At 68.1% G+C, this 56,650-nt stretch carries 57 protein-coding genes, 1 tRNA gene and 1 pseudogene (1 of these 59 only partly in view); 47 read left to right on the forward strand and 12 right to left on the reverse strand.

The window, feature by feature from the left end; translation table 11 throughout:
• On the reverse strand, positions 1–860 hold an 860-nt coding region (locus tag AC07C1_RS25465; protein ID WP_478942708.1), incomplete at its 3' end, for an MFS transporter.
• A 185-nt stretch (positions 861–1,045) separates the two neighbouring features.
• Between AC07C1_RS25465 and AC07C1_RS25470 the strand changes: the two genes are divergently transcribed.
• The 4 genes from AC07C1_RS25470 (at position 1,046) to AC07C1_RS25485 (ending at position 5,501) form a co-directional block, all read left to right on the forward strand.
• Positions 1,046–1,441: an ArsR/SmtB family transcription factor gene (locus AC07C1_RS25470; protein ID WP_478942529.1), complete on the forward strand. Its 396-nt coding sequence runs from the start codon at positions 1,046–1,048 to the stop codon at positions 1,439–1,441.
• A 154-nt stretch (positions 1,442–1,595) separates the two neighbouring features.
• Positions 1,596–3,734 carry a TerD family protein gene (locus AC07C1_RS25475; RefSeq protein WP_478942531.1) on the forward strand — a complete coding sequence of 713 codons (2,139 nt, stop codon included), beginning with the start codon at positions 1,596–1,598 and terminating at the stop codon, positions 3,732–3,734.
• 334 nt (positions 3,735–4,068) lie between these two features.
• Positions 4,069–4,407, forward strand: coding sequence for a hypothetical protein (locus tag AC07C1_RS25480; protein WP_478942533.1), 339 nt, complete (start codon positions 4,069–4,071; stop codon positions 4,405–4,407).
• Between the two features lie 785 nt (positions 4,408–5,192).
• On the forward strand, positions 5,193–5,501 hold the full coding sequence (locus AC07C1_RS25485) for a hypothetical protein (protein WP_478942535.1): 309 nt from the start codon (positions 5,193–5,195) through the stop codon (positions 5,499–5,501).
• Positions 5,502–6,221: 720 nt separating this feature from the next.
• Here the strand turns inward: AC07C1_RS25485 and AC07C1_RS25490 are convergent.
• A complete protein-coding gene (locus tag AC07C1_RS25490; protein WP_478942536.1) occupies positions 6,222–6,989 on the reverse strand; it encodes a transposase in 768 nt (255 codons plus the stop codon).
• A gap of 89 nt (positions 6,990–7,078) precedes the next feature.
• Here AC07C1_RS25490 and AC07C1_RS25495 point away from each other — a divergent pair, with 89 nt between their 5' ends.
• The 5 genes from AC07C1_RS25495 to AC07C1_RS25515 all read left to right on the forward strand — a co-directional run bounded on the left by AC07C1_RS25495 (position 7,079) and on the right by AC07C1_RS25515 (position 11,590).
• Entirely contained in the window at positions 7,079–7,279 is a 201-nt protein-coding gene (locus AC07C1_RS25495) for a hypothetical protein (RefSeq protein ID WP_478942537.1), read from the forward strand.
• A gap of 564 nt (positions 7,280–7,843) precedes the next feature.
• Positions 7,844–9,838 (forward strand): hypothetical protein, encoded by a 1,995-nt coding sequence (locus AC07C1_RS25500; RefSeq protein WP_478942538.1) that lies wholly within the window; start codon positions 7,844–7,846, stop codon positions 9,836–9,838.
• The gene (locus tag AC07C1_RS25505; protein ID WP_478942539.1) at positions 9,838–10,083 is read left to right on the forward strand and encodes a ScoMcrA-related endonuclease; all 246 of its coding nucleotides are present in this window, start codon (positions 9,838–9,840) and stop codon (positions 10,081–10,083) included. Before AC07C1_RS25500 ends, AC07C1_RS25505 begins: the two co-directional genes overlap by 1 nt.
• A gap of 99 nt (positions 10,084–10,182) precedes the next feature.
• Positions 10,183–10,836 carry an HNH endonuclease gene (locus tag AC07C1_RS25510; RefSeq protein ID WP_478942541.1) on the forward strand — a complete coding sequence of 218 codons (654 nt, stop codon included), beginning with the start codon at positions 10,183–10,185 and terminating at the stop codon, positions 10,834–10,836.
• A 562-nt stretch (positions 10,837–11,398) separates the two neighbouring features.
• Positions 11,399–11,590 (forward strand): hypothetical protein, encoded by a 192-nt coding sequence (locus tag AC07C1_RS25515; protein WP_478942543.1) that lies wholly within the window; start codon positions 11,399–11,401, stop codon positions 11,588–11,590.
• On the opposite strand, the gene AC07C1_RS25520 is transcribed toward AC07C1_RS25515, so the two are convergent.
• Positions 11,565–12,029, reverse strand: coding sequence for a very short patch repair endonuclease (locus AC07C1_RS25520; RefSeq protein WP_478942544.1), 465 nt, complete (start codon positions 12,027–12,029; stop codon positions 11,565–11,567). The two genes, AC07C1_RS25515 and AC07C1_RS25520, sit on opposite strands and share 26 nt — an antisense overlap.
• 89 nt (positions 12,030–12,118) lie before the next feature.
• On the opposite strand from AC07C1_RS25520, the gene AC07C1_RS25525 reads away from it, so the two are divergent.
• A complete protein-coding gene (locus AC07C1_RS25525) occupies positions 12,119–13,378 on the forward strand; it encodes a DNA cytosine methyltransferase (RefSeq protein WP_478942546.1) in 1,260 nt (419 codons plus the stop codon).
• On the opposite strand, the gene AC07C1_RS25530 is transcribed toward AC07C1_RS25525, so the two are convergent.
• Complete coding sequence (locus tag AC07C1_RS25530) at positions 13,371–14,171, reverse strand: HNH endonuclease (RefSeq protein WP_478942548.1); 801 nt, start codon at positions 14,169–14,171, stop codon at positions 13,371–13,373. The genes AC07C1_RS25525 and AC07C1_RS25530 overlap by 8 nt on opposite strands.
• 369 nt (positions 14,172–14,540) lie before the next feature.
• Here AC07C1_RS25530 and AC07C1_RS25535 point away from each other — a divergent pair, with 369 nt between their 5' ends.
• Together AC07C1_RS25535 and AC07C1_RS25540 are read left to right on the forward strand one after the other, a co-directional pair.
• On the forward strand, positions 14,541–15,749 hold the full coding sequence (locus tag AC07C1_RS25535) for a GmrSD restriction endonuclease domain-containing protein (RefSeq protein WP_478942550.1): 1,209 nt from the start codon (positions 14,541–14,543) through the stop codon (positions 15,747–15,749).
• A gap of 22 nt (positions 15,750–15,771) precedes the next feature.
• On the forward strand, positions 15,772–16,221 hold the full coding sequence (locus AC07C1_RS25540; RefSeq protein WP_478942552.1) for a HEPN domain-containing protein: 450 nt from the start codon (positions 15,772–15,774) through the stop codon (positions 16,219–16,221).
• A gap of 353 nt (positions 16,222–16,574) precedes the next feature.
• Here the strand turns inward: AC07C1_RS25540 and AC07C1_RS25545 are convergent, their stop codons facing one another.
• From AC07C1_RS25545 to AC07C1_RS25555, 3 genes are read right to left on the reverse strand one after another with little or no spacing between them, the layout of a single operon-like run.
• A complete protein-coding gene (locus tag AC07C1_RS25545; RefSeq protein WP_478942554.1) occupies positions 16,575–16,952 on the reverse strand; it encodes a hypothetical protein in 378 nt (125 codons plus the stop codon).
• Complete coding sequence (locus AC07C1_RS25550; RefSeq protein ID WP_478942556.1) at positions 16,952–17,380, reverse strand: ATP-binding protein; 429 nt, start codon at positions 17,378–17,380, stop codon at positions 16,952–16,954. Before AC07C1_RS25550 ends, AC07C1_RS25545 begins: the two co-directional genes overlap by 1 nt.
• Before the next feature lie 46 nt (positions 17,381–17,426).
• Positions 17,427–17,834, reverse strand: a complete 408-nt coding sequence (locus tag AC07C1_RS25555; protein ID WP_478942710.1) for an NUDIX hydrolase — start codon at positions 17,832–17,834, stop codon at positions 17,427–17,429.
• Between the two features lie 107 nt (positions 17,835–17,941).
• Here AC07C1_RS25555 and AC07C1_RS25560 point away from each other — a divergent pair, with 107 nt between their 5' ends.
• The 10 genes and pseudogenes from AC07C1_RS25560 (at position 17,942) to AC07C1_RS25605 (ending at position 25,049) form a co-directional block, all read left to right on the forward strand.
• A complete protein-coding gene (locus AC07C1_RS25560) occupies positions 17,942–18,727 on the forward strand; it encodes a GntR family transcriptional regulator (protein ID WP_319147132.1) in 786 nt (261 codons plus the stop codon).
• A 155-nt stretch (positions 18,728–18,882) separates the two neighbouring features.
• On the forward strand, positions 18,883–19,239 hold the full coding sequence (locus AC07C1_RS25565; RefSeq protein ID WP_478942558.1) for an SCO3933 family regulatory protein: 357 nt from the start codon (positions 18,883–18,885) through the stop codon (positions 19,237–19,239).
• The gene (locus AC07C1_RS25570) at positions 19,239–20,615 is read left to right on the forward strand and encodes an FtsK/SpoIIIE domain-containing protein (RefSeq protein ID WP_478942560.1); all 1,377 of its coding nucleotides are present in this window, start codon (positions 19,239–19,241) and stop codon (positions 20,613–20,615) included. Before AC07C1_RS25565 ends, AC07C1_RS25570 begins: the two co-directional genes overlap by 1 nt.
• Before the next feature lie 90 nt (positions 20,616–20,705).
• On the forward strand, positions 20,706–21,353 hold the full coding sequence (locus AC07C1_RS25575; protein ID WP_478942562.1) for a DUF2637 domain-containing protein: 648 nt from the start codon (positions 20,706–20,708) through the stop codon (positions 21,351–21,353).
• 12 nt (positions 21,354–21,365) lie between these two features.
• Positions 21,366–21,554: pseudogene (locus AC07C1_RS25580) on the forward strand (mobile element transfer protein); the annotation flags it as partial.
• A gap of 18 nt (positions 21,555–21,572) precedes the next feature.
• Positions 21,573–21,767: a hypothetical protein gene (locus AC07C1_RS25585; RefSeq protein WP_478942712.1), complete on the forward strand. Its 195-nt coding sequence runs from the start codon at positions 21,573–21,575 to the stop codon at positions 21,765–21,767.
• Between the two features lie 25 nt (positions 21,768–21,792).
• On the forward strand, positions 21,793–22,038 hold the full coding sequence (locus AC07C1_RS25590) for a SpdD protein (RefSeq protein WP_478942564.1): 246 nt from the start codon (positions 21,793–21,795) through the stop codon (positions 22,036–22,038).
• 157 nt (positions 22,039–22,195) lie between these two features.
• Complete coding sequence (locus AC07C1_RS25595; protein WP_478942565.1) at positions 22,196–23,509, forward strand: replication initiator; 1,314 nt, start codon at positions 22,196–22,198, stop codon at positions 23,507–23,509.
• Positions 23,509–23,679: a helix-turn-helix transcriptional regulator gene (locus AC07C1_RS25600; RefSeq protein ID WP_181925608.1), complete on the forward strand. Its 171-nt coding sequence runs from the start codon at positions 23,509–23,511 to the stop codon at positions 23,677–23,679. Before AC07C1_RS25595 ends, AC07C1_RS25600 begins: the two co-directional genes overlap by 1 nt.
• Entirely contained in the window at positions 23,676–25,049 is a 1,374-nt protein-coding gene (locus AC07C1_RS25605; protein ID WP_478942567.1) for a tyrosine-type recombinase/integrase, read from the forward strand. The genes AC07C1_RS25600 and AC07C1_RS25605 overlap by 4 nt, the downstream gene beginning before the upstream one ends.
• A gap of 65 nt (positions 25,050–25,114) precedes the next feature.
• Here AC07C1_RS25605 and AC07C1_RS25610 read toward each other — a convergent pair whose 3' ends face one another.
• Both AC07C1_RS25610 and AC07C1_RS25615 read right to left on the reverse strand, forming a co-directional pair.
• Complete coding sequence (locus tag AC07C1_RS25610; RefSeq protein ID WP_478942569.1) at positions 25,115–25,759, reverse strand: hypothetical protein; 645 nt, start codon at positions 25,757–25,759, stop codon at positions 25,115–25,117.
• 298 nt (positions 25,760–26,057) lie between these two features.
• Positions 26,058–26,129: transfer RNA gene (locus tag AC07C1_RS25615), tRNA-Arg, on the reverse strand.
• Positions 26,130–26,362: 233 nt separating this feature from the next.
• Here AC07C1_RS25615 and AC07C1_RS25620 point away from each other — a divergent pair.
• The 25 genes from AC07C1_RS25620 to AC07C1_RS25740 all read left to right on the forward strand — a co-directional run bounded on the left by AC07C1_RS25620 (position 26,363) and on the right by AC07C1_RS25740 (position 53,080).
• Positions 26,363–26,935, forward strand: a complete 573-nt coding sequence (locus AC07C1_RS25620) for a response regulator (RefSeq protein ID WP_478942570.1) — start codon at positions 26,363–26,365, stop codon at positions 26,933–26,935.
• Between the two features lie 221 nt (positions 26,936–27,156).
• Entirely contained in the window at positions 27,157–28,494 is a 1,338-nt protein-coding gene (gene nrtL, locus AC07C1_RS25625) for an ArgS-related anticodon-binding protein NrtL (protein WP_478942572.1), read from the forward strand.
• Positions 28,495–28,548: 54 nt separating this feature from the next.
• Complete coding sequence (gene lysA, locus AC07C1_RS25630; protein ID WP_478942573.1) at positions 28,549–29,940, forward strand: diaminopimelate decarboxylase; 1,392 nt, start codon at positions 28,549–28,551, stop codon at positions 29,938–29,940.
• A gap of 172 nt (positions 29,941–30,112) precedes the next feature.
• Positions 30,113–31,405, forward strand: coding sequence for a homoserine dehydrogenase (locus AC07C1_RS25635; RefSeq protein ID WP_478942575.1), 1,293 nt, complete (start codon positions 30,113–30,115; stop codon positions 31,403–31,405).
• A 6-nt stretch (positions 31,406–31,411) separates the two neighbouring features.
• Complete coding sequence (thrC, locus tag AC07C1_RS25640) at positions 31,412–32,470, forward strand: threonine synthase (protein ID WP_478942577.1); 1,059 nt, start codon at positions 31,412–31,414, stop codon at positions 32,468–32,470.
• 482 nt (positions 32,471–32,952) lie between these two features.
• Positions 32,953–33,870, forward strand: a complete 918-nt coding sequence (gene thrB, locus AC07C1_RS25645; protein WP_478942714.1) for a homoserine kinase — start codon at positions 32,953–32,955, stop codon at positions 33,868–33,870.
• Between the two features lie 405 nt (positions 33,871–34,275).
• Positions 34,276–36,303 carry a transcription termination factor Rho gene (rho, locus tag AC07C1_RS25650; RefSeq protein ID WP_478942579.1) on the forward strand — a complete coding sequence of 676 codons (2,028 nt, stop codon included), beginning with the start codon at positions 34,276–34,278 and terminating at the stop codon, positions 36,301–36,303.
• Positions 36,304–36,573: 270 nt separating this feature from the next.
• Entirely contained in the window at positions 36,574–37,707 is a 1,134-nt protein-coding gene (locus AC07C1_RS25655) for an LCP family protein (protein WP_478942581.1), read from the forward strand.
• A gap of 226 nt (positions 37,708–37,933) precedes the next feature.
• Positions 37,934–38,155: a 50S ribosomal protein L31 gene (gene rpmE, locus AC07C1_RS25660; RefSeq protein ID WP_015657814.1), complete on the forward strand. Its 222-nt coding sequence runs from the start codon at positions 37,934–37,936 to the stop codon at positions 38,153–38,155.
• Between the two features lie 106 nt (positions 38,156–38,261).
• The gene (prfA, locus tag AC07C1_RS25665) at positions 38,262–39,329 is read left to right on the forward strand and encodes a peptide chain release factor 1 (RefSeq protein WP_478942716.1); all 1,068 of its coding nucleotides are present in this window, start codon (positions 38,262–38,264) and stop codon (positions 39,327–39,329) included.
• 39 nt (positions 39,330–39,368) lie between these two features.
• A complete protein-coding gene (gene prmC, locus AC07C1_RS25670) occupies positions 39,369–40,214 on the forward strand; it encodes a peptide chain release factor N(5)-glutamine methyltransferase (protein ID WP_478942582.1) in 846 nt (281 codons plus the stop codon).
• A gap of 52 nt (positions 40,215–40,266) precedes the next feature.
• Complete coding sequence (locus tag AC07C1_RS25675) at positions 40,267–40,914, forward strand: L-threonylcarbamoyladenylate synthase (protein WP_478942584.1); 648 nt, start codon at positions 40,267–40,269, stop codon at positions 40,912–40,914.
• Positions 40,911–41,588 (forward strand): arsenate reductase/protein-tyrosine-phosphatase family protein, encoded by a 678-nt coding sequence (locus tag AC07C1_RS25680; protein WP_478942585.1) that lies wholly within the window; start codon positions 40,911–40,913, stop codon positions 41,586–41,588. Before AC07C1_RS25675 ends, AC07C1_RS25680 begins: the two co-directional genes overlap by 4 nt.
• Positions 41,589–41,666: 78 nt before the next feature.
• Positions 41,667–42,905, forward strand: coding sequence for a serine hydroxymethyltransferase (locus AC07C1_RS25685; protein ID WP_478942586.1), 1,239 nt, complete (start codon positions 41,667–41,669; stop codon positions 42,903–42,905).
• A gap of 150 nt (positions 42,906–43,055) precedes the next feature.
• A complete protein-coding gene (locus tag AC07C1_RS25690; RefSeq protein ID WP_478942588.1) occupies positions 43,056–44,375 on the forward strand; it encodes an MraY family glycosyltransferase in 1,320 nt (439 codons plus the stop codon).
• A gap of 305 nt (positions 44,376–44,680) precedes the next feature.
• Complete coding sequence (locus tag AC07C1_RS25695) at positions 44,681–45,127, forward strand: hypothetical protein (RefSeq protein ID WP_478942590.1); 447 nt, start codon at positions 44,681–44,683, stop codon at positions 45,125–45,127.
• Positions 45,128–45,352: 225 nt separating this feature from the next.
• Positions 45,353–46,174, forward strand: a complete 822-nt coding sequence (gene atpB / locus AC07C1_RS25700; protein WP_478942591.1) for a F0F1 ATP synthase subunit A — start codon at positions 45,353–45,355, stop codon at positions 46,172–46,174.
• A 74-nt stretch (positions 46,175–46,248) separates the two neighbouring features.
• Positions 46,249–46,491 carry an ATP synthase subunit c family protein gene (locus AC07C1_RS25705; protein ID WP_388850538.1) on the forward strand — a complete coding sequence of 81 codons (243 nt, stop codon included), beginning with the start codon at positions 46,249–46,251 and terminating at the stop codon, positions 46,489–46,491.
• A gap of 41 nt (positions 46,492–46,532) precedes the next feature.
• Positions 46,533–47,078, forward strand: coding sequence for a F0F1 ATP synthase subunit B (locus AC07C1_RS25710; protein ID WP_478942593.1), 546 nt, complete (start codon positions 46,533–46,535; stop codon positions 47,076–47,078).
• Positions 47,075–47,890: a F0F1 ATP synthase subunit delta gene (locus AC07C1_RS25715; protein ID WP_478942595.1), complete on the forward strand. Its 816-nt coding sequence runs from the start codon at positions 47,075–47,077 to the stop codon at positions 47,888–47,890. Before AC07C1_RS25710 ends, AC07C1_RS25715 begins: the two co-directional genes overlap by 4 nt.
• Before the next feature lie 136 nt (positions 47,891–48,026).
• Positions 48,027–49,619, forward strand: a complete 1,593-nt coding sequence (gene atpA, locus AC07C1_RS25720; RefSeq protein WP_478942596.1) for a F0F1 ATP synthase subunit alpha — start codon at positions 48,027–48,029, stop codon at positions 49,617–49,619.
• Positions 49,620–49,640: 21 nt separating this feature from the next.
• A complete protein-coding gene (locus AC07C1_RS25725) occupies positions 49,641–50,558 on the forward strand; it encodes a F0F1 ATP synthase subunit gamma (RefSeq protein ID WP_478942598.1) in 918 nt (305 codons plus the stop codon).
• Positions 50,558–51,994, forward strand: a complete 1,437-nt coding sequence (gene atpD / locus AC07C1_RS25730) for a F0F1 ATP synthase subunit beta (protein WP_478942599.1) — start codon at positions 50,558–50,560, stop codon at positions 51,992–51,994. Before AC07C1_RS25725 ends, atpD begins: the two co-directional genes overlap by 1 nt.
• A gap of 111 nt (positions 51,995–52,105) precedes the next feature.
• Positions 52,106–52,480 (forward strand): F0F1 ATP synthase subunit epsilon, encoded by a 375-nt coding sequence (locus AC07C1_RS25735; RefSeq protein ID WP_189957088.1) that lies wholly within the window; start codon positions 52,106–52,108, stop codon positions 52,478–52,480.
• 153 nt (positions 52,481–52,633) lie between these two features.
• Entirely contained in the window at positions 52,634–53,080 is a 447-nt protein-coding gene (locus tag AC07C1_RS25740; RefSeq protein ID WP_478942601.1) for a DUF2550 domain-containing protein, read from the forward strand.
• 32 nt (positions 53,081–53,112) lie between these two features.
• Here AC07C1_RS25740 and AC07C1_RS25745 read toward each other — a convergent pair whose 3' ends face one another.
• The 3 genes from AC07C1_RS25745 to AC07C1_RS25755 form a co-directional block, all read right to left on the reverse strand.
• Complete coding sequence (locus AC07C1_RS25745) at positions 53,113–54,933, reverse strand: glycosyl hydrolase family 18 protein (protein ID WP_478942603.1); 1,821 nt, start codon at positions 54,931–54,933, stop codon at positions 53,113–53,115.
• 125 nt (positions 54,934–55,058) lie between these two features.
• Positions 55,059–55,700, reverse strand: coding sequence for a response regulator (locus AC07C1_RS25750; protein ID WP_478942605.1), 642 nt, complete (start codon positions 55,698–55,700; stop codon positions 55,059–55,061).
• Positions 55,697–56,650 carry the 3' portion of a sensor histidine kinase gene (locus tag AC07C1_RS25755; RefSeq protein WP_478942606.1) on the reverse strand. Its footprint extends 219 nt past the window's final position, so 954 of the gene's 1,173 nt are visible here — the last part of the coding sequence; its start codon lies off the right edge, out of view — the gene reads right to left on this strand; its stop codon occupies positions 55,697–55,699. The genes AC07C1_RS25750 and AC07C1_RS25755 overlap by 4 nt, the downstream gene beginning before the upstream one ends.

Below are 56,650 nucleotides of genomic sequence, written 5' to 3' on the forward strand. Positions count from 1 at the left end.
CGTCGTACGGGGTCCTCGTCTCCGGGCGGGGCGGATCGTCGTACGGGGTCCTCGTCTCCGGGCGGGGCGGATCGTCGTACGGGGTCCTCGTCTCCGGGCGGGGCGGATCGTCGTACGGGGTCCTCGTCTCCGGTCGGGGCGGATCGTCGTACGGGGTCCTCGTCTCCGGTCGGGGCGGATCGTCGTACGGGGTCCTCGTCTCCGGGCGGGGTGGGCCGTCGTACGGGGTCCTCGTCTCCGGGCGGGGTGGGCCGTCGTACGGGATCCTCGTCTCCGGGCGGGGTGGGCCGTCGTACGGGATCCTCGTCCCCGGTGGCGGCGGGCCGTCGTACCGGCATGCGCAGCACCACCGCGACCGCCGAGGCCAGCAGCCCCGCCTCCACCACGAACACGGTGACCGTGGGCGCGGGCAGCGTCTCGGACAGCACCCCGGCGAGCAGCGGCCCCAGCCCCGCGCCGAACACCATCGCGCAGGAGGCGAGCAGCGCCGCGAGACGGCGGCGCCCGGGCCCGGCCACGTCCGTCACCGCGGCCATGCCCGCCGAGACCACGGCCCCGACCGCTGTCCCGGTGCACAGTCGGGCCACGATCAGCGCGGCCACGCCTCCCGCGGTCGCGAAGACGAAACAGGCCACGAGCGCGAGCCCCAGCGCGGGCAGCAGGACGGGCTTGCGGCCGAGCCGGTCGGAGACGACGCCGCACACCAGCAGGGAGCCCAGCAGCCCGGCGATGTAGCAGGCGAAAACGACGGTCAGGGTGCCTTTGGTGAAGCCCATCTCGCGCTGCCACAGCACATAGAGCGGGGTCGCCGCGTTGGACAGCACGAACACGGCGGTCACGGGCCAGGCGGCGAGCCACACCCAGCGGACCGGCGCGTCACCGCTCCACCGGCCCTGCCCTGTTCCGGCGACAGGTACGTCGGTTTCCGTCACGGCGGTCCTCCCCGAATGGCGGTACGAGTCGAGTCGTACTTGTACGTGTGGAGTCGAACTTAACACGTAGTACGATCAGACTCGTACAAGAAGCCCATGGGAGGGAGCCGCAGTTGACGACGAACCGGTCCGCCGGAGCGGACGCGAGACCGGAAATCACGCAGTTGCCGGAACCCGCCGGCCTGCCCGATCCGCTGCCCGAGCCGGCCGTCGAGGATCTGCGCCTGGAGGCGGTGCTGGGCGCGCTCAGTGACCCGCTGCGGCTGCGGATCGTGCGCAAACTGCTCCTGGACTCGGAGGAGTTCGACCACACCTGCGGCTGGTTCGGCCTGGACCGCCCCAAGTCCTCGCTGACCCACCACTTCAGGGCGCTGCGGGAGGCGGGGATCACCCGGCAGCGCCAGTACGGACTGGAGCGCCGCAGTCAGGTCCGGATCGCCGACCTGAACGCCCGGTTCCCCGGCCTGCTGGACCTGGTGGCCGCGTGGAGCCCGGCGGACGGGGACTGAACCGGCGCGCGCCCGTCCCACTCCGGGTACGGCCAGCTCCGTGGGCATTACAGTTACCTGTGTGCGGCGCGTCACACCGCGTCGCGTGTCAGGCGGCTGGGACAGGGATGCCACTGTGCCCGGCCTGCGTCAGTTGGGGGGCATTGTGCGTGAAATGATCAAGGGCTCGAATGTGGCTCTGCCGGCCCTGAGCGAGAACGTCGGCTCGGTCATCGTCAGTTTGGGCTGGGGGAGCCCCACCGGCGAAGGCGACGCGGACGTCTCCGTTCTCTTGCTGGACGCGACCGGAAAGGTTCGCGACGACACCGACTTCTACTTCTACAACAACCCGGTCGCAGCCGACGGAAGCGTGCAGGTACTGGGCAAGACACCGACGGCGGACGGAAACGAGGACCGGATCAGCTTCGACCTGACCGCGGTCCCGGCGGACGTCGACCGGATAGTCGTGGCTGCGAGCCGGTACGACGCAGCGCGCTTCGGTGAACTCGAGGACGTACGGCTGTCGTTGGCCGACGGAGCCGGTGAACCACTGCTCCGCTTCACCATCGACGACGTCGACTCGGTGAGCGCGATCATCTTCGGTGAGCTGTACCGGCGGCAGGAGGAGTGGAAGTTCCGCGCCGTCGGCCAGGGCTACGACACCGGACTCGCCGGTCTGGCAGCGGACTTCGGCGTCGACATCGAGGACGACGCGGCGGCTGAGACACAGGAGAACGCGGCGGCGCAGGAGAACGCGGCGGCGCAGGAGAGCGCGGCGGCGCAGGAGAAAGCGGCGGTCGGCGATCAGCCGAACCTGACGGTCCCGGCCCCGGTCCCGGCCAAGGCCCCCGTCCTCGCCCCGGTCCCGGTGCTGGGCCGGGACTCGGCCGACGAGCCGAGACCGCGAGGAACGCTGGGGGCCGTCCCGTCGCCCCGTCAGCCCGACGAGGGCGGCGCGCCGCGCAGGCCGGTCGCTCGACCTCGCACCGCGAAGAAGAAGGTCACCCTGCCCAAGGCGGGCAAGAAGTCCCTGGCGGAGAACGAGTCCTGGAGGGAAGCCCGGCTCTTTCCGGCGCCGGCGCTCAAGAACGACAGGGAACGTGAGACGCGGGCCACCTCGGTGCTGCTGTCAGTGATGGCGCAGGTGCCGGAGTTCGGCAGGAGGCTCACCGCGGCGTTCGGCGCGCCGGCAGGTCACATGGAGACATACACCGAGGTCACCCTGCCGCACGGCGACACACCGCGACGCCCTGACGGGGTGATCCGTGTCGAGCGGGCCGGCAAGCTGTGGACGGCACTGGTCGAGACGAAGACCAACGGCAACGCCCTCAAGGCCGACCAGGTACAGGCGTACATGGACATCGCCGCGCGCCGTGGCTACGAGGCCGTGATCACGCTGTCGAACGACGTCGCGTTGGAGGGCAGCCCGCTCGTCGACGTGAAGATCGACGGACGGCGCAAACACAAGGTCGCCCTCCGGCACCTCTCCTGGGCGGAAGTCGCTTACCAGGCACAGATGCTGATCCGGCATGAGGGTGTCGGCAACCTCGCACATGCCTGGCTCCTCCAGGAACTGCTGCACTACCTGCAGCACGAGAACTCCGGCTGCCACGGCTTCCAGAACATGGGCCCGGCCTGGGTACCCGTACGCAACGGCATCGACGACGAAACCCTGTGCCAGGGAGATCCCCGCGCCCTGGAGGTCGTCGAGAGCTGGGAACGGCTGATCCGCCAGGTGTGTCTCGGGCTGGGCGGCGAACTGGGGCAGAAGGTACTGCCCGTCCAGCGCGCCAAGCGGGGAACGGATCCGGGAGCACGCCGGAGCCGTCTCGCCGATCAGCTCTGCCTCGACGGAAGACTGCAGGCGGAGGTGCGCATCGAGGGAACGCTCGGCGTCCTGGCCATCAGCGCGGATCTCCGTACCGGCAGACTGCGCACCTCCATCGAGATCCCGGCACCCGGGCAGGGCTACCCCTTGTCCTGGGCGAAACGGCTCGTCCGGTGCTTGGCCGAGGCGCCGGCGGACCTCCACATCGAGACTCTCGTCGAGGGGGAGACCGGTGGCCCCCGGGGCACGCTGGAACGGCTCCGTCCCGAGCCGGCCGACATGCTGCCCAAGGACAGCGGCACCCGCATCACCGGCTTCCGCCTGTCCTTGCTCAAGGGCATGGGAAGCAGCCGCGGCAACGCCGAGTCAGGCTTCATCCGCAGCGTCGACGACGCGGTGCACCGCTTCTACACCGCCGTGGTGATCCACCTGGACCGCGCGACACCCCGCCGAGCCCTGCCCAAGGAAGAAACGGCAATGGCCTGAGCCGCAACCCCGTTGCCCCACACCCCACCCGGCCGACCCCGCGGTCCCAGGCCCCTGGACTTCCCCAGGGGCCTGTCCGCGTCCCTAAGGCTGCATCTGAAGCTGCTCTGTTCGCGAGATGCTATGCGGCAAACGGGACGATACGATCGTAAAGGCATCAAACCTCACGACCTGCCCCGGCAGATGAACGGGACGCAGTGTTCACGTGCGGATGGTGACACACGCACGGCGTGACGGAGCGAGGCTTGCCCCTTCGGAGTCCGGTGCCACCGCTGCCGCGGCTGACGGAGCCGTCACGCCCCACTGGCATCCGTAGCGCCCAAAGGCAGGTTGAATGATGAACCGAACTCATCGTCTCGCAGCACTCACATTCCTGGTCGCCCCCGCGCTCGCGGTGGGCCCCACGGTTGCCGCTCACGCCTCGACAGCCACCGCGCCCGACGCCGGCTCCCGCGCGGCATGCCATGTCGAAACAGAGTCGAACGGCAACTATCACCTGTGGGGTGCGGGTTTCCATGGCCACACGAAGGTGACCTACTCGGGGTCCACGTCCGGCACCGTCTCAACGGACAAGTCGGGAAGGTTCGACATCGGCGGTCTCAGCGGAAGCAAGTTCGTCGTGAAGACGGCCGACGGGAAGACCAAGCTCACCTGCACCATGGTCCACCACTGAGGGTCCCGCGTAGGTCGGAGCTGCTGAACTCCACGAAGGCAGCCACTGGTACGACGCGGCGAACTATGGCGCCGCCGGGCTCCTCGACGCTGCGTCCCTACGCCCTCTGGCACATGGCGCTGCCGACCAGGCTCAACTCCGCCGCGCGGGCAGCAGTGTCGATGTAAGAGCGCGCTGCCTGTACTGCGGCGCGTCGGCCCTCCCACGAGGTCAGCCCGGAGTGCCTTCACCTCCGAAACCATCAGCTCAGGAAGCTGAGGCATTGGGGCGCTTCGGGGTGCTGACCTATGCGCGAGCGGCTGGGTTGTTGTGCGGGACGAGATTCCCACGAGCCGCTGAAGGCCATGGAGGTCGAGCGCGCTCCCAGTGCCCATGGCTACGGTCAGTGGCGCGGTCGGCTTCCGAGGCGTCCAGCTCCAATCGTAGCTTTGAGCAGCCGCATGTCTGCGCTCGGTAGCTATCCTCGCAGCTAACACTGAGACCGGAGAGGCAAGTTGGCAGACGACTCGACGGGCGACGCGGGTAACCCGCCAGCCTCGCTCATTGCCCGCCTCACGGCTGCGGTGAGGCGCTTCTTCGCCTCACCCGCACGACGAGATGCGACGGCACTAGCCACCGGATTGGTCTCGGGAGGTGTGGGGGCCATCGTTGGGGCCGCAGAACTCCCCCTTTGGGTGATGGTCGTCCTCACCATGCTGGTGGCTGCACTCTTCCTCGTAATCGAGAGAGCCGCGACGGCTGACACAGCTGACGGGAGGGTGCGATGGCTGTGGGGAGCCCTCGGCGTGGCTCTCGTACTGCCGACCGGAGCGTGGGCCTATCACGGTCTCTTTGACTCCGACCACCGCTCGACCTTTCCGTTCTATCTAGGAGGCGATCCGGCGCAGGTCCTTGCGTCATCGGGGATGCCTGGCGGGCCGCCCACAGTCAGCGGGCGTTTCCTGCCGGCTGGCGAGAGCTACGACTTTGAGTGCAAGGCAAAGGTCGGTGAGGGCCACCTCTGGCTCAAGTCCGTGGATGGCAACTACTGGTTCGAGGCAAGCCGTTTCACACCCGTAGGCGACTTTATGACGTCCGACATGCCCACCTGCTAGTGCGCTGCGCCTCTGGCCTCTATCGCAGGTCTATCGCAACGGGTGCGTACCAATGACAAAGAGCGGGACTCAGTGAGACTGGGTCCCGCTCTTCACGTCAGGCATCTACGCTGGTCAACCGCATGATCGTGCTGGTTGAGGCGAAGTGCCCCCGGCAGGATTCGAACCTGCGACGGCTCCGGAGGTCATGTGAGACCTGGACAACGCAGCAGGTCACGCGCTGACTCTGGCAGATCAGGCCTGGATGAGTCCACGGACAGTCCACAGTTTGCTGCCCACCGTTTCAACGAGTTCGATGCGCTGTATGAGCTGCATCCTGGAAGACGCCTCGTAGCGCGCCTGTGGCCAGGGCCACCATTGTGTGCGCCCGTCCAGAGGCGTGACCGCAATCGCCGCAAGGGAGAAGACGGCGACTGAACCAAGCTCGGCACGCGTAGGCCATAGGGGCGCCCCACGATGTGGGACGCCCCTATGTGCTGCCCGCTCACCACGAGAGGCCCGGGACGTTTGGCTCTACTGCAAGACCGCATGCTTCCGAACGCGATCAGCAGCCTGACTGGCCTTCCCGATGGCTCCGCTGGCCCGCAAGTTGACCCAGGCCAGCGTCCGCAGAGGTTCAGGACTGTCGCCAGTCGTTCACGGCGTTTGGCCCCTAAGGGCTGTCCCGTAATGATCTCTGAGTGGCCTTGGGTATAGCGGGCTGCTGTACAGCCGGGTGGTCTATCCGGCGAGGGCGAGGTTGTGCATCCGTGCGATACCAAGCATGGCGTGGTGGACGCCGTCGCCTTTGAGACGGCAGTCGCGGAGGATCTTCCAGGTCTTCATTCGGGCGAAGACGTGCTCGACGCGGGCGCGGACCTGCTTATGGGACTTGTTGTGGGCCTGCTTCCACTCAGGCAGCTCCTCGCCCTTGCGGCGCCGGTGGGGCATCACGAGCCCGGTGCCCGGATAGCCACCGTCGGCGATCGTCATGGTCGTGCCGACAGTAGCCTTCACACCGGACTCCTCCCATGCCTTGCAGTCGTTTCTATTGCCGGGCAGGGGTCGGCCGACGACGACGACAAGGCGGGTGTCGGCGTCGATGACGACCTGGTGGTTGGTGGAGTACCGGTAGTTCTTCGACTGCTCGGCGACAGCGTGATCGCGGGTGGGCACCAGGGTGCCGTCCACGATCAGCACGGTGTCCCTCGCGAACCGCTTGCGGGGCTGGATGGCGAGCATCGGCCCGAGGCCATCGATGATCCGGTCCGCCGCCGACTTTGAAACCCCGAACAGTGGCGCTAGTTGGCGCATGGTCAGGTTCGTGCGCCAGTAGGCCGCGACCAGCAGTGCCCGGTCCTCCAGCGGCAGGCTCCACGGCCGGCCTCTGCGGACCACATCCGCACCCTCGCGCCGCAGAACCGTCACCAGCTTCCCGAACTGCCGCGGGCTCAGCCCGGCGAACGGGGCTATCCAGGACGGCTCCGAAGCCGTGATCACACCAGCCACAACAAGATCATCCCACTGTGGCCAGTCTGCTCAGGCGCCTCAGAGTCCTTCGCTGATCCATCTCGCGATCAAGCCGTACCATCCCCGCCATGACAATCGATGTCCTCGCCGAGGACCTCAAGCCCGGCCACCTCCTGGAGCTCTCGACCGAGTTGGGCACCCAAATTCTCCGGTTGACTCATGTGGAGCGGCGTACCCAAGGCATCAAGTTCATGGGTCGCAATGACCAAGGGGTCCTCTACTCCAGCGGCATGAAGTACGGCGAGCTGGCACGGTGCGTCCGGCCGTAGACCGTCGCGCGGACTGGCAATGGCAGTTACGGGACAGCCCTTAGGTCCGAGGTTCATGCAGACAACACGGTCACCAGGTCGTCTGATGTCCGGCCCACTAGGCTCCCTGGCATGGGCTACTTCTCGCCGCCGGAAAGCTCTCGTTTGAGGAGACTTGTCGGCGGCGGGTTGATGCCTGGGGCCGTGACTGCACTTGGTGCCGAGCGCCCCTCTACTGAGTTACCTGTTAGTACGTCAATTTCCTTGCCTGTTAGGCCATTTGGCTTGCGTGCTCCTGCGGTGGCCGTTGACACTCCTTTGCAGTGACGCGAGGCGCGCATGACTGCGCCCTTCCTGGAAGCACCGACTTCTCGGGAAGGACAGCGAGGCCCACCCCCATCGCCATCTTCTTAGCGCGAGGCCGGACTAGCGCAGTACTGGATGTGTTCTCGCCGCTCCCACTGACGCGGGCCGGATCTGCCGATAGTGGGTGCGAGGGCTGGTTCGGTGTGTCTGGCTCCCGCGAGTGGTACTCCGCGGAGGAGTGACTTCCGCGGTTATGGGAGCCTTGAAGGAGGCCCTCCCGTGGCACCTAGCACTCTGAGTAACGGTGAGCCGTTTGTTAACGGCGAGCGGACTGAGCTGTCTAAGCCTCTCCGACGCGTTCCTCCCATTCCGGATCCTGCGCTGCATAAGGATCTCCGTGCTGCACTGAAGAAGCGGGGTATTGCCGACCGAGTGGCCGGCGCTATCTCGACCATCTGGACTGATCCGGCAGCTGTGTTGCCGCAGGTGACCAACCCCCAGCGGCGGCGCATCCCTGGTGCGTACCTGCTCGTGATCTCGGGATCCGTGTACACGTCGCGCCTTGTGCCCGACCCGCTCAACCCGCGGAACGCCGACCACGTGCAGTTTGCGTTGGCCCAGGCCGTTGGCGCTCCGCCTGCCACCTTGGTACCTGCCGTGCAGGAAGGGGAGGGAGAGCTGGCAATCCATGTCGAGAGCCGCGACGCGCTCGTTGAGCAAGTCGATTGGGCGGTCGAGACGACCCGCAACCGGAACAGCCCGCAGCCGGATATTGCTGAGCAGGGCATCATGGACCCGCCGATCGGCGTCGCCACCACCGTCTTCTACGACGGCACGGACGAGAGCCCGAGCACGCACATCTTCGTCCGTGAAGGATCCAGCCGGACGAGTCACGGCTTGTACAACGTGGGTGCAACAGCGGAGGAGGTCCTCTTCTCCCTCCCTCGTAACGCCAGCTCGATGCAGGCCCACATCGACAAGATCAACAGCTATGTCAGCCAGCCTGTTGAGGACATCTCGGCCACTGAGAAGGGTGCGATCCGCTGCGCAGTCACTGACTTCGAACTCATCATCGGCGTAGTGCCGGATGTCGCAGGGGCCGTTGACCTGTCGCAGGCCATTAAGGCCCGTGTGGCCCAGGACCACCTGAACACCAAGGAGCCCTGGACTGACGCGGCAAAGCACACCGCGCTCGCAGAAGAGTGTCTTCTCTCTGCCCGTTCTGCGGGAGTCATTGCCAGCGACGCTGAGGCTGACTGGCTGGCCGGCCGTCTCACGCCTAAGGAGGCTGAGGCGCGCAAGATTGTGGCCTTCGGCGATGACCGTGCCGCTCGTTCAGTTCACCTATTCACTACGAACGAGACGCTGATCCACAACGCGGTGCGTCAGCCGATTGCCTTGGTTCTCACCAACGAGCCGACGGGGCGCAAGCGAACTCGTGTCACCACGAAGACCAAGCTGCCCTTGGCCGTTGAACTGATCGTCAGAGAGAAGCGCGGCGCTTGGTCCGACGGCGAATTGGCCCGTTTCCGGAAGGTACTTATCGAGACCCTTCCCGGCGACCTGCAGAAGACGACGTGGCACCCGACCAAGCGCTCTCCTGAGCAGCTCTACCAGGCCGCTCTCAAGGAGATTGAGAACGTAGCGGACGAGCGGCCTGCCGGCATCGAACTGCGGGTGCGGGCTGCCTACGTCCTCGCCAAGCGCAACGCCATCAGCGGGCCGCGTCACGACGTGGGCCCTGGCGGCGACCGGCGCAGTGCTGGCACTGTCATGGAAGCCCTCGCCGAGACTGAACACGGACTCCGCCACCTGCGCCAGGTGATTGAAGATGACAGGGCGGACCTACCGCCGCGACAGGTCGACGACCAGGGCCAGCCGCGCAAAGACGGTGCAGGAAACGACCTGCCCATCGACAACGACTTCCTGCGCACCAAGCTCGCGCCTAAGGGCGGTCTGACACCACCGCCCCTCAGCGCCGAGAAGGCCGTGCACGAGCACTACAAGCGCGGCGTGCTCGCCACCAAGGACGCCCTCCGCAGCCTTGAGGCGGAGATGCGCAACCTTGCGGGCCTTGTTGACGACGACGGTGTGCCGTTGATTGAGAGGGAGGGAAAATCTCATGCGCGCCAGCTGATGGAGAAGCTGCAGAACCTTGCCGCCGACGCACAGGACTGGTGGGAGAAGGCCGTGGAGGCCCAGAGTGTCTCCGCAGCGTCCTCCGCCGCCGAAGACGAGCAGGATGGGGCAGACGACGAGGCTGAGGCCGCCTAGTGGAAAAGGGAGCGATCACCCGGCGAGCAGTCCTCAAGGCACTGGACGAGTGCGACCGGCTGGGCCGACCGGTCTTCCTTGAGGCATACGGCTTCAAGGGCGCCCAGTCCTACGTCCTGCTCCACGAAGGACGCGAATACGATTCCAAGGCAATTGCCGGAGTGGCCCACCGGTACACCGAAGGTCGGCCGCTCAGAGCGGATGAGTTCAGCGGTGGCCGTGCGCACGCCGTGGCCTGGCTCTAGCGTGAGGGATTTCAGGTAAGGCTCATCCGTAATCCTGACTGGTCCCGCGACGAGGTGATTCTCGCCTGCGACCTGGTCATGAGCAACGGGTGGAAGGGAATGGACGCCAGCGACCCACGGGTGCAGGACCTGTCCCGACTGCTGCAGATGCTCCCTGATCACCAAAACGCCCCGCGCAGCGAGACCTTCCGCAACCCTAACGGGGTCGGCCGAAAAACCTTCGACATAGCCACCCAGCACCCCGAGTACCCAGGCAAGCCGACGAACGGCGGTGCCATGGACAAAGCCGTTCTGGCCGAATTCCTAGCCCGCCCACAGCAAATGTCCGCAGCTGCACGACGTATCCGGGAAGCACTCGAAACAGGATCATTCCAGAGAATTCTGCCCACCGACGAAAGTGATCTCGACGACTACAGCGCCCCGGAGGGTCGCCTGCTATTGCGCAGGCATGTCGCCCGCGAGCGCGATAGGAAGCTGCGACAGAAGAAGATCGACTCGGTCCTAGGCCGCGGTCTTGCACTGTCGTGCGAGGTCTGCGAGTTCGACTTCGAGGCGGTGTACGGGGACCGAGGGGCCGGCTACATAGAGTGTCACCATGTGATCCCTTTGCACGTTGCCGGCGTGGGAACCACGAAGCTCTCGGACCTGGCCCTCATCTGCTCGAACTGTCACCGCATGATCCACCGCAAGGCACCTTGGCCGACCCCGCATGACCTACGTCGCCAGCTGAAGAGTGGGTCGCCAGAGAGCTAGTCTGAGGAAGGTCAGCCCAACTGTCTCGTCTGTGAGGCCTCCGGAGAGGATTTCCTCCGGAGGCCTCACAGCGTGGTCCGACAAGAGGATGGTCAGGGCGCTGCCTTCGCGGAGGTAGACACGACCTTCTCGGCGACGGCCCGCTGGTGGAGCGGCAGGTCCCCGTCCACGCCGCCGAGCGGCGCGCTGAAGCCTTTGATTCGTCGCATGATCTCCAGAACCTTCACGCTCGGCATCCTAGGTAGACCTGTGGGCGGCTGGGCTCGAAACAGGTGGCATGGCTCGAATCAGTACGCGCACTCTTTCCAGGTGCGCTCGTGGCCCGCGGAAGGCCGTACGCAGCCGTTCACCTGCGTCTATGCCGGCCCATCGCCGTGCGGATCGCCCAGCAACGGTACTCATGCGGACGGTGCGGTACGCCGGGGGATGAGACCAGAGCTGAGACCAGGGATGCAACCAGCTTTGCTCGGCCGCGGGAGATCGAACGCGCTCCACCTAGTGTGCTGAACTGCGGCGCCTCCGTTGCTTGCGACAGCGACCGTGTCATAGGAGGCTCTGTCCTGTGCTCAGGGAACCGATTCAGCTGACGATCGAGGAAGACGGCTCGGTCGTCCTCCCCCTCGGGGTGCTCGCCGAGGCTGGGCTGTCGCCCGGGAGCTCCGTGCTGGCCTACAGCAACGGCGACGGCCGGATCCTACTGCGCAGGGAAGAGGACGCGGTACAGGACCTCATCCAGTTCGGGCGCCTCGACTAGCCGGTGCAGCGGCGTCGACTGCCGCGATGATGCGCTCCACGGCTTCCTCGGGAGCCTCGTGCTCCCATATGCGGACGACAGTCCAGCCTGCGGCTGTCAGGGCTTCGTCGGCAGCCTTGTCCCGGGCGACGTTGCGCTCTAGCTTCGGCCCCCAGTAGCCGCCATTAACGCCAGGCTGCCGACCATGCTCGGGGCAGCAGTGCCAGAAACACCCGTCCACGAAGACGGCCACTCGTGCGCGTGTGAAGACGATGTCTGGCCGCGGCCGTCCCCCCTCCAGCTGAAGACGGAGATCAACGCGGTACCGCTTCCCTGCGGCGTGAAGCAGGGACCGGATCACCCGCTCCGGCTTGGTGTCCCGCCGCTTGATCGCAGCCATGTTGCGCGAGCGGCCGGGAGTCGGCGGCGTCGACGCTTGGGGGTCACTGTTGAGGGCCATCGGTCACACCGTAGCCAAGACTGTCAGACCCTCGGTGTTTGATGGGTCAGGATGGTAGACCTGTGCAATCACGACCTGGAGGTACTAGCGTGGCTGATCTGACGGCCGTGGAGATCTGCGCGGGCGCTGGGGGCCAGTCGCTCGGCCTTGAGCTGGCAGGTTTCGACCATGCGGTGGCCGTCGAGCTCGATGAGAACGCGGTGAACACTCTGAAGGAGAACCGCGGACACTGGGACGTGCGGCACGGCGACGTGGCGGACGAGGGGATCTGGAACCCCAAGGAGTTCGTCGGCGTCGACTTGCTCGCTGGTGGAGTTCCCTGCCCCCCATTCTCCATCGCTGGCAAGCAGCTCGGTGCCACTGACGAGCGAGACCTTTTCGCGTGGGCTGTTGAACTCGCCGGAAGGGTGCAGCCGAGGGCTGTCCTTTTGGAGAACGTACGAGGTCTTTCTATGCCGCGTTTCTCCGCATACCGCCAGCATGTGAAGGATCGCCTGAAGGATCTTGGATACTGGTCTGACTGGAAGCTTCTTCATGCAAGCGACTACGGCGTGCCGCAACTGCGTCCTCGCTTCGTTCTGGTAGCCATGCGCGACGAAGATGCTCAGTGGTTCGAGTGGCCCGAGGAAAGGCCCTATCAGGGCACGGTTGGAACAGCACTGTTCGACCTGATGGCAGCGGATGGCTGGGCGGGCGCTGAAGCGTGGAGAGACAAGGCGAACGACATTGCGCCCACCATCGTGGGCGGCTCCAAAAAACACGGCGGAGCCGATCTTGGTCCGACTCGCGCCAAGGCCGCTTGGCGTGCACTCGGCGTAGACGCGATGGGGGTTGCCGACGCTCCACCAAACGAGTCGCACCCTGTTGACTTCCTACCCAAGCTCACAACGAAAATGGTCGAGCGCATCCAGGGTTGGGGACCTGATCCGGACTATGCCTGGGAATTCACAGGTCGCAAGACAACGAAGTATCGGCAAATTGGCAATGCCTTCCCCCCACCAGTAGCTAGGGCCGTCGGTACATCGATCGCCAACGCGCTGAACCGCAAGGGGCAAAAGAAGGAACTGTTCGAGGTGGAGAACGAGGTCATGCATGACCGGCTCTACCTGGCCTTGAAAAAGGCGCCTGCTCCGCTTACAGAAAAGGAGCTGGTGAAGCTGGCCGGGGAGAAGATTGATCCACCTACCTTCGAGCGCCGTATGGCCACACTCGCAAGGGATTTCGTAATCGACGAGGATGAACAGCTTGGCGGCCGTGCGTACCGGCTCGTGGGCTTCAAGGGCTTCATAGGGCAGGAAGACCATGAGCGGCACGCACGATTCGCTGAGATGCGTTCCCGGATCAGCTAGTTTCACCGAGACGCTTGGCGAGATGTTCGATCAGTGCCGCTCGGTCCCTGTGGGGTAGCCTGCGCGCGCGGTCATAAGCCTGGTCCACCTTCGACCGGGGACGCTCGCCCTTCCGCATCCAGTTGAGGAGTTCGCCCGCCTCCTTACTTGTCAGCCGCTTCAGTCCGGCGACGACTTCGTCGTACTGTTCCGGGTCGGGGACTTCGTCGCGCATCGTCTCGTTGCAGCGGGAGCATTCAACGCGCCAGTTGTCCATATCGTCTTTGGCGCCCCGGGACCTAAGCCGCTCCTGGGGCACAAGGTGGCCGATAGTGAGCCGGACGGAAGCAGCGTCTTCGGGGTAGGTGTCGTCTACTCCAAGACCGCAGACCCGGCAACGAGAGCCATCCCGGTCCATGACGAGTCGGCGGACACGGGCGCTGGGGGCGAACCGCTCGTACTTCGCCCGCTCGCTGTCGATCCAGAGTCTCCCACCCTTGACCTCAAGGCGATACTCGTCATGGGCGAGAGTGGCGTCGTTCCTCTGGGAGGGAATGACCCAGTCACACTTCCGCAGTTCGCGCAGCCGGCGGTTCAAGTGCTCTGAGCTATCGGCTATATCCGGCCCTAGAGCAACACGCAGTTCGCGCATGGTAAACGTGTCGCCCACGTTCTTCTTGAACCAGAGCCAGGCCGCCAAGCGTCGCTCTTGGCCGAACCGCTTGTTCTTTGTGCCGGGCTGGATGGAGAGCTCCCACCACGGAGTCCCGTCCGGTGCTGTCGATCCATCGTGTGCGCTGACGTCCGAAGGCATGCACGGGAGTATGGCCGGCTCAGTGGATCTTTGACCAGGCATCAGATAGAAGGTGACTGTCCTGCTCCCGAGACACCGTTGGGGCGGCGCGCGAACCAACTCCGGCACGGGACGGGCTTGGGCGGCTTGGCGACGGCATCCGTTCTCCGTCGTCGAGTAGAGGCGGTGACAGGAGGGCTCTACGGCGGTGATACCGGGTGCTCACGGCGGCCTAGACGGACGCTGGTGGAGGGTGGCGTCTCCTGCATCGCGATCCGGCGCTGCTGACCAACTCCCTTCAGGTCGTGTCGGTCCAGGGCACCGCCTCGGCTCTACGACGCTTCGTGTAGGTGCCTTGACCGATAGCCCTCGCTACAAGAAGGTTGGGCCATGACAGACAGCACCGGCCCTGTTACTGAGGCAGCACCTGACTTTGAGGACCCCGAGGAAAGCCACGTCAGCGCTGACTCGGACGTGGTAGACCCTGAGGCCGACGACATCGAGAACGAACCGATCCGAGCAGAGGATGCGCTTAGGTACTTCGGAGCTGACTTCGATGTCGATGGTCTGGTGAAGCGACTGGATAACGGAACCTTCGTAATCCCCACTTTTGATCCTCTTGCCGAAGACGATATCGCAGGGTTCGAAGGTTTCCAGCGAGGACTCGTCTGGAAAAAGAAGCAGATGGATCGCTTCATTGAGTCGATCCTGCTTGGTTATCCAGTTCCGGGAATTTTTCTCGTTGAATTGAAGGATCGGAGGTATCTGGTACTCGACGGCCAGCAGCGTCTAACGACCCTTCAGGCATTCAAGCACGGCAAATATCGTTCCGTGAGCGGCTTAAGTAAATTTGCACTCCGATATGTCGGCAATGAATTCAAGGGTCACACGTATGAAAACCTTGAAGCCCCGGCTCAACGCTTGTTTGACAATACTTTCATTCAAGCCACCATTGTGGTGCCCAAGGGGGTGGAAGGAAAGCGTGGTGTCTATTCACTCTTTGAGAGGATAAATTCTGGTGGAACGAACCTCAAGCCACAGCAAATCCGAGTTGCCCTCTACGCTGGCGATACCGTCAACTTCGTTCGAGATCTAAACCAGGACCCAAACTGGAGAGAGCTGTTCGGCAACCACAACCGTGACTTGAAGGATCACGAGCTCATCTTGCGTGCCATCTCCCTAATGCCGACGGCGCGAGGCTTCCAGGTCTTCCGGCCACCGATGGCGCGGTTCTTGAATGACTATCTCGAAGTCAATCAGGACCAGCTCCCTCCTGACGCCGCCGGTATTCGTGAGCGCTTCACTACCGCGACCCGTCTGCTTAGGGAAGCTCAAGGCCGCGAAGCGCTTCGCATCCGGGGGACACAGGTCAACGCAGCGCATACGGATGCCGTGTTGGTCGGCCTAATGACAGCGATTGAAGGGGGCCACGAGGTCACGGTGGAGCGCGTCAACTCCGCCCTAGCTGCCTTGCTGGACAATGATAGGTATCGGTACGCTGTTTCTGAAAGTACCTCACACAGCGAACAAGTGAGCGCGCGCATCAATCTCGCAGCCAAGGCATTCCGGGGGGAATCTCTTGCCGACGAACAAGACTAGCGCGCGAACACAGATCCTCTCGATGAAGTCTGACCTCGATGCCTCTTACAAGCGGTACCGGGAAGGCCTTCTGACGATGGAGATCTCTCTCCAAGAGGATTTCCATAAGTATATGTGTATTCGCCTTTCTGGCTACCTGGAACAGTTGATGTTCGAGGCGATATCTGGCTACATCTCCACTGCGGTGAACGGTGCTGCAAAGAATTTCGCTATATCCTTCTTTAAGAAGTCGCCCAATCTCACACCAGAGGCTCTAGAGAAGCTTATAGCAAGATTTGGAGAGCCCTGGGATGCTGAACTCTCAACCTTCCTGGATTCCGACGAGCGGCGAAACTCGTTGGGGCGCCTTTTGGGAGTCCGTAACAAGGTGGCTCATGGGCAGAGCTACCGCGGCGGACAGCTAAATGTCGCTACCTATAAGAAGCTTGTCGATGACATTCATTCTTGGGTGGTGACAAGAATGCTGACTTAGCGTGTGTTTAGCTTAGTTGGAGTCTGCGCGCGAGATGACATGCTGAGGTCGGTGGAGCGGCTTTGGGCTGGAGCTGCTTTGGGGCGAGTGATCATGGCCCCTTAAGCTTCCGGCGAGTCGGGCAGTCTGTGGACCTGCCCGTAAGGCACGACGTTGGGGCCATGATCTTGGAGGCTCGCCCCAAAGTGGCTACCTAAAGCCGTGGAGCCGACCGCCCCAGCCGCAGAGGGTGTCTTCTGCCTCTTAGTTGCAGTCGCGAGCGCGCCGCCGGGCGTGGCCAGCCGGGGCGAAGACAGGAGGCAGGCCGCGCCCGCGCTGTGCGCGGGCCTTGAACCAGTAGAGAAAGTTGTAACTCACCCTGCCGGATGGGGCTTGAAGGTCTGGGCGCAGGTCGGGAGTTGGGCGCCTTTTCGGTGCATGAGCGGCAGGAAACACACTGGACGGATCGTCCACGTGATCCGCGTGCTGGCGTGAGTCACTGACACTGTGCACGGCTCGGATCGCAGCAGAGCTCGACGGGTCGCGATGCGGCCCTCGTACAGCCACTCCCAAGCCTCGTCGGATGCGTCCGAGTCCAGTGCCGGTGAGATCGTGCGGAGCGTGACGGCTACCCAACGGTCGGCCTGGGGAGCCGAGTAGGCGTCGAACGCTGCCAGCAGTGCCGGCTGCCATCCGTCGGCCAGGTCCTCGGTCCAGCACTCGCACCAGTAGCCCCACTGCGGTGGCTTCATCAGCACAGATGGTCTCCCCGCCGTGCGTCCGCGTACAGCTCCGCGGTGACCGTGTGGCCGTTATCGCTGTCATGGACGACGACTCGGTGAGCGATCACGCTGACCATTCCCAGTCCCCGGCCGTGCTCGGCGTCCTGGTCCCGGTGCTCGACCTTGGGGGCTGTGCCGGCGCCTCCATCGTCCGTTACCGACAGGGCGACCACCTGCGCCGAGACTGCGACGGCCAGGTGGAAGCTGCCGTATGCCTGGCCGCTGGCCGTGTGGAGGATCGCGTTCGCGCTCAGCTCGCTCACGATCAGTTCGGCGTCCTCGGCTAAGGGCGAGCCTCGCAGGATGTCGCGGGTCCATCGGCGGGCCCGGCTCACCTCTTCCGGGAATCCTGGGCAACTGAGCCCCCAGACCCGGGCCTTACTCATATACTCGTGCATACAAGTTCCTTCGTGCTGGTAGGCCGCCATGTGCAGCGGGTTCGGGCTAGACGAGTTTCACGCCGTCGTGGGCGCGGACGGCCGGCGGGGTCATCGCGTCGAGTGCGTCCAGGACGCGGATCGCGTATGCCTCGTCGGCAAGCTCGGTGACCTCTTCGCGGGTGGCCCAGCGCAGTGCGCGGGTCTCGTCACCGATGGTGGGCGTGCCGTCGACGGCTTTGCAGCGGAAGACCAGCGAGACGATCAAGCCCGTCATGTTCTTGTAGACGCCGGTGAGAGTCGCCGGAAGGGCGATCTTGAAGCCGGTTTCTTCCAGGACTTCACGCTGAAGGGCCTCGGGGATGGTCTCCTCGCGTTCGAGGACGCCGCCCGGGGGCTCCCACTTGCCATTGTCTCGGCGCTTGATCAAGAGGGCACGGCCGTTGTCGTCAACGATGACCCCGGCGACGCTCACGGAGTGCGGGCGTTCTGTGCTCACGTTCCTCGGCCCTCTCGGCTGGCTAGGCTCTCCACCGTAGCAACAACACTCGCCCACACGTCTAGATACCTAAAGGAGTCTCTGTGACCTCTCTATCGAGCGTTCTCGGCGCCCTGGACCCCACGAGTGATCGTGCGGTCTTCCGGCAGATTGCCGACCAGCTGCGCGAGGCCATCGACCGTGGGCGCTTCAAGGAGGGCGAGAAGTTGCCTTCCGAGGCCGAGCTGGTCGAGCACTACGGAGTCTCCCGGATGACGGTCCGGAACTCCTTCTCGATCCTCACGGGTGAGGGCCTGGTGCACGCCGAGCACGGCAAGGGCGTCTTCGTCAGGCCCCGTCCGCCAGTGCGCCGGCTCGCCTCCGACCGCTTCGCCCGCCGCCACCGCGAGCAGGGCAAGTCCGCGTTCATCGTGGAGGCCGACGCCGCCGGCAGTCATCCGCAGGTCGACAGCCTGGAGGTCAAGGAGGAGAAGGCGAGCCAGGACATCTCCACGCGGCTCGGCTCGGTACGGCGAGTGCTCGCCCGGCGTCGCCGGTATCTGCTCGACGGACGTCCGGTGGAGTTCGCCACGTCCTACCTGCCGCTCGACATCGCCCGCGGCACCCAGATCGCCGAGCCCAACCCCGGCCCCGGTGGCATCTACGCCCGTCTCGAAGAGCTGGGCCATCACCTCGATCACTTCGAGGAGGAGATCCGCGCCCGGATGCCTTCGCCTGCCGAGGTCAAGACGCTGCGCCTGGCCGCGGGCGTGCCGGTCATCCACCTCGTCCGCACCGCCTTCGACACCGAGGGGCGGGCTGTGGAGGTCTGCGACACGGTGATGGCGGCTGACGCGTACGTCCTCTCCTACCAGCTCCCGGCGACCTGATCGGCGGTGCGCGAGGCCACTTCTTCGGACTCGTACACGCCGACAGGCTTACTCGTATAGACGAGCAGACAAGTTGTGTGGCAAGGTGGTCACGTTCCCGGTGATGACGGGTTCCCAGATCGCTTCTTGTATAGACGAGTAGATAGGAAGAAGCCTTGCGCACCATCCGTGTGGAGACCTCGGCCGCGACGATCCTGCTGACCGAGGCGCCCGAGCCCAAGGTCCGTGACCGGCAGACGGGCGAGATCGCGAAGGACGCCGTCAGCGGTGAGTCGCTGATGACGATCGGCGTCGTGTACATCGAGGAGGGAGAGTCGTCCCTAATCAAGGTGACCGTTCCGGAGAGCGGAGTCCCGGAAGGCCTCGTCCTCGGCTCGCCGGTCTCGCTGCCCGGTCTGGCCGCTCGGCCGTGGGAGAGCGTGTTCAACGGACAGCAGCGGCACGGCATCGCCTACCGGGCCGCCGCCGTCACCCCGGCCACCTTCCCCGCCGTCGTGGGGGCCTCCGCCTGATGTCCGACCTGACAACGCTCCTGGAGGTGGGTGGTCCCGTCGCCGCACTCGGCGGTGGGGCTGCCTACACCCGGGCGCGACACCCCGGCCTCTACTGGTCCACGGTCGGCTTACCGCTCTCCACGGCCCGGCTGCTCAGCTCGTACGGGTCTGTCGTGGAAGCCTGCGGCCTCACCGTGGCCCCGTCCCGGCTGCGCGTCCTGGCGGTCAAGGCCACCAGCCGCCGCGAGGTCCGACCCGTACCGCCGCGACGCGGAATCATCCGGCCGACCACGACCGGGCTTCGTCTCCGTCTGAGGCTCGCCCCCGGGCAGGAACCCGCTGACCTGGCCGCTTCCGCCGAACGGCTGCGGCACGCCTGGGGCGTCCACGCCGTCTACGTGACCACGGTCAAACCCGGTGTGGTGGACCTGCGGCTCGTCGGCTTCGACGTGCTGAAGCGGGTCCGCATGCCGCGCAAGGTCCCCGCAGGTCTTCTCCAAGTGCCGGTCGCGCTGCGGGAGGACGCCACGCCGTTCGTACGCGACTACCTCACCGTGCCGCATCAACTCACGCTCGGCGCGACCCTGTCCGGGAAGTCCATGTACCTGCGCCACCTGGTGACCGGCCTCGCTCATCAGCCCGTCGCCCTGGTCGGTATCGACTGCAAGCGCGGCGTGGAGTTGGCGCCCTTCGCTCCGCGGCTCTCGGCGCTGGCCACCGACCCGGACCAGGCAGCCGAGCTGCTGCCCGCGCTCATCAGGGAAATGGACGACCGGTACGACCTGATCAAGGCCCGGCAGGGCATCGCACCCGGCACACCGGACGAGGAGATCACCTCCGATATCTGGGGACTGCCCGAGCGCGAACGCCCCGTACCCGTCGTGCTGTTCGTCGACGAGGTCGCTGAACTCTTCCTTGTCGCGACCAAGAAGGAAGAGGAACGCCGGGACGAGATGGTCACCCAGCTCATCCGGCTCGCCCAGCTCGGCCGCGCCGCCGGCATCTACCTGGAGGTGTGCGGGCAGCGATTCGGGGCCGAGCTGGGCAAGGGAGCGACCATGCTGCGGGCTCAGTTGACCGGCCGCGTCTGCCACCGCGTCAACGACGAAGCCTCCGCCAAGATGGCACTCGGCGACATCGCACCCGAAGCGGTCTCCGCCGCGTGCGCCATCGCGCCCGAACGTCCCGGCCTCGCCGTGGCCGGCGACACCTCCGGTGGCTGGTCCCGCATCCGCACGCCGTACCTCTCCCTTGGCGATGCCGCCCAGACCTGTCGCGACTCGGCGCACCTGATCCCGGATCTTCCCGCGCTCAAGCGCTTCCAGCCCGAGGTGCCAGTGCGGCCGGTCGGAACCGCGTCCCCGGTCGTGAAGCCCAGGCCTGTGACCGACTGACCCGGCGCATCCGCCTCACCTCCGGTTGGCGTGACCGCCTCGCGCCATGTCCCTACCCCGGCCATGCCTGAATCCGGAAGGAGCCGCAGCATGCGTGCCCTGCTGGCCCGCGTCGACGCGGTACTCGTCCAAGCGGTCATCGCCGCCGCGCTGTCCTTCGCCCACCTGCACGACATCGCCACGGCCGCCGGTCAGGACGGGTGGAAGGCGTGGGCATATCCCGTCTCCGTCGACCTGCTGCTCGTCGCCGCCTGGCGCCGACTTCGGGCCGGTGACGCGAAAGCGGCCGGGTGGTGCTGGTTCGTGATCGCGCTGACAGCGTCCCTCGGAGCGAACGTCGCCACCGCAGGACTCCTCGACATCGACCAGGTACCGGCCTGGCTGCGCATCCTCGTGGCGGGCTGGCCCGCGGTCGCCTTCCTCGGCGGCACGCTCCTCGCCCATTCCGCACCCGTGGCGGAGGGCCAACCCGAGACCGCCGACGGACCAAAGCCGCTCCCGGCCATCGAGGACCAGGAGGACGAGCCCGAGTCCGCGCCCGAGCCCCCGCTCCCGCCGGCCGCCGCACCGACTCCCGATCCACCCCCTGTCCCCGTCCCGGCCGCCCTGGTCGAGCACGCCCGCAAGGTCGCCGCCGAACACCACGCCCGGACCGGGGAGGCCATCGACACCCCGACCCTGCGCGCCCGCCTCGGCGTCCCGCTGCTCATGGCCGACGCCATCGCCGCCCAGCTCTGAAGGGAGACCAGCATGTCCGCCAACCGCCGCTTCCGCTCCGTCACCCGAATCGGCCCCGTCCAGGTCGGCACCTCCTGCGACGGACGCGGCCGCGAGAAGCACACCGCCGCCTGCACGGCTCCGCGCTGCGGCTTCTCCGCCGACTACGACAGCCGAGCCGCCGCCGAACTGGCCGCCCGCACCCATCGCTGCCCCGTCCGCGGAAAGGACCCCGAGCCCGTGACCGTCAGCCTGCCCCTCGTCGTCGTCCTCGGCTTCTTCGCCTGGGGAGCGGTCAAGTTCCTCGGCGTCCGCACCTGGATCGTCGTCCTGATCGCCCTGTTCGGCTTCTGGCTCTCGCACACGTTCCTGGCCCCGGCCATCGAGGCCGGCACGCGCTCCGGCGTGGGCATCGTCAACGGCTCACATGACTAGACGAGTAGGTAAGGAGAGTTTCGCCGTGTTCCTGCCCAAGTACCCAGACAACCCGACCCCGCCGCCCTCGCACACCCACAACACGGCCGAATCGGTGCCCATGCGGCGTTCGGCGCCCCAGATCTCCGTCAGCACCGGTGCGGTCGCCGCCATCCTCGTCGGCGGGGTCGTGCTGACCGCGCTCCTGGCCGCCGTCGCCGTCACGGCCGTCTCCGTGGCCGTAGCCGCCGTGGTCCTGCGCTCGATGCTCCGCGACCAGCACCGCCGCTGACGCACCGGACCCCCGGGCCGGCCACGACACCCCCAAGCATCGGCCGCCCCGGGGGCCCTCTCTCCTCCCAACCCAAGCCAGAAGGAGCAAGCTCATCAGCACCCGCGCCACCCCGCCCCCGCTGACCGAACTCGGAGACCTGGCCGCCCTCGGCACCATGCCCGCCCTTCTGCGGCAACTCTCGGCCCTCGGCGGCTGCACGCACCCGATCCGCCTCGACGGCCACCGCACCGAGTACGACGTCAACACCCGCACCGGTGAGATCGGCGGCGTCCTCCACCACCTCGACTCCGCCGATCTCCCGGCCGGTCACCTCCTCGTCCGCTGCAACAACCGCCGCACGACCCGCTGCGCGGCCTGCGCCGAGGTCTACCGCCGGGACACCTTCCACCTGATCACCGCCGGCCTGCGCGGCGGGAAGGGCGTCCACGAACGCGTCGCCGCACACCCCCGCGTCTTTGCCACCTTCACCGCCCCCGGCTTCGGTCCCGTCCACAACCGCCCCACCGGCACGGCCGGTTCGGTCCGACCCTGCCGCTGCGGCACCCTCCACGACCAGGACGACGCCGCCCTCGGCACCCCGCTCGACCCGGACGCCTACGACTACGAAGCGGCCATCCTCTGGAACGCGCACGCCGGTCCGCTGTGGCGCCGCTTCTCGACCTACCTGCGTCGCGAGGTCGCCAAGCGCGCCGGCCTCACGCAACGGGTCTTCCGCGAGCACGCCCGGGTGTCCTTCGCCAAGGTGGCCGAGTACCAGAAGCGCGGGGCTGTCCACTTCCACGCCGTCATCCGCATCGACGGCCCGGAGGGCGGCGACAGTCCGCCTCCCGCCTGGGCCACCGCCGAGTTGCTGGCCGACGCCATCCGGGCCGCCGCTGCTGCCGCTCGTGTGGACGGCCCGGTCATCGACGGCCGGGCCCATGCGTTCGCCTTCGGCCGTCAGCTCGACGTCCGCACGATCCGTTCCGCCGACTTCGACGGCGGCGAGGAGCTGACCGAGCGGGCTGTGGCCGCCTACATCGCCAAGTACGCCACCAAGGGTGCCGAGACTGCCACGGGAGCTCTTGACCGCCCGCTCAAGTTCGCCGCCGAACTCGCCCAGCTCGACATCAGCGACCACGCCCGCCGCCTCATCCGAACGGCCTGGACTCTCGGCGCCCGCAAGGATCTCGAACACCTCCGCCTGCGCGCCTGGGCCCACATGCTCGGGTTCCGCGGCCACTTCTCCACCAAGTCCCGCCGCTACTCCACCACCCTCGGTGCCCTGCGCGACGCACGTGCTGAGTGGCGCCGTGCGCAAGCCGTAGCGGCGAACGAGACAGACCCGGGCACGACTCTCGTCCTCGCCCACTGGGTCTACGCCGGAACCGGCCTCACCGACGCAGAGGCCTGGCTGACCGAATCCCTCGAACCCGCCCTTGGAACGGAAGGAGAACCGACATGGACCAGCACCGCCGTGACGAGCTGATGACCGTCCGCCAGGTGCTCGATGAGCTCGGCGGCGTTTCTCGACGGACCTTCTACCGCTGGCGCGAACTCGGCCAAGGGCCTGCGGCATTCAAGCTCCCGAACGGAGAGCTTCGCGTCTGGCGGAGCGACTTCGCCACATGGCTGCGACAGCTGGAGGCGGCGGCGTGAAGTCCCTTGATGTCAAGGTCTGGGGCGTCCGTAAGCGGGACACCAAAACGCCCTCGTACGGTGTCCGGTGGTCCGTGGCGGGCAACGTTTTCTCGGAGTCCTTCCGTACCAAGGCGCTTGCCGATCACTACCGCACCAAGCTCATGCGTGCGATGCGCGACGGTGAGGAGTTCGACGCCAAGTCGGGCCTTCCGGCCTCGATGGAAGAGAAGAAGTCGGCCGTATCGTGGTACGCCTTCGCGCTCAGGTATCTCGCCATGAAGTGGCCCCATGCGGCCCCTAATACGCGAGACGGCATTAACGAATCTCTCACCAGCGTGACGCTGGAACTTCTCGAAGACCGTCCCGGACGGCCGTCCGACGAGGCAATTCGCAAAGCACTGCGCAACTGGGCCTTCGTGCTGCCGGGGCCTGATGATCGGAAAGTCCCGGACGACGTGCGGAACGTTCTGCACTGGGTGTCCAAGGCGTCTCGACCGCTCGCCGACCTCGCTGAACCTGCCACGGCCCGTGCAGTCCTCGACTCGCTGAAGCTCAAGCTCGACGGCATGGCAGCGGCGGCGGAGACAGTGCGGCGTAAGCGCCGGACGCTTGTGAACGCGGCGAACTACGCCGTTGACCTGGGGGAGCTGCGAGAGAACCCCATCACGGCAGTTCGCTGGCAGAAGCCGAAGGTGTCCAACCAGGTCGACCCGCGGGTCGTCGCCAACCAGGAGCAGGCTCGCAACCTCCTGGCGGCCGTGTCCTATGTAGGCGGCTACCGGCGTGCTCGGGGCCGGCGTCTCGTCGGCCTGTTTGCGGCGATGTACTTCGGTGGCCTGCGGCCTGCTGAGGCGGTCGGCCTGGTCGAGACTGACCTTGTTCTCTCCGAGCAGGGCTGGGGATCGGCATTGCTCCACCGGACCCGCCCTTCGGTCGGCAAGCAGTGGACCGACTCGGGGGAGACCCACGACGACCGCGGACTCAAGAACCGGCCGACGGAGGACGTTCGGCGTGTGCCCATTCCGCCCCAGCTCGTTGCCGTGCTGCGCGAGCACCTGACCACGTTCGGCACGGCGGAAGACGGGAGGCTCTTCTTCAGCGAGAAGGGTTCGGTCGTCCCATCCTCGACCTACTACCGGGTGTGGCAGGAGGCTCGGCTTCTGGCGCTCCCGCCGGCCGTCGCGGCTTCGCCGCTCGCGAGTCGCCCCTACGACCTTCGGCACTCGGCGCTGTCGACGTGGCTGAATGCCGGGGTGGATCCCACCGAGGTTGCCGAGCGTGCCGGGAACAGCGTTGAGGTGCTGCTGACCCGCTACGCAAAGTGCCTCGACGGACGGCAGGACGTTGCCAACCGACGCATCGAGGACCTACTCCGCGAGTACGAGTGACACCAGTCGCACGTATTCGAGGCCCCCTGGCATCTCCCAGGGGGCCGCATTCTTTGCGCTGCCTGTCAATTGAGTCCGGCGGTCCGGGATCGTTCTGCCGTGAGTATGCGATCTAGGTCGTTCCGCGCGTCGCGGAGCGCGGCGAGAATCTGCATACGAGTCTGCGCGAAATGGGGGTCGACCTCGACACCCAGGTCGTGTCGCAACGTGACCCGTAGCAGATAGACGCCATCGGACAGAGGGCCGCCGAACCATGTCTTCGCCCGCTGGTATGCCTCGCCGAGATTGGGGCTGTTCGGCAATTGCTTGACGACTGCGTACCCAACTCCGAGCGACCTGTTAAGTGCCGAGGCTACGTGTAGGACATCCTTCGCCAGTGTCATCTGTGCCTGGGAGTATTGGTCGGCCCAGGCATCTTTGGCGGCGTCGAGGAACGCTGGGTCGAGGCTTTCACCGCGCTCAGATGCTAGGACAGCGTCTCGGGCGGCGACTCGATAGGCACGAGCTGCGGTGTTCAGACGGGCATAGAGATCGCGCTTTGCTTGCAGCGCTTGCTCATCACGCTCCTGCTCTCGCTCACGTTCGGCACGCCGGTTCTGCTCCGCGGCTTCAGCGTGGCTAGCGCGCTGGCTAAGTACTGCCCCTCCCAGAGTCCCGCCCAGCGCCCCTCCGACGCTGATGAGCGTGACTGCAAGCGTTGTCACATCCACGAGATCCCCAACTCGTCCTGGTGTGAGTCGGCAGGCGACACGACGGCAACCTGCCATGCCCATGCTCCCTACCCTTCGACACATGGTTCAAGACCGGGCCAACAGGAAGGAAGAGCAGGTCTGCTCGCTCAACTCCTATAGGACTCATCACCTGCGGGAATGCCGCAAGATCCCGTCCACAGCTCGTCCACAGACCGTGTCATCGGGTCGCTTCAGGCCGCATACGCCTGCACATACGCGAAGACCCCGGCCTCAGCGTTTCCGCTGGTGACGGGGTCTTTGGGCACCTCATGCTGGGTGCCCCCGGCAGGATTCGAACCTGCGCACACGGCTCCGGAGGCCGTTGCTCTATCCCCTGAGCTACGGGGGCGTGTCGGCTGCGGAGCTGCTCGCTCGCGGCGACGGGTAGAACACTAGCAGGTCCGGCGGGGTGATCAGGAACCCGTTTCCGCGGGTGGGGCGGAGACGGGTCCCCGGGGATGGGGTGGGGCGGCGCTGTAGCGCGAGGCGAGTGGTTGCCGAGCGGGGTGGAAGGGTCCCCTGTACGGGGTGGAAGTGGGGAAAACCCGGACGCGGTGGCCGGTCCGGACCTACTCTCGACGTGTGCCAGGCGCGTCGGGCCGGGTGCTTGTTGTGGACGACAACAAGGTCATCCGGCAGCTGATCAGGGTCAATCTCGAGCTGGAAGGGCTTGAGGTCGTGACCGCGGCCGATGGTGCCGAGTGTCTGGATGTCGTGCACCAGGTGCGGCCCGATGTCGTGACGCTCGACGTCGTCATGCCCCGGCTGGACGGGCTGCGTACAGCCGCCCGGCTCCGCGCGGATCCCCGTACGCGTCACCTTCCCCTCGCCATCATCAGCGCGTGCAATCAGTACGAGGTCGAGACCGGCCTCGATGTGGGCGTGGACGCCTTCCTCGCCAAGCCCTTCGAACCTGCCGAACTCGTGCGACTCGTCAAAGACTTGATCGAGCGCCGGACCGGGCACGGCCATGGGCAGGGCCATGGGCACGGACATGGGTATGGGGGAGTGGGGCATCGTGGCGAGGGGGCCGGAGGCGATGGGCGCGGAGGGGGAGAGGGTAGTGGCCCGGATCGGGGTGGGGGCGGTGACGGGGAAGGCGACGACGACGGGGTCGCCGATGAGGTGCCGGATGGGGTCTCCTTCGGCGGGTAGGGCCGAACCCTGTGGCCGGCAGTCAGTGTCGGGTCGCCGTCGCCGTCGCCTGGGTCGCGTTGTGTGGCCGCCGGTCTACCAGGGACTCCTGTCGCTGCCGAGCCGGGAGCGGTCCTCTGCGGTTGGAGTCCTGGCCCGTGGTCGGTCCCGGCGCGGGCACCTGCCGTCCGTAGGTTGAACCGCCTCGCCTCCCCACCCCCCTCCTCCCCTACGCTTGTCCCGTGACCCCCGTCGAGCTCTCCCGCACCGTGCTGCGCGCGGTGCGCCGTGCTGTCGATGACGGGGAGCTGAGTGTGACGGTGCCCGAGCGGGCCGTGGTGACCGAGCCGGGTCCCGGGGGATGCGGGGACTACGCCACCAACATCGCCCTCCAGCTCGCTCGGCCGGCCGGGCAGCCGCCGCGTCGGGTCGCCGAGATCCTGCGGCCCCTTCTCCTCGGTGCCGACGGCATCCGGGACGTCGTCGTCACCGGGCCCGGGTTCCTCAACATCAGCCTCGATGCGCAGGCCGACCTCGTCGGCGGTCTGGTCCGGGAGATCCGCGCCCGTGGTGCCGCGTACGGACATGGTGACGCCCTCGCCGGGCAGGTCGTCGCGCTGCGGGTGCCGTACGAGGTCCGGGCCGAGGTCGTCGCCGACGCGGTGGTGCGGATCGTGGCCACCCAGGGCGGGCGGGCCTCCGTCGAACACGGCGCGCCGGTCAACCTACGGCCCGTGCCGGCCCCCGAAGACCCCGCCCCGCTCGGCCCCGACGCCGCCCGGTGGGCCCTTCTCCACCCCGCCCCGCACGACCGGCCCCGGATCACCGCCGATCACCTGGTGCAGCGGGAGAGCAACCCCCTCTTCCGCGTCCGTTACGCCCACGCCCGCATCCGCTCCCTCAGCCGCAACGCCGCCCGCCTCGGCTTCACCGCCGAGCCCGGTCCCGTCGCCCTCGGTGAGGCTCGCCCGCCTGTAGGGGCCCGGGTGCCCGTCGGGGGCCAGGTGCCCACCAAGGCCCATCTGCTCGTCGGGTCGCCCATGGACAGCGGTGTGATCACCACCGACACCGGCCCCACCCTCGTAATCACCGGCGCCGCCCCTGCGACCGCCGCCGGCACTCAGGCGAACGCCTCCGTCCCTGCGACCGCCGCCGGCACTCAGGCGAACGCCTCCGTCCCCGCGACCGCCGCCGGCACTCAGGCGAACGCCTCCGTCCCCGCGACCGCCGCCGGCACTCAGGCGAACGCCTCCGTCCCCGCGACCGCAGACACCCCCGGCGCCAGCGCCCCCGCGCACCCCGCCACTGCCATCCCCCACCTCCGCGACCTCCTGACCCCCCTCGCCGACCACCCCCGCATCCTCGCCGTGGCCGCCGCTCACCGGGCCCCGGACCGGCTGGCGCGGCATCTCGTCGGCGTTGCCGATGCCGTGCTGCCTTTTCTGCCCTGTGTGCTTCCCCGTGGTGAGGAGAAACCCTCGGCCGCCCACCGCGCCCGGCTGGCCCTCGCCGAAGCCGCCGGGACGGTGCTGGCCGGTGGCCTCTCCCTGCTCGGTATCGACGCACCCGAACACCTCTGAGGGCCGGAGAAAACATGGGCCCCGGAGAGACACAGAGAGTCTGAGAGTCACGTCATGAGCCGTTCCGCGCACCCCGCCGGGCCCCGTCACGCCGATGTCCTTCCGGAGGGGCACTACTCCGCGCCGCCCACGGACCTCAACGCCCTCGACCGGAAGGTGTGGGCCCAGACGGTCACGCGCAACGCCGACGGCGTCGTCACCGTCGGCGGGATCGACGTCACGCGGCTGGCCGAGGAGTTCGGCACCCCCGCCTACGTCCTCGACGAGACCGACTTCCGGGCCCGGGCACGCGCCTGGCGCGCCGCCTTCGGGAGTGGCGCCGACGTGTTCTACGCCGGCAAGGCGTTCCTCTCCCGTGCCGTCGTGCGGTGGCTGCACGAGGAGGGGCTGAATCTCGACGTGTGCTCCAGTGGTGAGCTGGCCACCGCGCTCTCCGCCGGCATGCCCGCCGAGCGCATCGCCTTCCACGGCAACAACAAGTCCGTGGAGGAGATCACCAGGGCCGTCGAGGCCGGTGTCGGCCGGATCGTTCTCGACTCCTTCCAGGAGATCGTGCGGGTCGCGCACATCGCGCAGTCCCTCGGGAAGCGGCAGAAGGTCCAGATCCGGATCACGGTGGGGGTGGAGGCGCACACGCACGAGTTCATCGCCACCGCCCACGAGGACCAGAAGTTCGGCATTCCGCTGGCCGGCGGGCAGGCCGCCGAGGCCGTACGGCGGGCCCTGCAGCTCGACGGTCTCGAGCTGATCGGGATCCACTCGCACATCGGGTCGCAGATCTTCGACATGTCCGGGTTCGAGGTCGCCGCCCATCGGGTGGTCGGGCTGCTCAAGGACATCCGTGACGAACACGGCGTGGAGCTGCCGGAGATCGACCTCGGGGGCGGGCTCGGGATCGCCTACACCAGCGACGACGACCCCCGCGAGCCGCACGAGATCGCCAAGGCGCTCACCGAGATCGTCAGCCGTGAGTGCGAGGTCGCCAGGCTGCGCACCCCGCGCATCTCCGTCGAGCCCGGTCGCGCCATCGTGGGCCCCACCGCCTTCACCCTGTACGAGGTCGGCACGGTCAAGCCCCTGGACGGGCTGCGTACGTACGTCTCCGTCGACGGCGGCATGTCCGACAACATCCGCACCGCGCTGTACGACGCCGAGTACAGCGTCGCGCTCGTCTCGCGTACCAGTGACGCCGAGCCCATGCTCGCCCGGGTCGTGGGCAAGCACTGCGAGAGCGGGGACATCGTGGTCAAGGACGCGTTCCTGCCCGCCGACCTGGCACCTGGTGACCTCATCGCCGTACCGGCCACGGGCGCGTACTGCCGGTCCATGGCCAGCAACTACAACCATGTGCTCCGGCCGCCCGTCGTCGCCGTGAAGGACGGCGAGGCCCGGGTCATCGTCCGGCGCGAGACGGAGGAGGACCTCCTGCGTCTCGACGTCGGGTGACCGGAACGCGGGACGAAGTGCCGGAGGCCGGCGAGCCCCGGGGTGGAAGATCTACGGTCTGCCACCCCCGCACAAATGAAATCGATGTCTCACGATCCGGACGAAGGGTAGAAACTCCCGTCCGGTGAGTGAGACTGGTCCAACCGTAGACGGTATGAGGAAACGAGGTCGGATGATGCGTACGCGTCCGCTGAAGGTGGCGCTGCTGGGCTGTGGAGTGGTCGGCTCAGAGGTGGCGCGCATCATGACGACGCACGCCGACGACCTCGCCGCCCGGATCGGCGCCCCGGTCGAGCTCGCCGGGGTCGCCGTACGGCGCCCGGCCAGGTTGCGTGAGGGCATCGACCCCGCCCTCGTCACCACCGACGCCACCGCCCTCGTCAAACGCGGCGACATCGACGTCGTGGTGGAGGTCATCGGCGGCATCGAGCCCGCGCGGTCCCTCATCACCACCGCCTTCGAGCACGGTGCCTCCGTCGTCTCCGCCAACAAGGCGCTGCTCGCCCAGGACGGGGCCGCCCTGCACGCCGCCGCCGAGGAGCACGGCAGGGACCTGTACTACGAGGCCGCCGTCGCCGGCGCCATCCCGCTGATCCGGCCGCTGCGTGAGTCCCTCGCCGGGGACAAGGTGAACCGGGTGCTCGGCATCGTCAACGGCACGACCAACTTCATCCTCGACAAGATGGACTCCACGGGGGCGGGTTATCAGGAGGCCCTCGACGAGGCCACCGCGCTCGGGTACGCCGAGGCCGACCCGACCGCCGACGTCGAGGGGTTCGACGCCGCCGCCAAGGCCGCCATCCTCGCCGGAATCGCCTTCCACACGCGCGTGCGTCTCGACGACGTCTACCGCGAGGGCATGACCGAGGTCACCGCCGCCGACTTCCAGTCGGCCAAGGAGATGGGCTGCACCATCAAGCTGCTCGCCATCTGCGAGCGCTCGAAGGACGGCGCGTCGGTCACCGCGCGCGTGCATCCCGCGATGATCCCGCTCAGCCACCCGCTCGCCTCCGTGCGGGGCGCGTACAACGCCGTCTTCGTGGAATCCGACGCGGCCGGGCAGCTGATGTTCTACGGCCCCGGCGCCGGCGGCGCGCCCACCGCCTCCGCCGTGCTCGGCGACCTCGTCGCCGTGTGCCGCAATCTGCTGAGCGGCTCGACCGGGCCCGGCGAGTCGGCGTACGCCGCGCTGACCGTGTCGTCGATGGGCGAGGTCGTCACGCGGTACCACATCAGCCTCGACGTTGCGGACAAACCGGGCGTGCTCGCCCAGGTCGCGACCGTGTTCGCCGAGCACGGGGTGTCGATCGACACCGTTCGGCAGCAGGGCAAGGACGGCGAGGCCTCTCTCGTCGTCGTCACCCACCGGGCCTCCGACGCCTCCCTGTCCGGGACCGTCGAGGCGCTGCGCAAGCTCGACACCGTGCGGGGTGTCGCCAGCATCATGCGGGTTGAAGGAGAGTAACCAGCAATGACCCACCAGTGGCGCGGAATCATCGAGGAGTACCGGGACAGGCTGCCGGTATCCGACACCACGCCGGTCGTGACGCTCCGTGAGGGCGGCACGCCGCTCGTGCCCGCGCAGGTGCTCTCCGAGCGCACGGGCTGTGAGGTCCACCTGAAGGTGGAGGGGGCCAACCCCACCGGGTCCTTCAAGGACCGCGGCATGACCATGGCCATCAGCAAGGCCAAGGAGGAGGGGGCGAAGGCCGTCATCTGCGCCTCCACCGGCAACACGTCCGCCAGCGCGGCCGCGTACGCCGTACGGGCCGGCATGGTCTCCGCCGTGCTCGTGCCGCAGGGCAAGATCGCCCTCGGCAAGATGGGCCAGGCCCTCGTGCACGGCGCCAAGATCCTCCAGGTCGACGGCAACTTCGACGACTGCCTCACCCTCGCGCGCGCACTGAGCGACAACTACCCCGTGGCGCTGGTGAATTCGGTCAACCCCGTGCGTATCGAGGGCCAGAAGACGGCCGCCTTCGAGATCGTGGACATGCTCGGCGACGCGCCCGACATCCACGTCCTGCCGGTCGGCAACGCGGGCAACATCACCGCCTACTGGCGGGGCTACAAGGAGTACGCCGCCGACGGCATCGCCACCAGGACGCCCCGTATGTGGGGTTTCCAGGCATCCGGCAGTGCCCCGATCGTGCGCGGCGAGGTGGTCAAGGACCCGTCGACCATCGCCACCGCGATCCGCATCGGCAACCCCGCCTCCTGGCAGTACGCACTGGCCGCGCGGGACGAGTCCGGCGGTGCGATCGACGAGGTGACGGACCGTGAAATCCTGCGGGCGTACCGGTTGTTGGCCGCGCAGGAGGGTGTCTTCGTGGAGCCCGCCTCCGCCGCCTCCGTGGCCGGTCTGCTCAAGGCCGCCGAGCAGGGCAAGGTCGACCCGGGGCAGCGCATCGTGTGCACCGTCACCGGCAACGGTCTGAAGGACCCCGACTGGGCCGTCGCCGGCGCCCCGCAGCCGGTCACCGTCCCCGTCGACGCGGCCACCGCGGCCGAGCGCCTCGGCCTCACCTGAGCACCCGGGACCCGGGCCTCCCCGACGAGGAGGCCCGGGCCTTCCCGACGAGGAGGCCCGGGCCTTCCCCGTCGCGATCGCGGAGCCGTGGGTCGCCCCTGACACGGAGGCGCCCGTCTCTCCCCCGACGCGGAGATCCGGGCCCTCCCCGACAGGGAGCCCCGGACTTCCCCCGCCAAGGAGTCCCGGACCTCCCCCGGCAACGACTCCAGGGCTTGACCTGACAAGGAGCACACGGGGCTTACGACACGCATCGTGCGCCTCCTGTGCGCCCTATGTCGCCACAGAACCTTCCTTCGATAGGCTGTACCGAACCCGCCCACCGCATATGCCCCCGCGTGTGGCACGGCGCCGCGTCGTCTCCGCGGCCCGACGGGTCTTCGTACGTCATCGGATGTCCACCGAACATCGGTCGAATGTCCATCGAGTCCATCGAGTGTCATTCGACCGCCGTCACGCAGCTCAAGGAGAGTCAACGAGCGATGGCCGGTCCAGCGTTCCGCGCCGCCGCCGTCCGGGTGCGCGTTCCCGCCACCAGCGCCAATCTCGGTCCGGGCTTCGACGCCCTGGGCCTCGCGCTGGGGCTCTACGACGACGTGGTCGTCCGGGTGGCCGACTCCGGGCTGCACATCGACATCGCGGGTGAGGGCGGCGAGACCCTGCCGCGGGACGAGCGCCACCTGCTCGTCCGTGCCCTGCGCACCGCCTTCGATCTGCTGGGCGGACAGCCCCGCGGCCTGGAGATCGTCTGCGCCAACCGCATTCCGCACGGCCGTGGCCTCGGCTCCTCCTCCGCCGCCATCTGCGCCGGCATCGTCGCCGCCCGCGCGGTGACCATAGGCGGCGAGGCCCGGCTCGACGACGTCGCGCTGCTGGAGCTGGCCACCGAGATCGAGGGCCACCCGGACAATGTGGCGGCCTGTCTGCTCGGCGGTTTCACCCTGTCCTGGATGGAGTCCGGCGCCGCCCGGGCGATCAGGATGGAGCCGAACAATTCCATCGTTCCGGTGGTTTTCGTGCCCGGAAAGCCGGTCCTGACCGAGACCGCGCGCGGCCTGCTCCCGCGCACCGTGCCGCACGTCGACGCCGCCGCCAACGCGGGCCGCGCGGCCCTGCTCGTCGAGGCCCTCACCCGGCGCCCCGAGCTGCTGCTGCCCGCCACCGAGGACCGCCTCCACCAGGAGTACCGCGCCCCGGCCATGCCGGAGAGCGCCGCGCTGGTGGAACGGCTGCGGGGCGACGGCATCCCGGCCGTGATCTCCGGCGCCGGGCCCACCGTCATGGCGCTGGCCGACGCCGACAGCGCCGACAAGGTGGCCCACCTCGCAGGTGCGGGCTGGGCCGCGAACCGGCTGGACCTCGACGTCCAGGGAGCGAGCGTGCTGCCGCTTGCGACCTGACACACGGTTGCCGGATTTCGAGAGGGGGAATGTTTGTTGGATCCGGTAGTGTTAACCTCAAGTCTGCACCCGACCCCACCATGGCGAGGTGCCTCGTGTCCCCGTCCGGGACAGACATTCTTCCGGGAGCCTCCCACGCCACTCCGTGTCCTTTGCGCCGTACCTGGGCAGTACGACGTATGCGGGCGCTGAGCGGGCCGCCGGGCACGCTTCGGAATCGGCGCTACCACGCCACGTGACACTGGGTGCCACAGCTCGCGGAAGCGCCATCACCAGCAAATCTCTTTCCGCCGCTTTGGCGGACCACCGCCCCGGCACGGTTCACAGAAGACAGGACCGTAGCCGGACAGCACAACCGGTCGCCGAGCCAGACAGGCCGACGTCCGCTCCAGGGAAGGACCCTTCGTGAGCGACACCACCGATCTGATGGGCGCACGTGTCGAGGAGACCGCTGCCGCGCCCGCCACGGACGCCTCCGCGCCTGCCACCGGTGCCGGCTCCCGGCGGCGCCGCGGTACCGGCCTCGAGGGCATGGTGCTGGCCGAGCTGCAGCAGGTCGCCTCGGGCCTCGGCATCAGGGGCACCGCGCGTATGCGCAAGAGCCAGCTGATCGAGGTCATCAAGGAGGCCCAGGCCGGTGGGGGCGCCGCCCCCAAGGCCGAGGCCGCCGCCGAGACCAAGCCCAAGCGCCGGGCCACCTCCAAGGCCCGTACGGGTGAGGACGCGGAGAAGAAGGCCGAGGCCAAGAACGAGGCCCCCGCCGACAAGGCCGTGGCCCAGCAGCAGATCGAGATCCCCGGTCAGCCGTCCCCCAAGCTCTCGGCTCCGCTCGAGCAGGGTGGTGCCTCCACCGACGAGGCCCCCACCGAGCGCCGTCGCCGTCGCGCCACCGCGGATGCGGGCGCCCCCGCCGCGAGCAGCTCCGAGACCGTCGCCGCCGAGGCCAAGAGCGAGCCCAAGGGCGAGACGTCGGCCCAGCAGCAGGGCGACGCCAAGGGCGACGCCGGTGACGGCGACGGCCGTGGCCGCCGCGACCGCCGTGAGCGCGGCCGTGACCGTGACCGTGACCGCCGCGGCAAGGGCGACGACCAGCAGCAGGGCCAGGGCGGCGGTCGTCAGGACCGGCAGCAGCAGGGCCAGCCGCAGGGCGGCGGCCGCCAGGACCGCAACGCCGGTCCGCAGGACGACGACGACTTCGAGGGCGGCCGCCGGGGCCGTCGCGGCCGTTACCGGGACCGCCGTGGCCGTCGTGGCCGCGACGACATGGCCGTCGAGCCGCAGGTCGCCGACGACGACGTCCTGATCCCCGTCGCGGGCATCCTGGACATCCTCGACAACTACGCCTTCATCCGGACCTCCGGCTACCTGCCGGGCCCGAACGACGTGTACGTCTCCCTCGCCCAGGTCCGCAAGAACGGCCTGCGCAAGGGTGACCACGTCACCGGAGCGGTCCGGCAGCCGAAGGAGGGCGAGCGCCGCGAGAAGTTCAACGCGCTGGTCCGCCTCGACTCCGTCAACGGCATGGCGCCCGAACACGGCCGCGGCCGCCCGGAGTTCAACAAGCTGACCCCGCTCTACCCGCAGGACCGCCTCCGCCTGGAGACCGACCCGGGCGTGCTGACCACGCGCATCATCGACCTCGTCGCGCCGATCGGCAAGGGCCAGCGCGGTCTGATCGTGGCCCCGCCGAAGACCGGCAAGACCATGATCATGCAGGCGATCGCCAACGCGATCACGCACAACAACCCCGAGTGCCACCTGATGGTCGTCCTCGTCGACGAGCGTCCGGAAGAGGTCACCGACATGCAGCGGTCGGTGAAGGGCGAGGTCATCTCCTCGACCTTCGACCGCCCGGCCGAGGACCACACCACGGTCGCCGAGCTGGCCATCGAGCGCGCCAAGCGCCTCGTGGAGCTGGGCCACGACGTCGTCGTGCTGCTCGACTCGATCACGCGTCTGGGCCGTGCGTACAACCTCGCCGCCCCGGCCTCCGGCCGCATCCTGTCCGGTGGTGTCGACTCGACGGCCCTCTACCCGCCGAAGCGCTTCTTCGGTGCGGCCCGCAACATCGAGGACGGCGGCTCGCTCACCATCCTCGCCACCGCGCTGGTGGACACCGGGTCCCGCATGGACGAGGTGATCTTCGAGGAGTTCAAGGGCACCGGCAACGCGGAGCTCAAGCTCGACCGGAAGCTCGCCGACAAGCGCATCTTCCCGGCGGTGGACGTCGACGCGTCCGGTACCCGTAAGGAAGAGATCCTGCTCGGCAACGAGGAGCTGGCCGTCACCTGGAAGCTGCGCCGGGTGCTGCACGCGCTCGACCAGCAGCAGGCGATCGAGCTGCTTCTCGACAAGATGAAGCAGACCAAGTCGAACGGCGAGTTCCTGATGCAGATCCAGAAGACGACGCCGACTCCGGGCAACGGGGACTGAGTGTTCCCCGCCGAGATCTTTGCCACAAGGGTCTCGGTCGGTGCCGACTTCGGGCGGTCCGCCCTGTTCGGCCAACGTGCAGGTGAGGGCGGGGTGACCCGCTCCCCGTAGTGACGCAGAGTGCCCATCGCTGGACGCGGTGGGCACTCTGCGTTGTGCAACCCTTTCCCGGGTTTCTCCGTCTGACCGGGCGGAGCGACGATGGAGCGGTGACGACCGCGCCTGACCCTGAAAGCAGGGGGTAACCGACCAACGAGACCTGGGAGCGATGTGTCCGCCGAGAGCACGCCGGAGTCCGGCATAACGGAGCCGGCCAAGACCGATCCCCGCCGTGGCAAGGGCCGCCGCCGTAGGCCCCGCAGCGGGAGCCGCAAGGCCCTGCTCGTCACGGCCTGGACGGCCGCGGGCGTGGTCGTGCTGGGTGGCACCGGCGTCGGATACCTGTACTTCAAGCTCAACGGCAACCTCCGCAGCATCGACATCAACCAGGCCCTCGGCAACGACCGGCCCACGAAGGTCGACAACGGTTCCGAGAACATCCTGGTCCTCGGCTCGGACACGCGCTCCGGCAAGAACAAGAAGCTCGGCGGCGGCGCCGACGACGGCAGCGCCCGCTCCGACACGGCGATGATCGTGCACGTCTACGAGGGCCACCGGAAGGCCAGCGTGGTCTCGGTCCCGCGGGACACCCTGATCGACCGTCCCGAGTGCACCGACACCGGCGGTACGGCCCACCCGGCCGCGTCGGGCGTGATGTTCAACTCGGCCTACTCCACGGGCGGCGCGGCCTGCGCGGTGAAGACCGTCGAGTCCCTCACCGGCATCCGCATGGACCACTATCTGGAGGTCGACTTCTCGGGCTTCCAGAAGCTCATCGACGACCTCGGCGGGGTCCAGGTCACCACGACCAGGAACATCGCCGACCCGCAGAGCCATCTGGACCTCAAGGCCGGCACCCACACCCTCGACGGACAGCAGGCCCTCGGCCTGGTCCGCACCCGGCACGGTGTGGGCGACGGCTCCGACCTGGGCCGCATCCAGCTCCAGCAGGCGTTCATCAAGGCACTGATCGACCAGGTCAAGCACGTCGGCGTCCTCACGAACCCCAAGAAGCTGTACGACCTCGCCGACACCGCCACCAAGGCCGTCACCACCGACTCCGACCTCGGCTCGGTGAACTCCCTGATCGGCTTCGCGAGCGGTCTCAAGGGCATCAGCTCGTCCCACATGAAGATGGTCACGATGCCGGTCCGCTACGACCCGGCCGACCCCAACCGTGTGCTCCTGCAGAAGACCAAGGCCCAGCAGGTCTGGACGGCCCTGAAGAACGACCGCCCGATCCCCGCGTCGGCCATGGAGGGAACGGCCACCGGCGAGGCCCAGGGCGTCGTCACGGGGTCGTAGCGCGAGCAGCGCCGCGCAGGGCCCGGGAGACGGGGCTGCGGGAGCCGCCGTCCGTGGTGCAGCCGCAAGGCCCTTCGTCACGCTCCCGGCTTCCGGGAATAGTTCCCGCCGCCCCCCGGTTTTGGGGGATGGCCCCAGTCCTGGCAGACTGGTACGTCGGCTCCGGTTCACGCTCCCCGCATCCCGCGGCGGCGACCCGGCGCCCTCCCGAAACCTAGGAGACACCTTGAAGCGCGACATCCACCCCGAGTACGTCGAGACGCAGGTCAGCTGCACCTGCGGTGCGTCGTTCACCACCCGTAGCACCATCGAGTCCGGCACCATCCGGGCCGAGGTCTGCTCCGAGTGCCACCCGTTCTACACGGGTAAGCAGAAGATCCTCGACACCGGTGGCCGTGTGGCCCGCTTCGAGGCCCGCTTCGGCAAGGCTGCCGGCTCCAAGAAGTAGCGAGCCCCATTTCGCCGGTCCACGGTCACGCCCCAGCCGGGGTGTGCCCGGGACCGGCGTTTTTGGTCGCCCGCCCTTCCCTTCACCGCAGTACAGGAGCCGAATGATGTTCGAGGCCGTCGAGGAACTCGTCGCCGAGCACGCCGATCTGGAGACGAAGCTCGCCGATCCGTCGGTCCACGCCGACCAGGCGAACGCGCGCAAGCTGAACAAGCGGTACGCCGAGCTGACCCCGATCGTCGCCACGTACCGCTCCTGGAAGCAGACCGGCGACGACATCGAGACGGCGAAGGAATTCGTCGCCGACGACCCCGACTTCGCCGCCGAGGTCAAGGACCTGGAGAAGCAGCGCGAGGAGCTGACCGAGAAGCTGCGCCTGCTGCTCGTGCCGCGCGACCCGAGTGACGACAAGGACGTCATCCTGGAGATCAAGGCGGGCGCCGGCGGCGACGAGTCCGCCCTGTTCGCCGGTGATCTGCTGCGCATGTACCTGCGCTACGCCGAACGCATCGGCTGGAAGACCGAGATCATCGACGCCACCGAGTCCGAGCTGGGCGGCTACAAGGACGTCCAGGTCGCCGTGAAGGCCCGCGGGCAGATCGAGCCCGGCCAGGGTGTGTGGGCGCGGCTGAAGTACGAGGGCGGTGTGCACCGTGTGCAGCGCGTGCCGGCCACCGAGTCCCAGGGCCGTATCCACACCTCCGCCGCCGGTGTCCTCGTCACCCCGGAAGCCGAGGAGGTGGACGTGGAGATCAACCCGAACGACCTGCGGATCGACGTCTACCGGTCCTCCGGCCCGGGCGGCCAGTCCGTCAACACCACCGACTCCGCCGTGCGCATCACGCACCTTCCCACCGGAGTCGTCGCCTCCTGCCAGAACGAGAAGAGCCAGCTGCAGAACAAGGAGCAGGCGATGCGTATCCTGCGCTCCAGGCTGCTCGCAGCGGCACAGGAGGAGGCGGAGCGGGAGGCCGCCGACGCCCGCCGCAGCCAGGTCCGCACCGTCGACCGCTCCGAGAAGATCCGTACCTACAACTTCCCGGAGAACCGCATCTCGGACCACCGCGTCGGCTTCAAGGCCTACAACCTGGACCAGGTCCTGGACGGCGACCTCGACGCGATGATCCAGGCCTGCGTCGACGCCGACTCGGCCGCGAAGCTGGCGGCCGCGTAAGAGGCGTACGCACGCACGAGTACGACACGGAGGACTTGCGTGAACCTGCTGCTCGCGGAGGTGGCCCAGGCCACACAGCGGCTGGCCGACGCCGGCGTGCCCTCGCCGCGCAACGACGCGGAGGAGCTCGCCGCGTTCGTGCACGGGGTGAAGCGCGGCGAACTGCACTCCGTGAAGGATGCGGACTTCGACGCCCGGTACTGGGAGGTCATCGCCCGGCGTGAGCAGCGCGAGCCGCTGCAGCACATCACCGGCCGTGCCTACTTCCGGTACCTGGAACTGCAGGTCGGGCCGGGTGTGTTCGTGCCCCGGCCGGAGACCGAGTCGGTGGTCGGCTGGGCCATAGACGCCGTACGCGCCATGGACGTGGTCGAGCCCTGCATCGTCGACCTGTGCACCGGCTCCGGCGCCATCGCGCTCGCCCTCGCCCAGGAGGTCCCCCGCTCCCGCGTGCACGCCGTGGAGCTGTCCGAGGACGCCCTGGTGTGGACCCGTAAGAACGTGGCCGGGTCGAGGGTCGAGCTGCGGCAGGGTGACGCGCTGACGGCCTTTCCCGACCTCGACGGCCAGGTCGACCTGGTGATCTCCAACCCGCCGTACATCCCGCTCACCGAATGGGAGTACGTCGCCCCGGAGGCCCGCGACTACGACCCGGAACTGGCGTTGTTCTCCGGGGAGGACGGCCTCGACCTCATCCGTGGCATCGAGCGCACCGCGCACCGGCTGCTGCGCCCGGGCGGGGTCGTCGTCATCGAGCACGCCGACACCCAGGGCGGCCAGGTGCCGTGGATCTTCACCGAGGAGCGGGGCTGGGCCGACGCGGCCGACCACCCCGACCTCAACAAACGCCCCCGGTTCGCGACCGCCCGCAAGGCGCTGCCGTGAGCACCCCGACGACTTCCAGCCAGCAGTACGTGTACGAGGAGGCCCGCTAGACATGGCACGGCGATACGACACCAATGACGCGACCGACCGCGTGACGGGTCTGCGCGAGGCCGCGTCCGCCGTCCGCCGGGGCGAGCTGGTGGTGCTGCCGACCGACACGGTGTACGGCATCGGCGCCGACGCGTTCTCCTCGGAGGCCGTCACCGACCTGCTGGCCGCCAAGGGCCGGGGCCGCAACATGCCCACCCCCGTCCTCATCGGCTCCCCGAACACGCTGCACGGCCTCGTCACGGACTTCTCGGAGCTGGCCTGGGAGCTGGTCGACGCGTTCTGGCCGGGCGCCCTGACGCTGGTCGCCAAGCACCAGCCGTCGCTGCAGTGGGATCTCGGCGACACCCGGGGCACGGTTGCCGTGCGCATGCCGCTGCACCCGGTCGCCATCGAGCTGCTCAACGAGGTCGGCCCCATGGCCGTCTCCTCGGCCAACCTCACCGGCCACCCGGCGCCGGAGAACTGCGACGCGGCCCAGGGCATGCTCGGCGACTCCGTCTCCGTCTACCTCGACGGCGGCCCCACCCCCGGCAACGTGCCGTCGTCCATCGTGGACGTCTCCCGTGAGGTGCCGCTGCTGCTGCGCGAGGGCGCGATCTCCCCGGACGAGCTGCGCAAGGTGGTACCCGACCTCGAGGTGGCGAATTGACGGCCCCTGAAGCGGGGCGTGGCATAGGCATCGGGGAGCGTGTCGCGGAGGAGACGACGACCTTCGGCTTGCCGCGCGACAGCTTCCGCATCCTCCACGTCAGCACCGGCAACGTGTGCCGCTCGCCCATCACCGAGCGGCTGACCCGCCATTTCGTGGCCGAGCGGCTCGGCGTGCTCGGCGGCGGGCTGATCGTGGAGAGCGCCGGCACCTGGGGTCACGAGGGCGCGCCCATGGAGGCCAACGCGGAGACCGTGCTGGCGGACTTCGGCGCGGACGCCTCCGGGTTCACCGGCCGGGAGCTGCTGGACGAGCACGTCATCATGGCCGACCTCGTGCTGACGGCCACCCGCGACCACCGCGCCCAGGTCATCTCCATGGGCCATTCGGCGGGTCTGCGCACCTTCACCCTGAAGGAGTTCACCCGCCTGGTCCGGGCGATAGACCCGGCCACCCTGCCGCCCCTGGAGGACGGCGTGGTCATGCGGGCCCGTGCGCTGGTCCGCGCGGCGGCCGCGCTGCGCGGCTGGCTGCTGGCCCCGACCGCCGAGGCGGACGAGGTGTACGACCCCTACGGCGCCCCGTTGCCGTTCTTCCGGTCCATCGGGGACGAGATAAGGGACGCGCTGGACCCGGTGGTCACTGCGCTGACAGGCGTACCGGCACGGACGTAGACGGCGTGACAACCGCGCGTCCCCCGCACCCCGGGCCTACATTGGACCTACGTCACCGTCGACCGCCCGGAGCCCGTCATGTCGGTCACACCTGTCCTCGAGACCGATCCCCTGCGACGGCAGGACCCCGAGCTGGCGGAGATCCTGCGGGGCGAGCTGGTGCGGCAGTCGACGACGCTCCAGCTCATCGCCGCCGAGAACTTCACCTCGCCCGCCGTCCTCGCGGCCCTGGGCTCGCCGCTCGCCAACAAGTACGCCGAGGGCTACCCCGGCGCCCGGCACCACGGCGGCTGTGAACTCGTGGACGTCGCCGAGCGCCTCGCCATCGAGCGCGCCAAGGCGCTGTTCGGCGCCGAGCACGCCAACGTCCAGTCGCACTCGGGCTCTTCGGCCGTCCTGGCCGCCTACGCGGCCCTGCTGCGCCCCGGCGACACCGTCCTCGCCCTCGGCCTGCCCTACGGCGGCCACCTCACCCACGGCTCGCCGGCGAACTTCTCCGGCCGCTGGTTCGACTTCGTCGGCTACGGCGTCGACGCCGAGTCCGGGCTCGTCGACCACGACCAGCTGCGCCACCTGGCCCGCAACCACCGCCCCAAGGCCATCGTCTGCGGCTCCATCGCCTACCCCCGCCACTTCGACCACGCCTTCTTCCGCGAGGTCGCCGACGAGGTCGGGGCCTATCTGATCGTGGACGCGGCGCACCCGATCGGCCTGGTCGCCGGGGGAGCGGCGCCGAACCCGGTGCCGTACGCGGACATCGTGTGCGCCACCACCCACAAGGTGCTGCGCGGCCCGCGCGGCGGGATGATCCTGTGCGGCGCCGAGCTGGCCGAACGCGTCGACCGGGCCGTCTTCCCGTTCACGCAGAGCGGCGCGCAGATGCACACCATCGCCGCGAAGGCCGTCGCGTTCGGTGAGGCGGCGACCCCGGCGTTCTCGGCGTACGCCCATCAGGTGGTCGCCAACGCGCGGGTGCTCGCCGGTCACCTGGCCGCCGAGGGCCTCGCCGTGACCACCGGCGGCACCGACACCCACCTGATCACCGCCGACCCGGCCCCGCTCGGCATGGAGGGCCGCACCGCGCGCGGCCGGCTCCTCGCCGCCGGTCTGGTGCTGGACTGCTGCGCGCTGCCGCACGGCGACGGCCGCGGCCTGCGCCTGGGCACGGCCGCCGTGACCACCCAGGGCATGGGGGAGCCGGAGATGGTGCGGATCGCCGCCCTGCTCGCCGCCGTGCTGCGCGGTGACACGAACCCGGCCGGAGCGCGGGCGGAGGTACGCGAGCTGACCGGCAGATTCCCGCCGTATCCCGGTTGAGCGGGGGTAGACGCACAGCCGTACACACTGGTGTGACCGTCGTGCACAGCCACACGTGCAACCATCGTCGCTACCCGGAAGTCCTCATCCATATGCGTCCCTCGCTAGGGTGTGGGGCTGTGATGGCCAGCGAGACCTGTGGGGAAGCCCGTGCGTGAATACCTGCTGACGCTCTGTGTCACGGCCGCGGTGACGTATCTGCTGACAGGGCCGGTACGGAAGTTCGCGATCGTGGCCGGGGCGATGCCGGAGATCCGGGCCCGTGACGTGCACCGGGAACCCACTCCGCGCCTCGGCGGTATCGCCATGTTCTTCGGCCTGTGCGCGGGCCTGCTGGTCGCCGACCACCTGACCAACCTCAACGAGGTCTTCGCCAAGTCGAACGAGCCGCGCGCCCTGCTCTCCGGTGCGGCGCTGATCTGGCTGATCGGCGTGCTGGACGACAAGTTCGAGATCGACGCGCTGATCAAGCTGGGCGGCCAGATGATCGCCGCGGGCGTGATGGTCATGCAGGGTCTGACGATCCTGTGGCTGCCCATCCCGAGTGTCGGCACGGTCGCGCTGACCCAGTGGCAGGGCACCCTGCTGACGGTGGCGCTGGTCGTGATCACCATCAACGCGGTCAACTTCGTGGACGGCCTCGACGGTCTCGCCGCCGGCATGGTGTGCATCGCGGCCGCCGCGTTCTTCATGTACACGTACCGGATCTGGTACTCGTACGGCATCGAGGCCGCCGCCCCCGCGACGCTGTTCGCGGCCATCCTGATGGGCATGTGCCTGGGCTTCCTGCCGCACAACATGCACCCCGCGCGGATCTTCATGGGCGACTCGGGCTCGATGCTGATCGGGCTGGTGCTCGCCGCGGGCGCCATCTCCGTCACGGGGCAGGTCGACCCGGACAACCTGTTCGGCGCGTCCGAGCGCAGCACCGTGCATCAGATGGTGCCGGTCTACATCCCGCTGCTGATGCCGCTCACGATCATCGCCGTGCCGGCCGCCGACCTGGTGCTGGCGATCGTCCGGCGCACCTGGCGCGGCCAGTCGCCGTTCGCCGCGGACCGGGGCCATCTGCACCACCGGCTGCTGGAGATCGGCCACTCGCACAGCCGGGCCGTGCTGATCATGTACTTCTGGTCGGCGCTGATCGGCTTCGGGGCGCTGGCGTACTCGGTGAACTCGGCGTCGATGTGGATCGTGCTGGGCGTGGTCTTCCTCAGCGCCGTCGGCCTTGTCCTGCTGCTGCTCCCGCGCTTCACACCACGCGTGCCGGTGTGGGCGCAGCGGTTCGTACCGCCCCGGTACCGCAGGCGGCGCAGTGCGGCCGGGGCCGCCGTGCCCGCGGAGACGAGCGCGCGGGAGGCCGTGGAGGACACGGAGGACGAGGAGCGTGCCCCCGTCGCGGCGGGCGTCTCGGGCGCCAACGGCGCGACCGCGATCGGCCCCCGCTCGCGTTTCCCGGACCGTCGCTGAGGCGGCGGCCAAGGTAAGAATCTGACTAGAGCATTGCCAACTCGTGGGGGAGCAAAGCCCCCCAATACCAGACAAGTCGGCACTGTTTCTGCACAGACGCGCACTGTCACTCTCATGTGTGACAGCGAGCACACCAACCAGGTAAAGACCTCATCAAATAGTTTGTGATACGGTTCACGAGAACCCCGGATAGAGCCGAAGGAACCAGTGCGATGGTCCATCGGTGTGAGGGCTCGACCCCCTCGGCCCGGGACTACGCTCGTCCATGACGACACCTGCCCCCCTGTGAAAGCGGAGTTGCCGCCATGCCGTCCAATGACGCCCGGATCCTGGCCCAGGCCGCCGTACCCACGGCTGTCGTCGGCGTGATCGCCGCCGCCGTCAGCGGTGCGGTCGCCGGTGGCAAGGGAGCGATCGGGGCGGTTGTCGCGACGGTGATCGTGATTCTCTTCATGGGGCTTGGGCTCTACGTTCTGCAGCGCACCGCCAAATCACTGCCGCATCTCTTCCAGGCCATGGGCCTGATGCTCTACGCGGCCCAGATCCTGCTGCTGTTCGTTTTCATGGCCGTGTTCAAGCACACGACGCTGTTCAATCCCAAGGCTTTCGCGTTCACGCTCCTCGCCGGCACCCTCGCCTGGATCGCCGCGCAGACGCGTGCCCACATGAAGTCGAAGATCCTCTACGTCGAACCCGAACCGACCCCGTCGTCCGACGGCGAAAAGTCCCACAAGTCGGGGCACTCGTCGTGAGGGGTAGGGCCGGGATAAAGACGCATGACAGATCCTGCTATCGTCCGGTGCCAACTGCGGCATCGCGGGCGCGGGCATCCGAGCTGACGCCTGTTCAATCGCGAGGCGAGATGCCCCCAAGCCGCCCCCACATCCGTAACACCAGTCCCGTGCCGAACCGCGGCAGTGCGCCGCGCCGACACAACGAGGTTGCCGTACCTATGCGCCACGCTGAAGGAGCCCGCGGTGAGTGCTGACCCGACGCAGGTGCTCGCCTTCGAGACCGACTGCCACATCTTCGACGGCTGTGGCTTCCCGGCTCCCGGCCTGCACTCGTTCCTGTTCAAGCCCCTGTGGGGTGACGCCGACAGCAACGTGTACTTCAACAAGACGATGCTGCTGGCGCTGCTCGGTTCCATCGTCATCGTCGGCTTCTTCTGGGCCGCGTTCCGCAAGCCGAAGGTAGTTCCCGGCAAGCTGCAGATGGTCGCCGAGGCCGGTTACGACTTCATCCGCCGGGGCGTCGTCTACGAGACCATCGGCAAGAGGGAAGGCGAGAAGTACGTCCCGCTCGTCGTCTCGCTGTTCTTCTTCATCTGGATGATGAACCTCTGGTCGATCATCCCGGTCGCCCAGTTCCCGGTGACGTCGATCATCTCGTACCCGCTGGTCCTCGCGGTGATCGTCTACGTCCTGTGGGTGTCGCTCACCTTCAAGCGCCACGGCTTCGTAGGCTTCTTCAAGAACGTCACGGGCTACGACAAGTCCCTCGGAGCGGTGCTGCCGCTGTCGATGACGATCGAGTTCTTCTCGAACCTGCTGGTGCGGCCCTTCACCCACGCTGTGCGACTCTTCGCCAACATGTTCGCGGGCCACACCCTGCTGCTGCTCTTCACGATCGCCAGCTGGTACCTGCTGAACGGCATCGGGATCGCCTACGCCGGCGTCAGCTTCATCATGACCATCGTGATGACGGCCTTCGAGCTCTTCATCCAGGCACTGCAGGCATACGTCTTCGTCCTCCTGACGTGCACCTACATCCAGGGCGCCCTCGCCGAGCACCACTGAGCGCCGCCCCGCCCACCCCCTGATCGTCCGGTGGCCAACCCCCACCGGTCCGTAAAGAAGAAGGAAGAATCGGCATGTCCGCTCTCCAGACCCTTGCTGCCGACGGCGTCACCGGCTCCCTCGGTTCCATCGGCTACGGCCTTGCGGCCATCGGCCCCGGCGTTGGCGTCGGCATCATCTTCGGTAACGGCACCCAGGCCCTCGCCCGCCAGCCCGAGGCGGCCGGCCTGATCCGTGCCAACCAGATCCTCGGCTTCGCCTTCTGTGAGGCGCTCGCCCTGATCGGTCTGGTCATGCCGTTCGTCTACGGCCCCTGATCCACCGATCAGCGAACGCCACCTAGACGAAAGGCACTGACATGAGCCAGCTGCTCAACCTGGCGGCCGAGAGCGGTGAAAACCCCCTCGTCCCGCCGATTCCCGAGCTCGTCATCGGCCTGATCGCCTTCGTCATCGTCTTCGGCTTGCTCGCCAAGAAGCTCCTCCCGAACATCAACAAGGTTCTGGAGGAGCGTCGCGAGGCCATCGAGGGCGGTATCGAAAAGGCCGAGGCCGCACAGACCGAGGCCCAGAGCGTCCTCGAGCAGTACAAGGCCCAGCTCGCCGAGGCCCGGCACGAGGCCGCGCGCCTGCGCCAGGAGGCGCAGGAGCAGGGTGCCGCGCTCATCGCCGAGATGCGCGCCGAGGGCCAGCGGCAGCGCGAGGAGATCGTCGCCACCGGTCACGCCCAGATCGAGGCCGACCGCAAGGCCGCGGCGTCCTCGCTGCGCCAGGACGTCGGCAAGCTCGCCACCGACCTGGCCGGCAAGCTCGTCGGTGAGTCCCTCGAGGACCACGCCCGCCAGAGCCGTGTGATCGACCGCTTCCTCGACGAGCTCGAGGAGAAGGCCGAGGCCACGCGATGAACGGAGCGAGCCGCGGGGCCCTGGCAGCCGCACGTGAGCGTCTCGACGCGCTGACGGACTCCACGTCCGTGGACGCCGCGCAGCTCGCCGACGAGCTGGCGGCCGTCACCGCGCTGCTCGACCGCGAGGCCGGCCTGCGCCGGGCCCTCACCGACCCGGCGCAGCCCGCAGAGGCGAAGGCCGAACTGGTCCGGCGTCTGATCGGCGGACAGGTCAGCGGCGCGACCGCCGACCTGGTGGCCGGTACCGCCCGCGCCCGCTGGTCGCAGTCCCGCGACCTGGTGGACGCGCTGGAGGACCTGGCGGACATCGCCGACCTCACGGCCGCGGAGAAGACGGGCGACCTCGACGACGTCGAGGACGAGCTGTTCCGGTTCGGCCGGATCGTCTCCTCCAGCACCGAGCTGCGCGCGGCACTGACCGACCGCAGGGCCGGGACGCAGGCGAAGACCGAGCTGCTCAACCGGCTGCTCGGCGGGCGGGCCAAGCCGGCCACCGAGCGTCTGGTGACGCGCCTCGTCACCGCGCCGCGGGGACGTAGCCTGGAAGCGGGACTGGAGTCCCTGTCCAAGCTCGCCGCCGAGCGCCGGGACCGCATGGTCGCCGTCGTCACCTCGGCGGTGCCGCTGAGCGACGGACAGAAGCAGCGCCTCGGCGCCGCCCTGGCCAAGCTCTACGGCCGCCGGATGCACCTGAACCTGGACGTGGACCCCGAGGTCCTCGGCGGGATCCGGGTGCAGGTCGGTGACGAGGTCATCAACGGCTCCCTCGCGGACCGGCTGGACGAGGCCGCCCGCCGCATGGCGAGCTAGCAGCACCGATATTCCGAAAAGCAGTACGTAATTACGGCCCTGGTTGGGCCGTGCAGAGGATTCACCTCTTTCGAGGGGGAGTCCCCATCCCCCCAAAGTGAAACTTCGGGCCCAACAAGGAGAGCAGGGAACCCAGATGGCGGAGCTCACGATCCGGCCGGAGGAGATCCGGGACGCGCTGGAGAACTTCGTCCAGTCGTACAAGCCGGACGCGGCCTCGCGCGAGGAAGTCGGTACGGTCACCGTCGCCGGCGACGGTATCGCCAAGATCGAGGGCCTGCCCTCGGCCATGGCGAACGAACTGCTGAAGTTCGAGGACGGTTCCCTCGGTCTCGCGCTGAACCTGGAAGAGCGCGAGATCGGTGCGGTCGTCCTCGGCGAGTTCAGCGGCATCGAGGAGGGTCAGCCGGTCACCCGTACCGGTGAGATCCTCTCCGTCGCGGTCGGCGAGGGCTACCTCGGCCGTGTCGTCGACCCGCTCGGCAACCCGATCGACGGCCTCGGCGAGATCGAGACGTCCGGCCGCCGCGCGCTCGAGCTGCAGGCCCCCACGGTCATGCAGCGCAAGTCGGTGCACGAGCCGATGGAGACCGGCTACAAGGCCGTCGACGCGATGACCCCGATCGGCCGTGGTCAGCGTCAGCTGATCATCGGTGACCGCCAGACGGGCAAGACCGCCCTGGCCGTCGACACGATCATCAACCAGCGCGACAACTGGCGCACCGGCGACCCGAAGAAGCAGGTCCGCTGCATCTACGTCGCCATCGGCCAGAAGGGCTCCACCATCGCCGGCGTGCGCCGCGCGCTGGAGGAGAACGGCGCCCTGGAGTACACGACCATCGTCGCCGCCCCGGCGTCCGACCCGGCCGGCTTCAAGTACCTGGCGCCGTACACCGGTTCGGCCATCGGTCAGCAGTGGATGTACGAGGGCAAGCACGTCCTCATCATCTTCGACGACCTGTCGAAGCAGGCCGACGCCTACCGCGCCGTGTCGCTGCTGCTGCGCCGCCCGCCGGGCCGTGAGGCCTACCCGGGTGACGTCTTCTACCTGCACTCCCGTCTGCTGGAGCGTTGCGCGAAGCTCTCCGACGACGAGGGCGCCGGCTCGATGACCGGTCTGCCGATCGTCGAGACCAAGGCCAACGACGTCTCGGCGTTCATCCCGACCAACGTCATCTCCATCACCGACGGCCAGTGCTTCCTGGAGTCGGACCTGTTCAACGCCGGTCAGCGTCCCGCGCTGAACGTCGGTATCTCCGTCTCCCGAGTCGGTGGTTCCGCGCAGCACAAGGCGATGCGCCAGGTCTCCGGCCGCCTCCGTGTGGACCTCGCCCAGTTCCGTGAGCTGGAGGCGTTCGCCGCCTTCGGTTCCGACCTGGACGCGGCCTCCAAGGCTCAGCTGGAGCGCGGTCAGCGCATGGTCGAGCTGCTGAAGCAGGACCAGTACCAGCCGATGGCCACCGAGGACCAGGTCGTCTCCGTCTGGGCCGGCACCAACGGCCGTATGGACGAGGTCCCGGTCGCCGACATCCGCCGCTTCGAGAAGGAACTGATCGACTTCCTGCACCGGAAGCACCAGGGCCTGATGACCTCCATCAGGGAGGGCGCCAAGATGTCGGACGACACGATCCAGGCGATCGACGACGCGGTGGCGGAGTTCAAGAAGCAGTTCGAGACCTCGGACGGCAAGCTGCTCGGCGAGGACACTCCTGCCGCTGCCGCCAAGTGACGTAAGGAAGGGACCTGACTCATGGGAGCCCAGCTCCGGGTCTACAAGCGTCGCATCCGATCCGTCACCGCGACCAAGAAGATCACCAAGGCGATGGAGATGATCGCCGCCTCGCGCGTCGTCAAGGCGCAGCGCAAGGTGGCGGCCTCCACCCCCTACGCGACCGAGCTGACACGCGCGGTCACGGCGGTCGGTACGGGTTCGAACACCAAGCACCCGCTCACCACGGAGGCGGAGAACCCGGCCCGTGCCGCGGTCCTGCTCCTCACGAGCGACCGCGGTCTGGCCGGTGCCTTCAACTCCAACGCCATCAAGGCGGCGGAGCAGCTGACCCTGCGCCTGGAGCGTGAGGGCAAGCAGGTCGACACGTACATCGTCGGCCGGCGCGGTGTCGCCCACTACAACTTCCGTGAGCGCAAGATCGCGGAGTCGTGGACGGGCTTCACCGACGAGCCGACGTACGCGGACGCCAAGAAGGTGGCGGCGCCCCTGATCGAGGCCATCGAGAAGGACACGGCCGAGGGTGGTGTGGACGAACTCCACATCGTCTTCACCGAGTTCATCTCGATGATGACGCAGACGGCGCTCGACGCCCGGCTGCTTCCGCTGCGCCTCGAAGAGGTCGCCGAGGAGGCCAGGCCGCAGGGGGAGATCCTCCCGCTGTACGACTTCGAGCCCTCGGCGGAGGACGTCCTCGACGCCCTGCTGCCACGCTACGTGGAAAGCCGGATCTACAACGCGCTGCTCCAGTCGGCCGCTTCGAAGCACGCCGCCACGCGGCGCGCGATGAAGTCGGCCACCGACAACGCGGGCGAGCTGATCAACACGCTCTCCCGTCTTGCCAACGCGGCCCGCCAGGCCGAAATCACCCAGGAAATCAGCGAGATCGTCGGTGGCGCCAGCGCCCTGGCCGACGCGACCGCGGGGAGTGACCGATAATGACCACCACTGTTGAGACCGCGACGGCTACGGGCCGCGTCGCCCGGGTCATCGGCCCGGTCGTCGACGTGGAGTTCCCCGTCGACGCGATGCCGGACATCTACCAGGCGCTGCACGTCGAGGTGGCCGACCCGGCCAACGCCGGCGCGAAGAAGACGCTGACCCTCGAGGTCGCCCAGCACCTGGGTGACGGCCTGGTCCGCACCATCTCCATGCAGCCGACCGACGGTCTGGTCCGCCAGGCCCCGGTCGTCGACACCGGCGCGCCGATCTCGGTGCCGGTCGGCGACTTCACCAAGGGCAAGGTGTTCAACACCCTCGGTGAGGTGCTGAACGTCGACGAGCAGTACGACGGTGAGCGCTGGCCGATCCACCGCAAGGCCCCGAACTTCGACGAGCTCGAGTCGAAGACCGAGATGTTCGAGACGGGCGTCAAGGTCATCGACCTGCTCACCCCGTACGTCAAGGGCGGCAAGATCGGCCTGTTCGGCGGTGCCGGCGTCGGCAAGACGGTGCTCATCCAGGAGATGATCTACCGTGTCGCCAACAACCACGACGGTGTCTCCGTGTTCGCCGGTGTCGGCGAGCGCACCCGTGAGGGCAACGACCTCATCGAGGAGATGACCGACTCGGGCGTCATCGACAAGACCGCGCTGGTCTTCGGTCAGATGGACGAGCCCCCGGGCACCCGTCTGCGCGTCGCGCTGGCCGGCCTGACCATGGCCGAGTACTTCCGTGACGTCCAGAAGCAGGACGTGCTGTTCTTCATCGACAACATCTTCCGCTTCACGCAGGCCGGTTCCGAGGTCTCCACCCTGCTCGGCCGTATGCCGTCCGCGGTGGGTTACCAGCCGAACCTGGCCGACGAGATGGGTCTCCTCCAGGAGCGCATCACCTCGACCCGCGGTCACTCGATCACCTCGATGCAGGCGATCTACGTCCCCGCGGACGACCTGACCGACCCGGCCCCGGCCACCACCTTCGCCCACCTCGACGCGACGACGGTTCTCTCCCGTCCGATCTCCGAGAAGGGCATCTACCCGGCCGTGGACCCGCTGGACTCCACGTCCCGCATCCTGGACCCGCGCTACATCGCCGCGGACCACTACAACGCGGCCATGCGGGTGAAGTCGGTGCTGCAGAAGTACAAGGACCTCCAGGACATCATCGCGATCCTCGGTATCGACGAGCTGGGCGAAGAGGACAAGCTCGTCGTCCACCGGGCCCGTCGTGTGGAGCGCTTCCTGTCCCAGAACACCCACGTCGCCAAGCAGTTCACCGGCGTCGACGGGTCGGACGTCCCGCTGGAGGAGTCGATCGCGGCCTTCAACGCGATCATCGACGGCGAGTACGACCACTTCCCGGAGCAGGCGTTCTTCATGTGCGGTGGCATTGAGGACCTCAAGGCCAACGCCAAGGAGCTGGGCGTCTCCTGAGCCTCGTGCTCTGGGTGAGGGGGCGGGTGCGTCCCGCCCCCTCTTCCACGCCTACTAGAATTGACCCCAACACCCGGCACTACCGCCGGGTGGTGACCCGAGGAGCCACCCTTGGCTGCTGAGCTGCACGTCGAGCTGGTCGCCGCCGACCGCCAGGTCTGGTCCGGCGAGGCCACCCTGGTCGTCGCGCGCACCACGTCCGGCGACATCGGCGTCATGCCCGGTCACCAGCCGCTGCTCGGTGTGCTGGAGTCGGGCCCGGTGACCATCCGTACGAGTGAAGGCGGAACGGTCGTCGCCGCGGTGCACGGCGGTTTCATCTCGTTCGCGGACGACAAGCTGTCGCTGCTGGCCGAGATCGCCGAGCTGTCGGACGAGATCGATGTCCAGCGCACGGAGCGGGAGCTGGAGCGTGCGAAGGCGGAGGGCGACGCCGCCGCCGAGCGCCGCGCGGACGTCCGACTGCGTGCGGCGGCGGCGCGCTGAACCAGCCGCGCTGTACGTTGACGTCACTCAGCCGCGGCCGGCCCGGAGTAATCCGGTGCCGGTCGCGGCTGAGGTAGATGTGGATGTTTTTTCCGTTTCATTACTCAGTCGTAAAAGCAGTTCCCTACCTGGAAGACGAGGAGGTCGGTGCCGATGGTCCTCGCTCTGACTGTGTGCGGGATCGTGGTCGCGCTCCTGGTGGTGGGGCTGTTCCTGTTCGGACTGCGCCGCAGACTGATCCAGCGTTCCGGCGGGACCTTCGACTGTTCCCTGCGCTGGGACGTGCCCGAGAAACCGGACACCGGCGGCAAGGGCTGGAGCTACGGCGTCGCCCGCTACAACGGCGACCGCATCGAGTGGTACCGCGTCTTCTCGTACGCCCCCCGTCCCCGCCGCACCCTGGAGCGCGCGCAGATCGAGGTGGCCGGCCGCCGGCTGACCGAGGGCGAGGAGGAGCTGGCGTTGCTCTCCGACGCCGTCGTTCTCGCGTGCACGCATCGGGGCACGCGTCTCGAACTCGCCATGAGCGAAGACGCGCTGACCGGATTCCTCGCGTGGCTGGAGGCAGCCCCGCCCGGTCAGCGCGTCAACGTCGCTTAGGTGCTCTTCCGGGCTGTCGCCCGGCGCTCGTTCTACAGGTTGCTGTTGATGGCGCTCACCAGCTCGCCGTTGCTGGTGTCACCGCTGAACTCCCAGAAGAAGGCGCCGCCGAGGCCCTGGTTCTTGGCCCACGCCATCTTGGTGGCGATGGTGGCGGGGGTGTCGTACGACCACCAGTTGCTGCCGCAGTGCGCGTAGGCCGTACCGGCGATCGTGCCGGTGGCCGGGCAGGAGGACTTCAGGACCTTGTAGTCCTCGATGCCCTGCTCGTAGGTGCCGGCCGCCGGGCCCGTGGCCGTGCCGCCCGGGGCGTCCTGGGTGACGCCGGTCCAGCCGCGGCCGTAGAAGCCGATGCCGATGAGCAGTTTCTTCGCGGGGACCCCGATCGCCTTGAACTTGGCCATCGCGTCGGCGGTGGTGAAGCCGTCCTTCGGGATGCCGGAGTACGAGGTGAGAGGGGAGTGCGGGGCGGTGGGACCCTTGGCGTCCCAGGCGCCGAAGAAGTCGTACGTCATCACGTTGTACCAGTCGACGTACTGGGCGGCGCCCGCGTAGTCCGCGGCCTCGATCTTGCCGCCGGCGGAGCCGTCGGCGGTGGTGGCCGCGGTGATCAGGTTGCCGGATCCGAACTTGGCGCGCAGGGCGGACATCAGGTTCTTGTAGGCCGCCGCTCCGCTGGTGTCGCAGCTCAGACCGCAGGCGTTCGGGTACTCCCAGTCGATGTCGATGCCGTCGAAGACATCGGCCCAGCGCGGGTCCTCGACCAGGTCGTAGCAGGACTGCGCGAAGGCGGCCGGGTTCTTCGCGGCCTCGCCGAAGCCGCCGGACCAGGTCCAGCCGCCGAAGGACCACAGCACCTTGATGTTCGGGTACTTGGCCTTCAGCTCGCGCAGCTGGTTGAAGTTGCCTCGCAGCGGCTGGTCCCAGGTGTCGGCCACGCCGCTCACCGACTGGTCGGCGGTGAACGCCTTGTCGTAGTCGGCGTAGGAGTCGCCGATCGCGCACTTGCCGCCGGTGACGTTGCCGAAGGCGTAGTTGATGTGCGTGATCTTCGAGGCGGAGCCGGACGTCACCAGGTTCTTGACGTTGTAGCCCCGGCCGTAGATGCCCCACTCGGTGAAGTAGCCGAGCTTGACCTTGTCGCCGGTGGGCGGGGGAGTGGTGCCGCCGCCGGTGGTGTGCACGGCGACCGCGCCGCTGACCGGGCCGGTCTGGTCGGCGGTGTCGCGGGCCCGCACGGTGTAGGAGTAGTCGGTGCCGGCGGTCAGGCCGGTGTCGGTGTACGACGTCGTCGTCACCGTGCCGACGACCTTGCCGTCGCGCAGGACGTCGTAGTTCCTGATGCCCTTGTCGTCGGTGGCGGCGTTCCAGCCGAGCTTCACCGAGGTGTCGGTGATGCCGGAGGCGGCCGGCGTGCCGGGAGCGGAGGGCGCCGCGTCACCCGGGACCGTCGTGCCGTCGCAGCTGTCACCGTTCAGCCTGCAGTTGGACGGGGAGCCGGAGCCTGCCCCGTTGAAGCCGAAGGAGACCGAGGCGCCGGGGGCGAGGGTGCCGTTGTACGACTTGTTCTTGGCGGTCCAGTGGGTGCCGGAGTTCGTGACGTCCGCGTCCCATGCGGAGGTGACGGACGTGCCGGAGGGGAAGTCCCACTCGACGGTCCAGGAACTGATGCCGGAGGTACCGGTGTTCTTGATGGTCCACTGACCGCCGAAGCCGGTTCCCCAGTCGCTGGACTTGGTGAAGCTCGCCGTCGCGTTGGCCGCGGCCTGGGCGGGGCTCGCGAGGCCGACCAGGCCGGCCAGGGGGAGCAACAGGGTCGCGAACCCTGCCGCGGCTCTGTGTCTGAAGCGCATGCTGCGCCTCCCTCATCATTGGGGATGTCAGGGGCATGACTGAGCCTTCACGCCCCGGGTGCTGCGAGAGTAGAAAGGTCTGGACCACAGGTCAATAGGTCTGGACCACTCGCCTCCTGCGCCCGTCAGACCCCCAACTCCCGGGCGAGGACGGCCGCTTGTACCCGGCTGCGCAGCGTCAGCTTCGCCAGCAGACGGCTGACGTGCGTCTTCACCGTGCCCTCCGCCATCTCGAGCCGCTCGGCGATCTCGGCGTTGGACAGCCCCTGGCCGACGCAGGACAACACCTCCCGCTCGCGCCGGGTCAGCCCCTCCAGCGCGGCGGGATCGGCCTTCGCCTCCCGCACCGGTGCCGCGGCGAACTCCGCGATCAGCCGCCGGGTCACGGCTGGCGCGACGATCCCCTCCCCGCCGGCCACCGTCCGTACCGCCCGCAGCAGATCCCTCGCCTCGGCGTTCTTCAGCAGGAACCCGGCCGCCCCGGCCCGCAGCGCCCCGAACACATACTCGTCGAGGTCGAAGGTGGTCAGCACGAGCACGTCCGCGAGCTGCTCGGCGACGATCCGCCGGGTCGCGGACACCCCGTCGAGTCGGGGCATCTGAATGTCCATCAGGACCAGGTCCGGCCTGACGCTCCGGGCCAGTTCGACCGCCCGCAGGCCGTCCTCCGCCTCGCCGACCACGTCGATGTCGGGCGCGCTGCGCAGGATCAGGACGAGCCCGGCGCGGACGGCGGACTGGTCCTCGGCGACGAGGACACGGATCATGCGGGGTCTCCTTCGGTGAGCGGAAGCGTGGCGCGTACGGCCCACAGACCACCCTCGGGCCCCGCCTGGAAACACCCGCCGAGCAGTGTGGAGCGCTCCCGCATCCCGGCGAGGCCGGAGCCCGAGCCGGGCGCGCGGGCGCCGGCGCCGGGGCGGTAGGGGCTGCTCACCCGGACCCGCAGGGTGTCGGGCTCCTGGCGGAGCACGACGTGGACCCGCCCCTCGGCCGCGTGCTTCAGGGCGTTGGTCAGCGACTCCTGCACGATCCGGTAGGCGGCCAGCTCGACCGGCGCGGGCACCCGGTCGTGGCCGGCGTCCAGGGTGACGTCCAGGCCGTTGGCGCGGGCGCCCTCGACCAGGGCGGCGAGGCCGTCCAGGGTGGGGGTGGCGGAAGGCTCCAGATCACCGCTGCTGTCCCGCAGGATCCCGATCAGCCGCCGCATCTCGGCCAGTCCCTCGACGCTGTTCTCCCGGATGACGGCCAGGGCGTCCCGGGAGGTCCCCGGGTCGTCGAGGGAGAGCGCGGCCGTGGAGTGGATCGCGATCGCGGACAGGTGGTTGGCGACCATGTCGTGCAACTCCCGGGCGACCCGGGCCCGTTCCGCGGTGACGGCCTGCGTGCGGTCCATCTCGGCGAGCAGCGCGGTCTGTTCGGCGCGCAGCCGGGCCGCCTCGGCCGCGTCGCGGTGGTTGCGCACGACCCAGCCCGTGGAGGCGGGCGCGAGCGCCACCACGCCGACGGCGACACCGATCAGCAGGCCCTGCGGATCGCGCCAGAGGGCGGCGGGCACGAGGCCGCCGAGGACCGTCAGCATCCCGGTGATCCAGGGGATGCGGCGGGCGGTGGCCGGAGTGCCGTACAGGACGGCCGCGTACACCAGGTCCGTGTACAGCACGACGGTGACGATGCTGCCGACGGTCACCGTGTCCAGGGTCAGCGCGGCCGTGCC

The sequence above is a fragment of the Streptomyces sp. NPDC045022 genome (assembly GCF_056432605.1).

What these genes read in the sequence shown, in the direction of transcription:
- AC07C1_RS25475 (WP_478942531.1), top strand. Translation starts at nt 1,596, where the DNA reads ATGATCAAGGGCTCGAATGTGGCTCTGCCGGCCCTGAGCGAGAACGTC.
- AC07C1_RS25480 (WP_478942533.1), top strand. Translation starts at nt 4,069, where the DNA reads ATGATGAACCGAACTCATCGTCTCGCAGCACTCACATTCCTGGTCGCC.
- AC07C1_RS25495 (WP_478942537.1), top strand. Translation starts at nt 7,079, where the DNA reads ATGACAATCGATGTCCTCGCCGAGGACCTCAAGCCCGGCCACCTCCTG.
- AC07C1_RS25510 (WP_478942541.1), top strand. Translation starts at nt 10,183, where the DNA reads ATGGACGCCAGCGACCCACGGGTGCAGGACCTGTCCCGACTGCTGCAG.
- AC07C1_RS25520 (WP_478942544.1), bottom strand. Translation starts at nt 12,029, where the DNA reads ATGGCCCTCAACAGTGACCCCCAAGCGTCGACGCCGCCGACTCCCGGC.
- AC07C1_RS25530 (WP_478942548.1), bottom strand. Translation starts at nt 14,171, where the DNA reads ATGCCTTCGGACGTCAGCGCACACGATGGATCGACAGCACCGGACGGG.
- AC07C1_RS25535 (WP_478942550.1), top strand. Translation starts at nt 14,541, where the DNA reads ATGACAGACAGCACCGGCCCTGTTACTGAGGCAGCACCTGACTTTGAG.
- AC07C1_RS25540 (WP_478942552.1), top strand. Translation starts at nt 15,772, where the DNA reads ATGAAGTCTGACCTCGATGCCTCTTACAAGCGGTACCGGGAAGGCCTT.
- AC07C1_RS25545 (WP_478942554.1), bottom strand. Translation starts at nt 16,952, where the DNA reads ATGAAGCCACCGCAGTGGGGCTACTGGTGCGAGTGCTGGACCGAGGAC.
- AC07C1_RS25550 (WP_478942556.1), bottom strand. Translation starts at nt 17,380, where the DNA reads ATGCACGAGTATATGAGTAAGGCCCGGGTCTGGGGGCTCAGTTGCCCA.
- AC07C1_RS25570 (WP_478942560.1), top strand. Translation starts at nt 19,239, where the DNA reads ATGTCCGACCTGACAACGCTCCTGGAGGTGGGTGGTCCCGTCGCCGCA.
- AC07C1_RS25575 (WP_478942562.1), top strand. Translation starts at nt 20,706, where the DNA reads ATGCGTGCCCTGCTGGCCCGCGTCGACGCGGTACTCGTCCAAGCGGTC.
- AC07C1_RS25595 (WP_478942565.1), top strand. Translation starts at nt 22,196, where the DNA reads ATGCCCGCCCTTCTGCGGCAACTCTCGGCCCTCGGCGGCTGCACGCAC.
- AC07C1_RS25600 (WP_181925608.1), top strand. Translation starts at nt 23,509, where the DNA reads ATGACCGTCCGCCAGGTGCTCGATGAGCTCGGCGGCGTTTCTCGACGG.
- lysA (WP_478942573.1), top strand. Translation starts at nt 28,549, where the DNA reads ATGAGCCGTTCCGCGCACCCCGCCGGGCCCCGTCACGCCGATGTCCTT.
- AC07C1_RS25635 (WP_478942575.1), top strand. Translation starts at nt 30,113, where the DNA reads ATGATGCGTACGCGTCCGCTGAAGGTGGCGCTGCTGGGCTGTGGAGTG.
- thrC (WP_478942577.1), top strand. Translation starts at nt 31,412, where the DNA reads ATGACCCACCAGTGGCGCGGAATCATCGAGGAGTACCGGGACAGGCTG.
- thrB (WP_478942714.1), top strand. Translation starts at nt 32,953, where the DNA reads ATGGCCGGTCCAGCGTTCCGCGCCGCCGCCGTCCGGGTGCGCGTTCCC.
- prfA (WP_478942716.1), top strand. Translation starts at nt 38,262, where the DNA reads ATGTTCGAGGCCGTCGAGGAACTCGTCGCCGAGCACGCCGATCTGGAG.
- AC07C1_RS25675 (WP_478942584.1), top strand. Translation starts at nt 40,267, where the DNA reads ATGGCACGGCGATACGACACCAATGACGCGACCGACCGCGTGACGGGT.
- AC07C1_RS25685 (WP_478942586.1), top strand. Translation starts at nt 41,667, where the DNA reads ATGTCGGTCACACCTGTCCTCGAGACCGATCCCCTGCGACGGCAGGAC.
- AC07C1_RS25695 (WP_478942590.1), top strand. Translation starts at nt 44,681, where the DNA reads ATGCCGTCCAATGACGCCCGGATCCTGGCCCAGGCCGCCGTACCCACG.
- AC07C1_RS25705 (WP_388850538.1), top strand. Translation starts at nt 46,249, where the DNA reads ATGTCCGCTCTCCAGACCCTTGCTGCCGACGGCGTCACCGGCTCCCTC.
- AC07C1_RS25710 (WP_478942593.1), top strand. Translation starts at nt 46,533, where the DNA reads ATGAGCCAGCTGCTCAACCTGGCGGCCGAGAGCGGTGAAAACCCCCTC.
- AC07C1_RS25715 (WP_478942595.1), top strand. Translation starts at nt 47,075, where the DNA reads ATGAACGGAGCGAGCCGCGGGGCCCTGGCAGCCGCACGTGAGCGTCTC.
- atpA (WP_478942596.1), top strand. Translation starts at nt 48,027, where the DNA reads ATGGCGGAGCTCACGATCCGGCCGGAGGAGATCCGGGACGCGCTGGAG.
- AC07C1_RS25725 (WP_478942598.1), top strand. Translation starts at nt 49,641, where the DNA reads ATGGGAGCCCAGCTCCGGGTCTACAAGCGTCGCATCCGATCCGTCACC.
- atpD (WP_478942599.1), top strand. Translation starts at nt 50,558, where the DNA reads ATGACCACCACTGTTGAGACCGCGACGGCTACGGGCCGCGTCGCCCGG.
- AC07C1_RS25740 (WP_478942601.1), top strand. Translation starts at nt 52,634, where the DNA reads ATGGTCCTCGCTCTGACTGTGTGCGGGATCGTGGTCGCGCTCCTGGTG.
- AC07C1_RS25745 (WP_478942603.1), bottom strand. Translation starts at nt 54,933, where the DNA reads ATGCGCTTCAGACACAGAGCCGCGGCAGGGTTCGCGACCCTGTTGCTC.
- AC07C1_RS25750 (WP_478942605.1), bottom strand. Translation starts at nt 55,700, where the DNA reads ATGATCCGTGTCCTCGTCGCCGAGGACCAGTCCGCCGTCCGCGCCGGG.